The following is a 55,975-nucleotide window of genomic DNA, read 5'->3' as shown; positions in this document are numbered from 1 at the left end:
AGCTCCATGACGGCGGGGCAGAGCTGATCGATGACCGCATCGATGTCGGCGGAGGGTTGGATGGCATCCCAGGGACCTCGCACCCATACGGCACCATTCATGAGTCCGTAGTCGCGATCCTCGACTGGAACAGGGCTGGCCCCCACGCAGGACACGAACCAGAGCCCTGTCGCAGCCGCACACAGGAACAAGGTCCTGAAAATTGGCATCAACCTGAAATACCACGAAATCAAGTGCTCGCTCCACTGGAGCGTGCCACTGCCCCTGACCCGGCCGTCATGACGGCCGTGGCGTGCTGAACGCGCGCCCTCCCTTGAAGACAGACGCCTGCTCGGCGCTCGCGACGCACGTTGGCTCTTCCCCAGCCAGCGTCAGGACGCGCCATGTCTCCACGAGCCCCTCCACCTTCTTCCCTGCCCTCGCGTCCGTAAGGGCAACCCCGGACCTCCGCTCCTGGCCCGAGGTCCGTTCATCGACGGCTGAGCACTTCCTCGCCCTGCTGTGTTGTCCACTGGAGCGCCGGGGGGCGCGAACCGTGGCGGGGGGCTGGCATCGCCCCTACCTGGGGAGCATTCCTTATGAACGCGTTCGTGTTCGCAGCCCTGCTGGTTCCCGCCGGAATCCCCGGTGATGCGCCAGCGCCGCACGGCTCCGGACCCTTCCGTCCCGTCCTCGCGCAATACACCGCGCCACCGCAGCGCGCTCCACCCGCGCCTCCGCCGCCCACGCCTTCCGCGCCACCACCGGCCGCTCCCGCGCCCACCACCCAGGCTCCGAACGCACCCCGCACTCCCGCTCCGCCCCGGCCCGGCCGCGCCAGCACGCCCGCGTCCCAGGACCCGGATGACGTCCCCGAAGTGCCACCGCCGTTCCAGGCGAACGTGTCGGATCCGTTGCTCACGCCCGCGCCCGCCGCGCCCCAGGAGCTCCAGTCCTGGAACGAAGCGCTCACGCTCCTGCGCCAGCGCTCCACCGACTTCCAGGCGGCGCTGGGCCAGATTGAAGTCGCCGCGGGCACGTGGCGCATCGCGCTCGCCAACCTGCTGCCCTCCGTCTCCGGCGACCTGACCGCCCAATACAACGTCCTCAACCCGGGCATCGTCGCCTTCGGCGGCGGCACGGGCGGCGCGGTGACGGGTGGCGGGAACTTCACCCCCACGGAGCTGCTGGGCGTGGGCATCCTCAGCGCCAACGTGCCCGTGGTGGACCTGGCCAGCCTCTACGCCCTGGGCAGCGCCAAGGAGTCGCGGCGCACCGCCAACCTGTCGCTCGCGGAGACGCGCCGGCAGCTCACCCGCGGCCTCGCACAGGCGCTCGTCTCCGTGTCCTCCACGGAACGCCTGGCGGAGGTCAACCGCGTCAACCTGCGCACCTCGCTGGAGCGGCTGGCCCTGGCGCAGCGCCGCTTCGAGCTGGGCGCGGGCACCCGGCTGGACGTCGTCCGCGTGGAGCAGGACGCGCAGATCGCCCGCCGCAACGTCGTCACCGGCGACGAGGACCTGCGCAAGGCGCGCGAGTCCCTGGGCCTGGCCCTGGGCACCCCGTCCGCCGTGGGCCTCAAGCCGGGCCTGGAGCTGACCACGCTGCTCCAGGGCGCGAAGGCCACCTGCCGCACGCTGCAGGAGCTGGAGAACCGCCCGGACATCGCCGCCGCCCGGTCACGCCAGGTGGTGGCCGAGCGCGCCATCGGCGAGGTGTATCGCCAGTACGCGCCCACCCTGGACCTCACCAGCAGCACCACCGCGCTCACCGTCAACCCGGGCTTCGCGAAGGTGCCCATCTGGAACGTAGGCGCCAGCCTGGTGCTGCCCTTCTGGGATGGCGGCGCGCGCGAGGGCCGCCTGCGCCAGGCCCGCGGCCAGCTGGAGCAGGCCCGCGCGGATGTCACCGGCCGCGAGCGCAACGTCGTCATCGAGGTCACCCAGGCGAAGCGCGCCGTGCAGGTGACCCAGGCGACGCGCGACCTGGCGGACCGCCAGCGGAAGCTCGCGGAAGAGAATGACCGGCTCACCCGCCGCAGCTTCGAGGTGGGCACCGGAACGAGCCTCGAGCTGGTGGACGCGGCCGGGGCCCTGCGGCAGGCCGAACTGGAGCTCGTCATCCGCGACTTCCAGTACCGCCAGGCCCAGGTGGATGCATTCCTGTCGGAGGCGGCATGCGATTGGTGAGGGTCGGTTGGGGCGCGTGGGGGCTCGTCCTCGCGCTGACGGCGGGCGGGTGCAGCGGCGGCAAGGAGCCCGGCCAGGCCTCTCCCGGAGGCGGCCCCCAGGCGGGCGGCCAGAGCCAGGGCGGCGGCAAGCCCACGCCCGTGCAGGTGATGGCGGTGAAGCCCGGCCCGGTGCGCGACACCCGCGAGTACGTGGGCACCCTCATCTCCCGCAGCAGCATCACCGTCGTCCCGCAGGTCGCCGGCTACATCCAGCAGATTCCCGCCCGCCCCGGCCAGCAGGTGAAGGCCGGTCAGGTGCTGCTCGTCGTGGATCCGCGCCAGGAGCAGGCCTCCCTGCGCGCCACCCAGGCCCAGAAGGCCTCCGCCGTCGCCAACCGCGAGTTCGCTCGCAAGACGCGCGAGCGCAGCGCGCAGCTCCTCAGGGAAGGACTCGTCAGCCGCCAGGACTACGAACAGGCCGTGGCCCAGGCGGCGCAATCCGAGGCCCAGGCCCAGGCGGCGGAGGCGCAAATCCAGAACCAGCAGGTGCAGCTGGGCTTCTTCAACGTGAGCGCCCCCTTCGACGGCGTCGTGGGCGACATCCCCGTGAAGCTGGGCGACTACGTGACGCCGCAGACGGCGCTCACCATCCTGGACCAGAGCCGCGCGCTGGAGCTGTCCGTGCAGGTGCCCGTGGACCAGGCCGCGCGCGTGAAGGTGGGACAGACGCCGCTGGAGGTGCTCAACGCGGACGGCGAGCCCATCGTCCGCGCCCCCGCCTCCTTCGTCGCCACCACCCCCAACCCCAACACGCAGCTGGTGGAGGTGCAGGCCGCCTTCGCGAACACCGTGGGCCTCAGGGCCGGCCAGCTGGTGCGCGCGCAGCTCGTCTACGACGTGCGCGACGCCCTGAAGATGCCCACCACCGCGGTGACGCGGCAGGGCAGCCAGTCCTTCGCCATGGTGGTGGGTGAGAGCGACGCCGGCACCGTGGTGAAGCGCCAGCCCGTGACGCTGGGGCTGGTGGAGGGCAACGACTACGAGGTGCTCAAGGGACTGGACGCGGGCACCCAGGTCATCATCAGCGGGGTGCAGCAACTGCGGGACGGCATGCCCATCCAGCCGAAGCCCGCGCGGCGGTCGCAGGGCCAGACAGAAGGCATGCCCCTGCCCCCTGCCCAGGGCATGGGCGGCGGCGCGGACGCGGGTCGGTAGGGGGCTGCCATGTTCACCGACTTCTTCATCCAGCGCCCCGTCTTCTCCAGCGTGCTGTCCATCCTCATCACGCTGGTGGGCGCCATCTCCATTCCCAGCCTCCCCATCGAGCAGTACCCGGAGCTGGCGCTGCCGCAGGTGCAAATCACGGCGACCTACACCGGCGCGTCCGCGGAGACGGTGGAGAGCGCCGTCACCACCGTGCTGGAGCGCCAGCTCAACGGCATGGAGGGCATGCGCTACATGTCCTCCACCAGCACCAACGACGGCCAGTGCACCATCACCGCGACGTTCGACCCGTCGCGCGACGTGGACCTGGCCGCGGTGGACGTGCAGAACCGCGTGGCCACCGCCACGCCGCAGCTGCCCTCTCAGGTGAACGCGCTGGGCGTCACCGTGCGCAAGGCGCAGACGCAGCTGCTGGTCTCCTTCGGCGTCTATGACAAGGAGAAGCGCTACGACACGGAGTTCATCAGCAACTACGCGGACGTCTTCATCCGCGACGCGCTGTTGCGCGTGAAGGGCGTGGGCGACGTGCGCATCTTCGGCGAGCGCCGCTTCGCCATGCGCCTGTGGCTGGACCCCACGGAGCTGGCCCGCCGCGGCCTCACCGCGCAGGACGTGGTCAACGCGCTCCAGGAGCAGAACGTCCAGGTGGGCGCGGGCAAGGTGGGCCAGGCCCCGTCCTCCAAGGACCAGGCGTACCAGTTGTCCCTCCAGGTGAAGGGCCAGCTGACGTCCGCGGACGAGTTCGGCGCCATCGTCATCCAGCGCGGCGCTGACGGCGCCCTGGTGCGCATCCGCGACGTGGGCAACGCGCAGTTGGGCGCGGAGAACTACCAGCAGCTGTTGCGCTTCAACGGACAGGACGCGGTGGGCCTGGGCATCACGCAATTGCCCGGCTCCAACGCGCTGGACGTGCGCAAGGGCGTGGAGGCGGAGCTCCAGCGGCTGTCCGCCAACTTCCCGCCGGGCCTCACCTATCAGGTGGCGTTCGACACCACGGCCGCGGTGAGCGCCTCCATCGAGGAGGTGCTCCAGGCGCTGGGGGAAGCCATCCTCCTGGTCATCCTGGTCATCTTCATCTTCCTGCACGGCTGGCGCAGCGTGCTGGTGGCGGTGACGACGCTGCCGGTGTCACTGGTCGGCACGTTCATGTTCGTCAACGCGTTTGGCTTCTCGCTCAACACGCTGACGCTCTTCGGCCTCACGCTGGCCACGGGTCTGGTGGTGGATGACGCCATCGTCGTCATCGAGAACGTGGAGCGCGTCATCGAGCACGAGAAGGTGGACGCCAAGGAGGCCACCCACCGGGGCATGCAGCAGGTGGCCGGCGTGGTGGTGGCCACCGCGCTGGTGCTGTCCGCGGTGTTCATCCCGGTGTCCTTCTTCCCCGGCACCACGGGCGCCATCTACCGCCAGTTCGCGCTCACCATCGCGTTCTCCATCAGCCTCTCCGCGCTCGTCGCGCTCACCCTGTCCCCCGCGCTGTGCGCGCGCCTGCTGCGCCCGAACGAGGGCAAGAAGTTCGTCCTGGCGCGCAAGTTCGACCAGGGCCTGGACGCGCTCCGGCGCGGCTACGGGAAGCTGCTGGGCGTGATGCTGGGCAAGGCACGGTGGGTCGTCGTGGGCATCTTCGCGGTGTTCCTCGTGGCCACCGGCCTGCTCTACCGGTCCACGCCCACGGGCTTCATCCCGGACGAGGACCAGGGCTACATCATCATCGCGGTGCAGGGCCCGGAGGGCACGTCGCTGGAGTACACGCGCAACGTGCTCATCCAGGTGGAGGGCCTCATCAAGCAGCAGGAGGAGGTGACGCAGATCTTCACCGTGGGCGGCTTCTCGCTCCTGGGCACGGGCGCCAACTACGGCTCGCTCTTCATCAACCTGAAGCCCTGGGAGGAGCGCAAGGCGAAGGAGTCCAGCGTCGCGGGCCTGATAGAGCGCCTGCGCGGCCCGCTGAGCCAGGTGGGCGGCGCGCGCGTGCTGCCCCTGCAACCGCCCGCCATCCGAGGCGTGGGCAGCGTGGGCGGCTTCGAGTTCGTGCTGGAGGACCAGCAGGGTGGCCGCACGCTGGAGGAGCTGGCGCAGGCCACCCAGGCCCTGGTGGGCAAGGCGGGCCAGGATCACCGGCTGCGCGGCGTGTTCTCCGCGTTCACCGCGGGCTCGCCGCAGCTCAACATCGACGTGGACCGGGAGAAGGCCAAGGCCATGGGCGTGCCCCTGTCCTCGCTGTTCTCCACGCTCCAGGTGTACCTGGGCAGCCAGTACGTGAACGACTTCACCTTCGCCAACCGCGTCTACCGCGTGTTCGTGCAGGCCGCGACGCCCTTCCGCGACAACCCGAAGGACATCGGCAGCTTCTACGTGCGCGCGGACACCGGGGCCATGGTGCCGCTGGAGGCGCTGGTGAAGGTGACGCCCATCACCAGCGCGCAGAACATCACCCACTACAACCTCTTCCGCTCCGCCAACATCAACGGCCAGGGCAGCCCCGGCACCTCCACCGGCACGGCCTTGAACGCCATGGAGGAGGTGGCGAAGCAGGCCCTGCCGCCGGGCTTCACCTTCGAGTGGACGGGCCTGTCCCAGGAGCAGAAGAGCGCGGGCAACACCGTGCTCGTCATCTTCGCGCTGGGCATCGTGTTCGTGTTCCTGGTGCTGGCCGCGCAGTACGAGAGCTTCGCCCTGCCCTTCGTCGTCATGCTCGCGGTGCCCGTCGCGATGATGGGCGCGCTGCTCCTGCAGAACCTGCGAGGGCTGGTGAACGACGTGTTCTGTCAGGTGGGCCTGGTGATGCTGGTGGGCCTCGCGTCGAAGAACGCCATCCTCATCGTGGAGTTCGGCGAGCAGCTGCGCGCGCAGGGTCAGGGCGTGGTGGAGTCCGCCATCAACGCGGCGGAGACGCGCCTGCGTCCCATCCTGATGACGTCCTTCGCGTTCCTCTTCGGCGTGGTGCCGCTGATGCTGGCCAGCGGCGCGGGCGCCTCCGCGCGCAAGTCGCTGGGCACGGCCGTCTTCGGCGGCATGCTCTTCTCCACCTTCGTGAACCTCATCTTCATCCCGGTGCTCTACGCGCTGGTGGAAGGCGCGCGCACGAAGATCCTGAAACACCGCAAGCATGGCAATCCACCGAGCGGACCGCAGAATCCGCCGCCGCCGTCCATCCCTCCCGAGGGGGAGCCACCGCGACCCCAGCCGGCGTAGCGGCGCGTCGCGAAGGACCCGCACGGAGCGGGCAGGCACTCTGGCGTGCTACCCGGCGCCGGAGCGTCCTGGTTATCCTTGAGCGACGCATGCCTTCTCCTCTGACTGTCGATGAGCGGCGTCGGTGGCTGTACACGTTGAAGCAAGCCCCCGTGCTGCGCCACGCGCGTGCGTCCGCCCTGCTCCGCCTGCTGGAGCGGGCCCGGCCGGTGGAACCCCAGCCGGGCGAGGGCATCTGCCGCGAGGGCGAGCCGGTGGACGGCATCTACCTCCTGCGTTCGGGCGAGTGGCGGATGACGGCGGGAGGGACGGTGCTCCTGCACCTGCGCTCGGGGATGTCGCTGGGCGTGGAGGCGCTCGCGCGCGGCACGTGGCCCGTCACGGTGACGGCGGCGTCCGCGTCGCACGCCCTCTTCCTTCCTCGCGCGGAGCTGGAGGCGGTGGCGACGGTGCCGCGCGGCGGCGCCACGCCGCGCACGGACGTGGTGACGTTCCGCGCGCAGCAGGGGCTGGAGCTGCCGCCCGCGATGCTGTCCGTGCTGGTGGAGCTGGTGGCGAAGGTGATGGTCCATGACTTCGGGGACCGGGTGCTGCTCGTGCGCGCGGGGACGAAGCGCACGGACGGAGCGGTGCGCGGAGCCGACCGCGTGTTCCGCCGCACGGTGACGCCGGGCGCTCCGCTCCTCCCCGAGGGCGAGGACTTCGACTGCGTGCTGGTGGATGGCGCGCCGGTGCCGGAGGCGCTGACGCCGCGCGAGGTGCGGCTCATGCCTCCAGGTGGAGAGGCGGACGGCGTGGGGACGCCGGGAGCGCCGGTGCTGCCCACCGTGCTGCTGTCGCCGTGGCGGCCGATGGGCAGCCCGACGTTGCGGGGGCGCTCGCTGCCGGACGAGGACGGCTGGGACGAGGACGCGCCGCCGCCCGGGTGCCGGCTGCGGCTGGACTGGGAGCGGCTGGTGGTGCGGCCCGGGGACTCGCGGCCGCTGGCGGCGCTGGGCCTGGACGCGGGGACGCTGGACGCGCTGTCGCGGTGGGCGCGCGCCATCACCGGCCGGCGCGTGGGACTGGCGCTCAGCGGCGGCGGCGTGTGGGGCTTCTACCACGTGCACCTGTTGCGGAGGCTGGCCGCGCTGGACGTGCCGGTGGACTTCCTCAGCAGCGCCAGCATGGGCTCGCTGGTGGGCGCGTACTACTGCGGCACCGCGCGCGACGGGCGTGAAGGCCTGGACGGCCTGCGCCGGCTCCAGCACCGCGCGCGGGGCGGGCACCTGTCCGCCGCGGCGCTGTCCTCCGTCGTGACGACGCAGGCCATGGAGTGGCTGGTGCGCGGCGACCTGGGGGACCTGGCGCTGGAGGAATTGCCCATGGGCTTCCTGCCGGTGACGACGGACCTGACCACGGGCCGCTGCGTGGTGCTGGAGAAGGGGCCGCTGGCGCTGGCGGTGCGCGCGAGCGGATCCGCCCCGGGCGTCTGGGCGCCCACGCTCCAGCCGCCCGCGCGCTACGTGGACGGGGCATTCACCAGCATGGTGCCGGTGGACGTGCTGCTCCACGCGGGCGCGGACCTGATCTTCTCCAGCAACATCTTCCCCGCGGGTCACCACCACGCCGCGCGGCCTTTGTTGCCCGGAGCGGTGGGGCTGTTCCTCTCCGCGCTCAACCCGGTGGCGCGAGCGAAGGACCTGCTGGCCAGCGGCGTGCTGCTCCTGCACCGCAGCGGCGACCTGGAGTCCGCGAGAGGGGACCTGCGCTACGACGTGGGCACGCGTGAGCATCCGTTGCTCGGCTCCATGCGCTTCACGCACGTGGACGAGGTGCTGGACGAGGCCGCGCGCGACATGGACCTGGAGCAGAAGCTGCTGGAGCTCAAGCAGGCCTGGGAGGCGCTGCGAGGGCGCCGGAACGCGGCCGGCGGAAGGAGGGCCGCATGATTCCTGGCCGCAGCCAGGCGCGGGAGTTCTTGCGCGGGAAGCCGGCCGGCCGCAGGAGGGCCGCATGATTCCGGTTCGCATCCTCGGCACCGCGAGCGTGCTGCCCGGCCCGGCCGTGACGACGGAAGAGGTCTGCGCGCGCGTGGGCCGCGACGCGGCGGAGGTCGAACGCAAGACGGGCATCCGCACGCGGCACTTCGCTCCTGCGGGGACGCGCGCCGCGGACCTGGGAGCCCAGGCCCTGCGAGGCGCGCTGGAGGCAGCGGGACTTCCGGCGACGGCGCTCCGGCGAATCCTGTTCGTGTCGTCGATGGGCGGGGACGTCACCACGCCGGCCAACGGCAGCCGGGTGGCGGCGGCGCTGGGGCTGTCCGGCACGTGCGATGCGATGGACATCGGCAACGCGTGCATGGGTTTCCTGAGCGCGTTCGACCTGGCGGCACGCTCGGTGGCGACGGGGCTGGGGCCGGTGGGCGTGGTGTCGGTGGAGCTGCTGTCGCGCACCACACGGCCGGAAGACCCACGTCCCTACCTGGTGCTGGGTGACGCGGCGGCGGCGGTGGTGCTGGGCGAGGCACGGCCCGGCGAGGGCGTGTTGGGGGCCTCGTTCGGCAACGACGGCACGCTGCCGCCGGACGTCGTGCTGGAGAACCCGCACCAGACGGGCCAGCGCGAGGGCATGCGCTTCCTCACGCCATCGCGCGACATGACCCGCGTGGCGCTGGGCGCGTTGAAGCGCGCGGCCTCGGCGGTGCTCCAGGGCGCGGGGCTGACGGTGGCGGACGTGGAGTGGGTGCTCACGCACCAGCCGAACGGGAGCATGTTCGCGGCCATCCTCCAGTCCTTGGAGGTACCGGAGGCGAAGAGCGTCACAGTGGTGGACACGGTGGGCAGCGTGGGCTCCGCATCGCTGGGCACGGGGTTGGACCGGCTGTGGCGCACACGGCCGGTGAAGCCGGGGGACCGGGTGTTGATGGTGGGCGTGGGCGCGGGCGTGGCGCACGGCGCGGTGCTGTACCGGGTGGGCGGGTGACGGTCACGGCGACGGCGGCACGGGCCGCGTGGCTGACGACGTTCCGCCTGCTCCAGCGCTACCACCGCTACGAAGTGGTGAACCTGGAACCGCTCCTGCGCCCTGGAGCGAAGCTGCTGGTGGGCTACCACGGGCGGCCCCTGGCGGTGGACCTGTGCATGCTGACGGTGACGCTGCACGACCGCTTGGGCTACCTGCCGCACGGAATCGCGCACGGTGCGTTCGACCGCATCCCCGGCATGCGGCAGGTGGCGGACGGGCTGGGCTTCGTCACCGGCGACGGGCCGCTGTTGGCCGAAGCCGTGAAGAAGGGCGAGCACATCCTGGTGCAGCCAGGAGGCACGCGCGAGGGCTGCCGCGACTTCCGGCACCGCTACCGCGTGGATTGGGGAGAGCGGCTGGGCTACCTGCGGCTGGCCGTGCACTACGGCCTGCCCATCGTCCCCATCGCGGGCCACGGAATGGACGACGCCTACGTGGGCCTGAACGACGGCTACGCGTGGGGCAAGCGCGTGGGGCTGCCCGGAAGGCTGCCGCTATGGCTGGGCGTGGGCGCCACGGGCCTGTGGCCGCTGTCCCTGCCCTTCCCGGTGAAGATGACCCAATGGGTTGGAGAGCCACTGACAACCCATCTGAACCCGGGCTTCGACGCGGCGGACCGGGAGTCCCTGCTGACGGTGCACCGCGAGGTGACAGGCGCGGTGCAGGGACTGCTGGACGCGGCGCGGGACTACCAGCGCATGCGGTAGATGGCGGCGCGGCCCTGGCGGGACTCGACCACGGTGGTCAGTCCCTTCACGCCGGTGGCCAGCGTCCCGTGGTGGCAGATGGAGCCGATGAACTCCGGGTAGGTCCCGCCCTCGTTCACCTTGACGCGGTAGTCCGTGTCCGCCAGCCGCTCCACCTCCACGTGCAGGAAGTTGCTGCCGGAGGCCAGGTTGCGCGACGTGCGCTCCAGGGTGCGCGCGGGACCCAGCAGCTTCACCACCGTCTGCAGCGCGCGGCCCATGTTCGTCTCGAAGTAGCCCGCGACGAAGCGCTCACCCAGCCGCCACTGCGCCTCGTTCATGGACACCCCCGGGAACAGCTCCGTCGCGCATAGCTGCAGGACCTTCTGCCAGATGGCGTTCGGATACGCGGGCTCCAGCTTCCGGTCCAGGTCCAGCCCGGCGTCCTTCAGCTTCGCGCGCAGCGGACCGTCCAGCCGGCCCTTCAAGGCCAACAGCAGCCCTTCGACCGTATGGCCGAAGATGATCTCCGAGGGGTTCGACACGCGGGGCTCCTCCGCCACGTCTCGGGGGATGACGTGGCTTGGGTGCCCCCTGGTTAGTTCGAACACCGACTCGTGGACAACCCCTACATCCTAGGGGTGATGACGATTTCACGGTGAGGACAGTCGCACCTCCCCGCCGTCAGAAGCGGCCAGGCAGGCCCCACGGCAATGATTGCTCAGCGGTCCCTGGGACACAGTCATTCCAAGGTGGGGGAGTCTCATGAGCTGGAGCATCCACATTCCCGCGGTGAACACGCTCAAACTCGCGCTGGGCAACGCCGCGCACGAGCAGGCGCTGGGCCACGCGGAGCTGAACGGCAACAAGGCCATCCCCATCCAGGGCGGCGAGGTGTCCCTGACGGGCGCGTTCAAGGTCCCCGTCGAGCTCTTCAACGACCGGAACGACAAGGACGCGTACGGCATCATCGGCGTGCCCCCGAAGGAGCTGGACGGCTCCTCGGTGGAGCCCCTCTTCTCCCCGGACGGGGCCGCGTGCTGGCTGAAGTACGCGGCGGAGCTGAGCGCGGAGGCCAACGGCCAGGGGGACTTCCCCTTCGTCGAGTTGAGCGGCGGCGGGTCGCTCCAGGTGAAGGTGGCGGACTACCGGCACCACGCCGCCACCCAGACGCTGGAGGCCGCGCTGGGTTCGGACGTGAAGTCCCTGCGCCTGCCCTTCGTGCTGGGGGATGTGCAGGCGCTCCAGCCCGGTGATGCCCTGTCGTTCCAGACGTGCGTGGCCCTGAAGGCCGGCGTGAAGGTGTCCTGGTCCGCCATCAGCACGTCCCTGGTGGGGGCGCTCGCGAAGCGGCTGGCCGGGCAACTGGTGTTCGAGCTGAAGGCGGAGGCGGGCGCGTCCATCGGCGGCACCGTGTCGCTCCAGGACGAGTTCCGCATCGTCTTCTCCCGGCCCAAGGACGGCGGAGCGTTCCGCGTGTCGGTCCGCAAGGCCACTTCGGACGGCGCGGCGGTCCACGTGTCCGCGGGCGTCTCGCTGGGGCACTCGTCGCCGCTGCTCGCCTCCATCCTGAGCGCCGTGGACTCCAAGGTGCAGGACGCCTTGAAGCTCGTCGAAGGCCTGGAGCAGGGCTCGCTCCAGCCCGCGCTCCTCCAGGTCGCCGCCGCGCTGCTGAAGCAGCTGGGGTTCCTCAAGTCGGTGGAGCCCACGGTCGCGGCGGTGACGGCCGCGTATGAAGAACTGAAGGACTTCGTGGAGAGCGTGGTGAGCGGCGCGCTCAAGGCCGGCTTCGAATACGAGTACGCGCGCAGCACCGAGGACGCGACGCTGCTGGAGCTGGAGGTGCCAGTCGGGGAGCTGGCGGGCGCGCATGGCGCGTTCGTCTCCGGCGACCTGGCCTCCATCCAGCGCCGGGTGAATGACACCTGGCTGCGGCGCTACTTCCACATGAAGTCCGTGGAGTCCCAGCGCGTCTGGGGCCTGGGCCTGGGCTGGCGCGACGTCAACTTCGCCTCGCAGGAGGACCGGCGGAAGCTCAAGGCCGTCGTCCAGCACGCGTCCCGCGACCACCGGCAGGGCCCGCGCCGCTACGCGTTCCTGGGGGCGCGCAGCTACACGAGCTCGGGCGTGCTGTACGGGAAGACCTCCCGCTGGGGGCTCGACTTCAGCGCCCAGATGCCGCGCTTCAGCCTCACGCCCAGCGCGGACGAATTCGAATACTCCTTCTTCGCCCAGAGCCACGTGGAGGACGGCCTGTCGAAGGAGCTCATCCAACGCGCGGTGGACGCGGCCACCGTCTGGGGCGCGGTCCGTCCGGAGGACGCGCCGGCGCTGGTGGACCGCCTCTTCCGCGCGGCGCCCGCCGGCACGAAGACCGCCACGCGGCTGGACCTGCGCGTGGACAACCCCAGCTTCCGGCGGCTGCTGGCGAAGCTGGGCTCCGAACCCGCCTTCGAACGCAACGCCTTCGCCAGGGCCCTGGCGCGCGCCCTGCCCCGGGCCAGCCAGCCCGTGCGCACCAGCCTCCAGCGCCGGGAAGAGCTCTACACGCCGCTCTGGGACGCGTACCTCAAGGACGGGGCGAAGGACTGGACGCTGGACCGGGCCAGGGCGAGCGTGGCCTGGCACCTGAAGACCCAGGCGGGGGCGGACGGCTTCGTCGCGTCACACTGGGAGCAGACCGGCGGCACGGGCACGTTCTCGGACGTGCTCGTGCAGTCGTCACGCTACGGAGGCGACATCGGGGGCCAGCCGTACGGGAAGGTGTACGTGTTCTGGAGGGACCTGCTCGACAAGCTCATCACGCTGAACAAGGCCATCCACTCGGAAGCCGTCATCGCGGAGAACGACGCGACCTCCGCCGTGCAGCAGGTGTTCACGGCCCTGGATGACCTGGCCTGCGACGACTTCCGCGTCACCGCGTTCGTCGCGTGGATGGATCAGCTCGCCATCCGGTGGAAGCTGGGGTCGGGCATCCAGCGCTTGCTCCAGGTGCGCGTGGGAGAACAGGAGTTCGTCATCTCCCACGGCTGAGCACGGCCGCTACCAGCGCATCCGGTACGTCGCGGAGGGCCCTTCACGGCCCTCCACGACGGTGGTGAGTCCCTTCACGCCGGTGGTCAGCGTGCCGAAGTGGCACAGGGCCCCGATGAACTCCGGGTGGATGCCGCCTTCGTTCACCCGGAGCCGGTAGTCGGTGGCGGCCAGGCGCACCACGTCCACGTGCAGGTAGTTGTTGCCGGAGGCCATGTTGCGCGTCGTGCGCTCCAGCGTGCGCGCGGGGCCCAGCAGCTTCACCACACCATGGAGCGCGCGGCCGATGCGGGTGGAGAAGTAGGCCGTGACGAAGCGCTGGCCCAGGTGCCAGTGCGCCTGGGCGACGGAGTGGTGGGGGAAGAGCACCTGCGCGCCCAGGAGCAACATCTGGTGCCACTGGTCCCGGGGATAGGCGGGCGCCAGCTTCTGGTCCAGGTCCAGCCCCACGGCCTTCAACCTCGGGCGGAGCGGGCCTTCCAGATGCCCATCCAGGGCCACCAGCAGGCCTTCGACGGTGTGGCCGAACACGACCTTCTCCGGAGGACGCACGATGGGATGCTCCTTCTCCACGGCGCTGGGGATGCGTCCTTCATCGGTAAACGCGGACGGACCCGGGAACAACCCATCCATCCCTTCGTGCAGCGGGCTTTCCACCAGCGGACGGCGCAACTCCACGAAGCCCGTGGCCGCGGCGTTTCAGCTCCGGCGCGGATGACGCGATGAAGGGCCTACTTCGCGCATTCCTTCGGGCGCCAGGCCACGGGCCGGTAGAGGCAGTCAAGCGCCTGGGCCTCCTGGACCTGCGGCGCGTCCGCTCCCAGGTGCCGGTGCTCCTGCAGGAGCCGCGCGAGCTGGTTGCACGCGCCCCAGGACTTCATGGCGCAGGCCTGCTCCGCGCGTGCGAAGGCGTTGTCCAGGTCGCGCGGCATTCCTCCCGTGACCGTCTCGCTGTAGCGCATCGCCAGGTGGCCACAGGCGCGGGCGCTGCCACCCGAGCACCCCTTCTCCGCCACCCGGAGCTCCTCTTCGAGGTCGCGGTCGACGCGGTTGGCCTGCCGGTATTCATGGGCCAGGTCCGCGCAGGCATCCGGGTCGCCCGCGTCGCAGTCCGCCCGCAGGTTGCGCACCCCCAGGTTGTCCTCAGGCAACGGCTGGCCCGATTCCTTGCAGGCAAGCCGCATGTGCGACTTGCATCCCTGGGCCAGGACGAGCGGGAGGCTGCGCCGCGCCTCCGCGTTCAGCCCCTCCTGCCCGGAGTCCGCGAGCTGTCGCGTCAGGTGGATGAGCACGGCGCAGCTCCTGCTGTCCTCATGGGTGAAGCACCCGTCGCGAAGGGCCTGCATGCCCTTCCCCGGATTCGCGTATCGACGGGAGGTGTTGATCAGGGCCATGCCCAGCGCCTCACACGCCGGGCCGCCGTTGCGCGCCTCACACCCCGTCTCCAGGAAGACGAGGCCCACGAGCGGAGCCGGTTTGATCTTCAGGTTTTCATCCCCGAAGGACAGCACGCGCCAGAGCCGCACGCAGGCGGAGGGCGTGCGTTTCATGCAGGCGTCCTCCAGCAGCTGCATCGCCTTCGTCACATCCACCGGGAGCCCCGCGCTCCCTTCCAGCAGCACCTCTCCCAGCCGGGCGCATGCATCGCCCTCGCCCTTTCCGTCCCGGCACTCGTCCTTCCAGCGGTCGATGGACGCGCGTGGCGCGGGCTTCGCGCTCGAGGTGACCTTCCCCACGTCCAGTTGGAGCGATTGCAGCACGGACCCCTTCGGCTTCCGCGGCGCGGTCTTCGCCGGGTCCAGTTGGAGCGACTGCAACACGGACTGCTTCGGCGCCTCCGCCTTCGTGCCGTCCGCCGCGAGCCCCAGCATGCGCCGCACGTCGCCGCAGGCCTCCGGCACCTCGTGGTCGCACGCGCGCTGGTAGAACATCGTCGCGCGGCCGGGGTTCACCGCCACGCCCGCGCCGCCCTTCTCGTACGCGGTGCCCATCACGTAGCACGCCATGCCCAGGCCCACGCCCGAGCCCGTCTCGCACATGGCGCGGATCTCCTCCAGCTTCGCGCCCTCCTCCGGCGTGGCCGTGGGCGTGGGCTCCGGCTTCTCCGCCGTGTTCGCGAAGGCGCACGCGTCCTTCTCCCCCAGGCCGCAAGCCGTGCGGAAGTAGCTGGACGCAAGGCGCGCGTCCTTGCGCGTGCGCGTGCCCTGGTCGAACTCGCGCGCCACCGTGAGGCAGGCGACCCCGAGGCTCCGGTTGCACGCCTGCACCAGCATCCCCATGCCCGCCGCCACGTCCTGCTCGACGCCGAAGCCGCCCATCAGCGTCAGCACGCCCAGGTTGTTGCACGCCAGCCGGTCATCCCCCGCGCAGCCGCGCTCGTAGAGGCGCACCGCCTGCGCCAGGTCCTTCGCCACGCCCCGGCCCTCGCCGTACAGCAGCGCCAGGTGGCCGCAGCCCTCCGGCAGGTCCCGCTCACAGCCCCGCGAGTACAGCCGCGCCGCCTCGGCCTCGTCCTTCGCGACGCCCCGCCCCTCTTCCTTCAACACCCCCAGCGCCACGCACGCGCGCAGGTCGTCGCCGTTGCAGCCCAGCTCGTAGAGCGTCGCCGCGCGCGCCACGTCCTTCGGGACGCCGTCGCCCACGCGGAGGCGCTCGGCCTGTTCGAAGCACGCCTGCGCCAGCCTCCCACCGCAGGTGCGCTGGTACAGCGTGGTGAGCTCCTGCTCGGCCTCCGACTTCGTTTCGTCCGAAGAGCCATGGGCACAGGCCGCGAGAAGTGCGAGGACGGGCACGACCCGGCACGCGAAGAGGAGCTTCACTGAGGGCATGGGTGGATCTTTCCACTCCGTTCCCCTTTCCGTCGAGGCCCCCTGCCGTCTCCCGAGCCCCACCCCGCGTGGCCTCCTATGATGGGAGCACCATGCACGAGCCCCCTGTCCCCTGCGGATTTCCTCCAGCCGCATCGGAGGGTGCTCCCCCGGCGTGGGCGCTCATCCTGGGTGCATCTTCCGGCTCGGGCGCGGCCATCGCGGAGGCCGTCGCGCGCAAGCCGGGGCTGAACGTCTTCGGCGTGCACCGGGGCCGCTACCCGGACACCGCGCGGGAGCTGGAGACCCGCGTGCGCGACGCGGGCCGGGACGTGCACCTGCGGCAGGCGGATGCCTCCACGCCCGAAGCCGCCGAGGCAGGCGCGGACGAGCTGCTCCAGCGCGCGGGCCCCCGCAGCGTGAAGCTGTTCGTGCACGCCATCGCCGGAGCGTCCGTGGGCCACTTCCTCTCCGAGGGCCCGGACCGGCTGCACCCGCGCCGCATCCAGCGCACGTTCGACTGCATGGCGCACTCGTTCGTGTACTGGACGCAGGCCCTGGTGCAACGCGACCTGCTGGCCCCGGACGCGCGCCTGCTGGGCCTGCAGAACCCGCTGGATGAGACGCACCTGGGCAACACCGGCCTCATCAGCGCTGCCAAGGCCTCGCTGGAGATGTACGTGCGCCACCTGGCCATGGAGCTGGGCCCGAAGGGCCACCGCGTCAACCTGCTCAAGTTCGGCACGGTGATGACGCCCGCGCTGCGCCACGTCTACTCGCCGGAAGCGCTGGCCCGACTGGAAGCGCGCCACGCGGCCATGAACCCCGCGGGGCGCATGGGCACGCTGGAAGAGGTGGCCCGCTTCGTCACCGTGCTCGTGGGTGACGACGCCGCGTGGTTCAACGGCGCCACCATCGACTTCACCGGCGGCATGACGCTGAAGCTGCTGGACCTGGTGCTCAACCCGTGACGGCCGGAACGCGGAACGTGAGGCAATAGTAGAACGGTGACACCTGCTCCTCGATGACGTCTTCGGCGTTGCGAGGCAGCAGGTCGCGGGGGCTCTTCGCGTCGCGCGTGTAGAACGTGAGGGCACGGAACGCGGCGCGCTGGAACAGCGACGGACGGAAGGCCGCGTCCAGCTGCTCGTCCACCACCACCAGCGGCGTGCCGGGCCGCGCCACGCGCGCCATCTCCCGCAGCGCTACCGCGGGCTGGCGGTAGCCGCCAATCCCTCCGACGTGGAAGACGCGGTCGAACAGGCCGTCCTTGAACGGGAGCGCGTGCGCGTCCGCCACCAGCAGCCGCGTGTCCTTCACGCCCCGGCCCTTGCGCAGCCGCCTCTCGCACTGCGCCAGCATGCCGGTGCTCAGGTCCAGGCCCCACACCTCCACGGGCAGGCCCGGCGGCAGCGCGCCCCGGATGCGCGGCAGGTTCGCGCCCGCGCCCACGCCCACCTCCAGCACGCGCACCGGCTGTCCGTCTTCGCGCGGCTTCAGCGCGCCCAGCTCCAACCTGCGCATGTACCCGTCGCGCATCCGTGACTCGGAGACGGACTGGAACAGCGGCGTCAGCACCGCGGTCAGCGGGTCGTGCAGCGCGGGCAGCCCGTCGTAGATGTGGCGCATCAGGCGGTCCGTCCCCTGCACGCGGTCCTCGCGGTACAGCCGGGCCAGGCCGTCCTCCGCCTCCCACGTCTCGCCGCAGCCGCCGCAGCGCAGACGTCCCTCGTCCAGCCGGTCGTCCTCGCTCTGCCCGTGCCACACCAACTGGCCCCGGCAATCCGGGCATGCCAGCAACGCCACGTCTTGCAGCCACATCATCGTTTCGTCACCCTGCCGTCCCCTGTTCGGCCAGGGTCCGCGCCAGGTCATCGCGCGCCCCCAGCCGGGTGAAGTCCTCCGCCGCCCGACGCAGCAACTCCGCGCGCTCCGCGTCGTCCGCGGGCAGGCGCCGCGCCCACTCCAACCGCGCGCGCGCCGCCTCGTAGGGCATGCCCCGCGCGTCCGACTCCGCGATGCAGCGCTTCCACGCGCGGAAGGCCTTGCGGTGCTTGCCCGCGAGCCACGCCTCGCAGCCACGCCACAGCCACGCGGCGGGCTCGCCGAAGGGGAACACCCGCGCGAAGCCCTCCACCGCCTGGAGCGCGGCCCGAGCGCTGTGCGTGAGCGCCTGCAATCCAGGCCCGGGCGTCTCGCGCGCCCACAGCGTGAGCAGCACCTCCGCCACCGCCGTCGCGCCGAAGTAGACGAAGTGCGCCACCGGCTTGCCCGCGGACAGCCGCACCAGCGCCTTCTCCGCCGCCGCGCGAGCCCCCGCCGCGTCGCCCTCGCGCAGACACAAGAGCGCCAGCGTGCCGTCCACGATGATGCGGTCGGTGGCGCCGCCATGCGCCTCCGTCCACGCGAGCGCCGGCTCCAGCGCCATGCGCGCCCGAGCGTGTTCACCCAGCCGCACCAGCATGTGCGCGCGATAATGCTGGGCCCAGTGCCGCGTCTGCGCCGAGCCCCGGCGCACCGCGGACGCCTCCAGCCAGTCCATCAGCGGCAGGCCCCGCGCGAACTGGCCCCGGTACATGGCGGACACGGTGAGCAGCGCGCGGCACTCCTCCGCCAGCCGCAGGTCCCCCACCGAGTCCACGATGGCGGTCGCTCGCGAAAGCCACGTCTCCACGTCCTGCCAGCGCGCCTGGTACACCGCGCACACCGCGTTGCGGTTGAGCACGTAGGCCAGGTCGGCCGGGCGGCCCACGCTTTCGGCCACCTCCTGCGCCCGCTTCACCCACGCGTCCGCCACGCGGTGCACCGGCACCGTGCCCGCCACCACCGCCATCACCGTGTAGCCGCGCGCCAGCTCCGGCGTGGGCCCCGCGGGCTCGCACAGGTTGAGCATGCGCAGACCGCTCCAGAGCACCGGCAGCGCCTCCTGCGCGTAGATGAACGCGTCGGTGAGCCGCATCAGCAGCCGGCCCGCCACCCGCCGCGTCTCCCGGCGCCGCCGGGAATCATCCACGTACGCATCCGGCCGTGCGCTCTGCGCCAGCCGCGCCAGCGCCTGCGTCAGCGTGCCCAGCACCCACGCCGCACGAGACGAGGGCACGCGCCAGCCGAAGTGCGCGAGCGCCGACTCCGCGTGCGCGCGGAAGGCCTCCAGGTCTCCCAGCTGGAAGCGCGCCTCCGCCAGCAGCGCCTCCACGCGGCCCCGCTCCAGCGGCGTGGCCTGGGGCGCGACCGCCAGCGCCCGCGAGAGCAGCGGCAGCGCTTCCCGGCACGCGCCCACCGCCAGCGCCTCCTCGCCCGCGAGCCGCGCGTGGTGCGATTCGCGAGCCACGTCCCCGGCCTGTCCCCAGTGGTACGACAGCGCGGCGGCGTGGCCCGTGGGGTGGGCCGCCTCCAGCGCCAGGGCCGCGCGTCGATGGAGCGCGGGCCGGATCGCCGGGGACAGGTCCTCCAGCAACCGTTCGCGCAGCTTGTCGTGCGCGAAGCGCCAGCGGCCGTCGGCCACGTCCAGAACCGCCGCCGCCGCGCAGTCGGTGAGCCACGCCTCCACGTCCACGCCGGGCGCGGCCCGCTCCAGCACCGCCAGGTCCAGCTCCCGGCCCAGCAGCGCCGCCACGTCCAAGAGTTCCCGCGCGTCCCGCGGCACCTTCTCCAGCCGGCGCTGCACCAGCGCGCGCATGCCGCCCGCCCACACGCGCTGGGGCAGCGCGACGGCGCCCAGCCGGTCCAGGCCGCCCGCGTCCTCCGCCAGCGCGCGCACCACCTCCACCAGCAGGAACGGGTTGCCCTCCGACTCGCGGCGCAGCAGCTCCACCACGTCGGGCCGGCGGCCGACGGCGCCCAGCATGGACTCACCCAGCTGGGCGATCTCCTCCGCGTTCAGCCGTTGCAGCCGCAGCACGCGGGTGCCGGGCAGGTGCTCCGGCAGCTGCGGGGACTCGTCGTCGCGGAAGCTCACGAGCAACAGCAGCGGCAGCCCCGGCGCCCTCGCCGCGAGCTGCGCGAGGAGCTGGAGCGATTCGGCGTGCGCCTGATGCAGGTCCTCCAGGATGACCACGGTGGGCTGCGACAGGCGGGCGAAGAGGTCCTCCACCGTCTGGTGCAGGCGCAGCTGCGCCATGTCCGCGTCCAGCTCCGGAGCGGCGGGCACCTCGCGGCCCAGCAGCGCCTCCAGGTCCGGTACCAGCGGCCGGAGCACTCGCGCCTCGCGGTCGGAGAGCTCCGTGAGCATGGGCAGCCAGCGCAGCACCGCGCGCCACTCCTGGTAGGGCACGCCGCCGGTGTCCACCGCCTGGCCGCGCAGCACCATCGCGCCGCGCACCAGCGCCAGCGAGCGCACCTCCTCCAGCAGGCGCGACTTGCCCACGCCGCTCTCGCCGCCAATGAGCCACGCGCTGCCCTGGCCCGCGAGCGCCGCGTCGAGCACGTCCGTCAGATGCTCGCGCTCCGCCACGCGGCCCACGAAGCGCGCGGACTGGAGGAAGCTCTCGCGCGTGGCGGCGGACTCGGCGGGCCGGGGCTGGCCCACGGCGTCACTTAGCGCGGTGATGACGGCCTCCGCGTCGCGCGGACGGCGGTGGGCTTCGGGCGCCACCAACTGCTCCAGCAGGGCCTTGAGCGCGGGCGGGAAGCCCGGCGTCGCGAACACCTGGCCCGCGTGGGGCAGCCGGCCGAAGAACATCTGGCACGCCATGGCGCCGAAGCCGAACAGGTCCGTCAGCTCGGACGGGGGCTGGTCCTCGAAGAGCTCCGGGGCCAGGTAGCCGGGGGTGCCCGCGGGCTGCGCGCGGCGGCCCTGCTGGTCGCGGCCCACGGCCAGACCGAAGTCCAGCACCTTCACCTGGCCGCGCACCACGAGCACGTTCCCGGGCTTCAGGTCGCGGTGGATGATGCCGCGCCGGTGCAGGTACGCGAGCGCCTGGAGCGTCTGGATGAGCAGCCCCACCTGCGTCGCCAGGGGCGCGTCCGTGCCGGCCTCCACCAGCGTGCGCGCGTCCTCCAGCAGGTCCATGGCTAGGTAGGGGCGGCCCTCGGCGTCGAAGCCGTAGTCCAGCACGCGGATGACGTGCGGGTGGCGCAGCGACACCAGCGTCTGGAACTCGTGGGCCAGCGACAGCGCCATGCCCTGCGTGGCGAAGGCGGAAGGGGTGCCCCGGCCGGGCCGCCGAGCCAGGTCCGCCACCGTCTTGTGCAGCCGCTTGAGGGCCACCGGCCCGGACAGCCCGTCCTGCGCGCGCCACACGGTGCCCGCGCCGCCGCGCCCCAGCAGGTCGAGGATGCGGTACCGGCGCCCCACCACTTCTGGATCCATGCCCGGAGACGTGTCGGCATCCGGGGCATCCGCCCGGGGGGAGTTCTGACAGGAGGGGGGGTGAGACATGAGGGGGAGCCGCCCTTACGCGCGGGTAAGGATATCCCCCCTTCTCGTGCGGGAGGGGGATTGAATGCGTCAGGGGCAGCCGAAGCAGGAGGCGCTTCGGACCCTGGGGAGCAACCCGGCGGGCGGGGCCCGGCAGGGTTCCTTCCCTCTGGAGCGCTGGAACATCACTTTTGACGCAGTGAGGACACCGGATGGCTGGCTACGACTTCGACTTGTTCACATTGGGCGCGGGGTCGGGCGGCGTGGCGGCCAGCCGGCGAGCGGGGGCCTCCGGAGCGAAGGTGGCCATCTGCGAGGAGGGGCGCGTGGGCGGCACGTGCGTGCTGCGCGGGTGCGTGCCCAAGAAGCTGCTCGTGTACGCGGCGCACTACCGCTACGACATGGAGGACGCGGCCGGCTACGGCTGGACGGTGAACGGCCCCGCGCTGGACTGGAAGAAGCTCCAGGCGGTGAAGGCGAAGGAGCTGGACCGGCTGACGGGCATCTACGGGCGGCTGTTGCGCGACGCGGGCGTGACGCTGGTGGAGGGCCGGGGCCGGGTGGTGGACGCGCACACGGTGGAGGTCGCGGGCAAGCGCTACACGGCGGAGCGCATCCTGGTGGCCACGGGTGGGCGGCCCTACCTGCCGGAGGTAACGGGCATCGAGCACGCGCTCACGTCGGAGCAGGCGCTGGAGTTGCCCACGCTGCCGCGCCGGGTGGCGGTGGTGGGAGGCGGCTACATCGGCGTGGAGTTCGCGGGCATCTTCGCGGCGCTGGGCGCGAAGGTGACGATGTTGATTCGCGGCGACACGGTGCTGCGAGGCTTCGACAACGACATCCGCGCGGCGCTGACGCAGGAGATGCGCAAGAAGGGCGTGGACATCCGCCCGGAGACGTTCGTCCAGGACATCGAGAAGCGCGAGGACGGCACGCTCAGCCTGCTGACGCGCATGGGGGACACGCTGGAGGTGGACGCGGTGCTGTACTCCACCGGCCGCGTGCCCAACACGCAGGGCCTGGGCCTGGAGGAGGCGGGCGTGAAGCTGAACGAGCGCGGCGCGGTGGTGGTGGACGCGCAATCACGCTCGTCGGTGGAGAGCATCTACGCGGTGGGGGACGTGACGGACCGGCTCAACCTCACGCCGGTGGCCATCGCGGAAGGCCGCGCGATGGTGGAGACGCTGTACCGGAACAACCCGGTGACGATGGACCACGAGAACGTCCCGTCCGCCGTGTTCAGCCAGCCGCCCGTGGGCACGGTGGGGCTCACGGAGCGCGAGGCGATGGAGCGATACGGCAAGGTGGACGTCTATGTCTCCAGCTTCCGGCCCATGAAGCACACGCTGACGGGCCGGGATGAGCGGTCGATGATGAAGGTGGTGGTGGAGCGAGGCACGGAGCGCGTGCTGGGCTTCCACATGGTGGGAGCGGACGCGCCGGAGATCATCCAGGGGCTCGCGGTGGCGCTGAAGTGCGGCGTGACGAAGAAGCAGCTCGACGCCACCGTGGGCATCCACCCCACGGCCGCGGAGGAGTTCGTCACGCTGCGGGACAAGCGCCCGGATCCGTCGGAGAGCGCCACGATGCTGGAGCTGGGGCGCGAGGTGGTGGCCACGCCTCCGGGGGATACGCGCAAGTAGTCACGCCTCTTCGTCGGGGAGGAGCGTGCGGAGCAGCTCGTCGTCAGGGCCCAGCGGACGCCAGCCGGAAGGCGGAGGACTCACGCGAAGGGCTGCTCGGGCCTGTTTGACCCGCTCTTTGTGCGTATCAGGAGTATCAGCGGACCAGCAGCCGAGCACCTTCGCGACCTGGAAACGAGCTTCGTCATCCATCACAGCCGGCCAGCCCTGGGGGAGGCTCTCGGAGAGTTCTCGCACGAGCACGTCACGCACAAAACGTGTGACCTGTTTGCGCTGCTCCGCCTCGGCATGCAACCCACCCAACACCTGCACCCCAGCGATGTCATCCTTGCCAAGTTCCTCGGCAAGCTGATTCAGCGAAACGGCAGGCCGCGCCTCGGCGAAGGCTGTCAGCGAGCTGAAGCCGCGTTCGCGCACACGCTCATAAAGGCGGGCCTTCCAGTTGCCTTGCCAAGAACGGCCGTCGGTCATCGCGGTCCCCATTGAATGAACTTCATTGGGATGTCGTAGCGCTGCATCCGAGACGCGACAATGTTCAGGACCTCATTTCGCGTCAGCATGCGGCCAACTTCCACTTCAGCTTCACTCAATGCTTCCATGATCATCCGATTCCACTCGCCGGGCCACTTGCGTCCCTGCTTCCAGTTCCCCCCACCGTGAATCGCTTCGTGGTGCGCCCGCTCCATCCGGACACAGAACTGGTTGATGTCCATGTCGCCCTTGAATCCGCGCCGCTCGAACCACTCACGGTGCTCTTGAGGCAGCACATGATGCTTCGGGGCATCGGACATGCCCGCCCCCGCTCTGCCGGTTTCGTGCATCGCACGAACTTCGGGGCTGTCACCCAGCGCTTCACGCACGCCCTTGGGCAGGTCCCGAGGCGCCTGCGCCATCAGCACCTGTCCGCCGTGGATGAGGACGGCGGAGCTGACAGCGGGGACGGAGATGACGCCCGCCCGCACAAGCCTTCGCATCATCTCCACCCACTCGGCGGAGACCACCAGCCGCGAGCCCGTCATCACTCCTCCCGAGCTCATCACGAAGCCCACGCCCAGCGACGCAGGCGCTGAGGGAGGCAGCCGCGGCAGCGACACCTTCAGCGTGGAAATCATGGCGACCATCTCCACCGCCCGCACCGCCGCGAGGACCTGCCCACCGAGCTTCATGCTCGCGCGGGCCTCGCGATGAATCGCGTCGAATTCACGGGTCAGCTTCCCCATCAACTCGGGCATCGCGACTGCCGCCGCCTCCACCCGCTCCGGATCCTGGGAGGCGAGGTCCGCCAGCGCGGGCTCTATCAACTCCTGCACACGATGCAGGTCGACGAAGAGCTTCTCGACGCTGCACGTCGGACAGTTCCGGAGCACGGCGTCCGCGAGGTGGAGGAAGTCCACCCAGGTGGCCAGGAGCAAGGTGCCGAACATGGCCACCTGGAGCTTCGGCCCCGTCATGCGCAGGAGGCCCTGCTCCATGTTCGAGTCCTCCACCTCCGTGGCCACGCGTGTCAGCGCGGTGGCGCTCCCGAGCGCACCCTTCATCCACTTCACCTGACTGGAGCCATGGTCGAGGTAGCGGGTGAAGACGCCTTTGAGGCTCCACCCCAAGAGAGGCGGTGGACGGTCCGCCAGCTTGGATAGCGCGGCTTCAACGCCGCCGAGCGAGCCCTTCACGTCGGCAATGCCCGCGAGGACTGCATCGCGCGTCAATGCATCGCTGTCACGCGTGCCCTGGCGGCGCGGCGACCGTTGCTCCTGCCCGGAGAAGACGGACGTTCCACCCGGCGCGTATCTCAAGCTCCGCGGATGCGGCGCGGAAGCACATCCCGCGGCCAGCAGCACCACTGCCAGCAACAGCAAGACCATCCCACTTCGCACCATCCACTGCTCCCGGAAACTGGAGGCCATGGCAGCCCCTTCAGTCCGTCTCGCCCAACTCGAAAGCAGACGTGCCCGTGTGGTGCTTGCGCTTCGTGAGCTGGTGCTCGTCGCGGAGCTGGTTCTCGTAGAAGGGCAGGTGCGCGTCCGTGCGGAGCTTTCGCAGCGCTCGGATGGTCTCGTGCTCCGTGGTGTTGCTGTAGCCGTGCTTCGTGTGTCCGGTCGTGTAGTTCAGGGGCTGCAACACCATCCGCGTGGGGTAGCGGTTCTGCAGGATGTGGATGAGCTCGTGCCCGTACACGATGAACGCCGGCGCGGGGATGGGGTGCTGGTCGCGGGAGTAGTTGCGCTGCGTGCTGTCGCGCAGCCCGGAGCGCAGGCTGAGCTGTGAGCCGCGTCCCCCGGTGGGGCGCTTGCCCGCGAGCCCCGGCGCAGGTTCGCTCAACAGGTAGTCCTCACCGTGGCCGTCCTCGTCGTACCAGCCGAGCTCCTCCTCCATCGCGAACATGGGCTTGCTCAGCGCTTCACGCGCCTCGGTCAGCTCGGCATAGGGCTTCGACGTGGACGCCAGGCGCTGGCGCAGCTCACCCCACGGCTCATTGCCTCGCCGCGAGGACTCCTCGATGCGGGACAACTCCTGGGTCATCCCTTCGTATTCGGCCTTCAGGCGATTGAGTTCATCGGAGGTCGCCTGCAGCCGCAGCTTGTTGACCACCACCTTCTGCCGGAAGTTGGCGGAGGGCGTGAACGCCTGGGTCAACACCAGCGTCACCGGCCACTCCGGATCCGCCTCCGTGTCCTCGAGGATCCACCGCATCAACTCCCGGCCATGCGGGCGGGACAGCAGCCGCGCGTGGATGGCGCGCACCTCGCGGTTGCCGCGCGCGTATTGCGCCCCCGTGGGCAGCTTCACCGCGCCCGTGCCGTTGCGCAGCGCATCCCAGTCCGCGTCCAGCTGATTCAACACGGCGGTCCCCAGCGTCCCGCGGTCCGGCGTGAAGAGCTTCAGGCTGTTCACGTGGACGTAGTCCACCATCTCGATGTGCGTCTCCTGGATCTCCACGAGGAGCCGCATCAACAGCAGCCGCGACGCCCTGGAATGCGCGAGCCGCTCCTGCTCCAGGTCGCAGAGCCGGTACAGCAGGTGCTCCGCCGTATCGAGCGCCTTCAGCTTCGCGTCCACCCACGCCTGCTTGCCCGTGAGGAAGTACGAGGCCTTGCCCCAGCCACTCCAGTCCGCATGGAACGCATCGAGCGCGGCGCAGAACGGCCGGACGAAGTCATTCAGTCGCGACACGATGGGCAGCAGGTGACGAGGCTCCATGCCCAGGTCCGACTTGAAGTCATCCGACGTGCTCAACGCCATGTCCGCTCCCGGTGTCTCGACGGAGCGGGACGGTAGCACGCAGCCTCCTACTCGCAGGCTCGGGCCCGGGAGAGCAGGTACTCACGTTGCGGAGGCGTCCGCGCCATCGTCGCGGCCTGACGGAAGCAATCCGCCGCCCTGCCCCGCGCCCCTACCTGTTCCAGCAGCATGCCCTCCACGGCGAAGCGATACGGATACCGCCGCAGCACGGACTCCGAGCGCAAGGGCCCCAACGCCGCCAGCGCCTCGGCCGGCCCGCGCACGCGCGACAGCGCCACCACCCGCCCCAGCGCGACGATGGGCGACGGCTTGAGGGCAAGCAGCGCATCGTAGAGCCGCAGCAACCGGGCGCTGTCCTCCGGCCCCGGCGTGGACGCCTTCGCATGCATGAGGGCGATCTCCGCTTCCAGGTGCAGCGGAGTCAGCACCGTCCCCATCGAAGCGCGAAGGTGCCAGAGCCCTCGCGACATCAAGAGGGGCGACGACTCCGTCCCGGTCCGCGCCTCCTGCGGCACGAACGCGCCCCGCGCATCCACGCGCCCCGGAAGCCCTGCGGTGCGGAAGCAGAACAGCGCCGCCAGCGCATGGCCCTCCGGTGTCACGGTCCCCGAGTGCGACAGCAACACCTCCGCCAGGCGCAGCGCCTCCGAGCACAGCTCCGCGCGGGACAGGTCATGGCCCTCGGAGGCTTCGTAGCCTTCGTTGAAGAGCAGGTAGAGCGCGGCGTGCACCGCGCCCAGCCGCTCCGGCAGCACCTCCGGAGAAGGCACCTCCAGCGTGGCGCGGCAGGTGCGCAGCGTCCGCTTCGCGCGCACCAACCGCTGCGCCACGGTGGGCTCGTCCGCGAGCAGCGCGGCGGCGACCTCACGCACGGAGAAGCCACACGCCACCTTCAGCGTGAGCGTCACCTGCATCTCGCGGGAGAGCGCCGGATGACAGCACGCGAAGAGCAACCGCAGCGCATCGTCCGGAAGCTCCGCCGCGAAGCGCGTGGGTTCTTCCGGCGGCCCGGCCTCCTCCTCGGATTCCGATTCCTCCGGCACCTCCGGCGCGCGCTGCCGCAAGAGGTCCGTCAGTCGGTTCAGCGCCACGCGCAGCAGCCACGCGCGAGGCTGCTCGGGAATGCCATGGAAGCCCCACGTCCGAGCCGCCTGGAGCATGGCGAACTGCACCGAGTCCTCCGCCAGGTCCAACCGCCCCAGCCCCACACGCCGGGCCAGGGCCGCGACGAGCCCCGCGGACCACTCGCGAAAGGCCAGCTCCAGCACCTGCGTCGCGGAGGACACGCCGTCAGACCTCTTCGATGGCGCGAAGCTCGACCTCACCGCCGTAGCGCAGGTGTGGACACGGCCGGGCCAGGGCCACGGCGGCGTCATACGAATCCGCGGACAGGATGAAGAGGCCGCCCACCACGTCCTTCACCTCCGCGTACGGCCCGTCCGACACGAGCAACTGTCCCCCCTGCTGCTTCAGGCGCCGGCCGCCCTCGTCGCGCAGCTTCTCGCCCTGGAGCAGGCGGCCCTCCTGGAGCAGCCCGTCACTCCACCGGGCGTACTCCTCCACGATGGCCTGCAGCTCTGCGGGGGACATGGCGGCGAAGTGGGCGGGGTTCTCGTGCAGCAGCATCAGGTAGCGGGCCATGGGACGGACCTTTCGGGGGACAGCGGGGGTTTCGTCGAAAAAGACGGCCCACGTCGCGGAGGATCGACATACCTACCTCACCGCCCAGTGCGCACACTCACTCCGTGGACAGAGAACACTCGTTTCGCGCTCACGGGTGACACGTCACCCGGGGGTGCCTACCCCTGAAGGTCAGGAGGCGCGGGCAACGGGCGTGAGCAAGGGCGGACGATGGTTGGGGGGAATGATGGGGGCGTTGCTGCTCGCGGGATGTCCGTCCGCGTGCAACACGAAGGAGTCGTCACGTCCATTCCAGCTCACGGGGCAGGTGGGGTCGCGTGGGGCGGGCTTCGCATCGGCGCTGTACCAGACGACGGGCGTGCGGATGGAACCGCGCAACCGCATCCGGTGGGCGAACAACGGCGCCGTATTCGACGTGATGGTGGAAGAAATCGGCCGGGCCCGCGCCTCCATCCACATCGTGATGTTCATCTGGCGGCCAGGCCGTGCGTCCGACCGGATGATTGAAGCGTTGGCCGCGCGTGCCCGGAAGGGCGTGCACTGCCGCGTGCTGGTGGATCCGCTGGGCAGCGGTCCCTTCGAGACGGAGGTAAAGCCCCGGCTGCAAGCGGCCGGCTGCGAAGCCCACCTGTTCCGCCCGCTGCCGGCGGACGAGAACCTGGCGCGCAACCACCGCAAGATTCTCGTGGTGGACGGCAAGGTGGCCATCACCGGCGGGCTCGCCATCCAGGACGAGTGGCTGGGCGACGCGCGCAATGAAAAGGAATGGCGCGACACCAACGTGCGGGTCCAGGGCCCGGTGGTGGCGCAGCTCCAGCAGGCGTTCGCGGAGAACTGGCAGGAGACGACGGGCGAGCTCCTGCCCCAGACGGACTTCCCCACGCTGTCGGTGGACCAGCCCGGCCTGGACGCCGCGGGTGAGGGTTGGGCGGCCTTCGTCAGCAGCACGGCGAACCCGGAGGTGACGCGCGCGGAGCGGCTGACGCAGCTGATGGTGAAGGCGGCGAAGAAGCGGCTGTGGATTTCGCAGGCGTACTTCACGCCCAACGACGCACTGACGGCGCTGCTGGTGGAGAAGGCGCGCGCGGGCGTGGACGTGCGGGTGCTGGCGCCGGGGGACAAGAATGATCAGCGGGCCATCACGGTGCTCCAGCGCCAGACCTACGACACGCTGCGGGCAGCGGGAGTGCGTCTCTGGGAGTACCAGCCGTCGATGATGCACGCGAAGACGATGCTGGTGGATGAACGGCTCGTGCTGGTGGGGTCCATCAACTACGACGCGCTGTCGTTCAATCTGCTGGAGGAAGGTTCGCTGGTCCTGGAGGACGTGGAGGCGGCACGTCAACTGGAGGCCATCTTCCTGGACGACCTCACGAAGGCGCGCGAGGTCCAGGCCGAGCGCGCCGGGCGCTAAAGGCTGGCTGTCCGCTTTCACGCGTGCCCCCTGGAAACAGTGGGCAAGGGGCGGGCCGTGTGCTCAAGAAGTGCTCCAGGGACCGCGAGGGTCGCGGCCGGGAGGCATCGCCATGAGCAGCGCAGCTCCTCGTCATCTCTTCGTCGCGGGCGCCACGGGCGCCACGGGCCGCACGCTGATGCGTCAGGCCCTGGCCAGGGACGTGTCCGTGACGCCGCACGTGCGCCCCAAGAGCGCGAACACGGAGCCCGCGAACAGCTGGCCGAAGAAGGCGGTGCTGGAGCTGGCGGACGGGCCCGCGCTGGTGGAGGCAATGAAGGGCAGCACGACGGTGCTCCAGCTCATCGGCACGATGCGCAAGCGCTTCGCGGCCGGGGACACCTACGAGTCGAGCGACATCGGCACCACGCGGCAGCTGGTGGACGCGGCGAAGGCGGCGGGGGTGGACCACTTCGTGCTGCTCACGTCGGTGGGCGCGGGAAGCCCGGTGGGCGCGTACCTCAAGGCCAAGGCGGAAGCGGAGCGCATCGTCCGCGAGAGCGGCATCCCCTACACCATGGTGCGGCCCCCTGCGCTGGAGGGCGAATACCACGCGCCGCCCGGCATCCTGCACACGCTGGGCAAGCTGCCGCTGCTGCACCACCTGAAGCCCATGCACCTGGACCAACTGGCCGCAGTGCTCCTGCGCATCTCGGAGCGACGGGCGCCGCTCGACACGGCCCTGGAAGGCAAGCGCCTCTGGGCGGAGGTCGAAGCGGTAGGCCGGTAGCTGTCAGACCCTCCAGGTAGGAAGTCTCCTCCGCCGAACGAGCGCGTGACGCATGGAGGAGCTAGAATGAGGAAGATGGCGACCCGAGACCAGTTGCTTGCCCAGGCCCTGCGACTCTCACCGGAGGACCGCAGACGGCTCGCTCATGACCTGCTCGACAGCCTGGATGAAGGCGTGGAAGCCCCGGATGCCGAGGCGGCCTGGGGCGAGGAAATCAGCCGCCGCGCCCAAGAGGTCCTGGACGGCACAGCGGAGCTCCTCGATTGGGACGACGTACGAAAACAAGTGAATGAGGAGTTGGAGCGAATGCGGCGATAGGTGCTCCCATGCGCACCCGACTGCATCACGCCGCCAAGCCGGAGATGCTCAAGGTCGCCAAGTGGTACGAGAACCAACGCACAGGACTCGGTAGCCACTTTGTTGGAGTCATGCATCAAGCAATGACCTCCATTAACGAGCATCCAGACCGCTGGCCCTTCTGGCCAGACCTCCGTCACACGCCGCCCATCCGCCGCTTCCTGCTTCCGGATTACCCCTTCGCCCTGCCCTACCTCGTCCGCGACGAGGACGTGGTGGTGCTCGCCGTCGCGCACCTGCGCCGCCGGCCGGACTACTGGCTGCCCCGCGCGCGAAGCCGCCCGTAGGCCTACTCCTTCACCGCGCCAGCCGTAAGCCCGGACACGATGCGCCGCTGGAACAGCACCGTGAGCACCACCAGCGGCAGCGTGGCCACCACCGACGCGGCGGCGATCTCTCCCCACGGTTCCTTGTACTCACTGGCGAAGAGGCTGATGGCCACCGGCACCGTGCGCTTCTCCGGCGTGGACAGGAACGTCAGCGCGTAGAGGAACTCGTTCCACGCGAAGATGAAGACCAGGATGGCCGTCGTCGCCAGGCCCGGCGCCGCCAGGGGCAACAGCACCCTTCGGAACGCCCCCACCGGCGTGCACCCATCCACCCGCGCCGCGCGGTACAGCTCGTCCGGCAACTGGCGGAAGAACGACGTCAGCACCCACAGCGTCAACGGCAGCGCGAACGTCGTGTACGGCAGCGCCAACCCCACCAGGCTGTCCCGCAGCCCCACTGCGTTGAGGATGAGGTACAGCGGGCTCACCGTCGCGATGGGCGGGAACATCGACACGCCCAGCGCCGCGGACAGCAGCAGTCCCCTCCCCCGGAACTCCAGCTTCGCCAGCGCGAACGCCGCGGACGCGCCCACCGTGAGGCAGAACACCGTCGTCAGCGTCGCCACCACCAGCGAGTTCAACACCGCCCACAGGAACGGCCGCCCGAACAACACGCTCTCGTAGTTCGCCCCCGTCAGGTGCGAAGGCCACGGCCGGGTCAGCTCCCCGTCCGGCCACAGGCTCGTGAGCACCTGCCACAGGAACGGCCCCAGGAAGAACGTGAGGAACGCCACCACGGCCAGCGCCGTGCCCAGCCCCGGCCGCTTCATCGCCGCCCCTCCTCGCGCCCCAGCCAGCGCAGCCACACCACCGCCAGCAGCACCACGCCCAGGAACGTCGCCACCGACAGCGTGCTGCCGTACCCGAAGTCCCCGGAGCGCATCAGCGTCTTGTACGCGTAGATGCTCAACGTCTCCGTCGTGTTCGCCGGCCCGCCCTCCGTCAGCACGTAGATGGCGTCGAACACGCGGAACGCGTCCAGCGACCGGAACAGCACCGCCAGCAGCAGCGCGGGCTTCAGCAAGGGAATCGTGATGGACCGGAACTGCCGCCACCCCGACGCCCCGTCCACGCGCGCCGCCTTGTAGAGGTCCTCCGGAATGCCCTGCAGCCCCGCCAGCACCAGCAGCGCCACGAAGGGTGTCGTCTTCCACACGTCCACCAGGATGGCCGCGTGCAACGCATACCCCGGCGCTCCCAGCCAGTTGATCTCCGCCCCACCCAAAAGCCGATTGATGAGCCCGTAGTCCGGGTTGAACATCCACGCCCACAGCCGAGCGCTCACCACCGTGGGAATCGCCCACGGCACCAGCACCGACGCGCGCAACAAGCCCCGCCCCGGGAACGCGCGGTTGAGCAGCAGCGCCAGCGGCACCGCGAGCAGCAGTTCTACCGCCACCGCCACCGCCGTGAAGTACGCCGTGTTCCCCAGCGCGGACCAGAAGCGCGCGTCCCCCATCAGGTAGACGTAGTTCTCCAGCCCCGTGAAGCGCCGCTCGCCGAACACCAGGATGAAGCGGTGCAGGCTCAGCCATATCGCCGCCAGCACCGGGTACAGCGCCACCACGGCCAGCACCAACACGGCCGGCGCCACCAGCAGGTACGCCTGCCGCCGCTCCCGCGCCTGCGAACCCACGCCGCTCATTTCTCCTCCGGAGGCTGCTCACCGGTCAGGTGATCCACCTGCTTTTGCGCGCGCGTGAGCGCCACCTCCGGAGTCCGCAGGCCCGCCACCGCGGCGGAGAACTCGCTCTGGAGCACATCCGCGATGAGCAGGTAGTACGGCGTCACCGGCCGGGGGCGAGCCCGCACCAGCGCCTCCTTCAGGCTCGCGATGAACGGCTCCTCCGCGCGCAGCTCCGGGTCGTCATACAGCGCCATCCGTGGCGGGTTGCGCGCGTAGTGCAGCGCCAGCACGCGGTTCGCCTCCGGGGACGTCAGGTGCGCGATGAGCCGGGCCGCCGCCTTCCTGCGCGCGGGCGACACATGCGCGTTCACCGCGAGCTGCCACCCGCCCAGCGTCCCCCACCCCGGCTGTCCATCCTTCGTCGGCAGCGGCGCGATGCCCACCTTGCCCCGGATGGGCGAGCCCTCCGCCTGCGCCTCGCTCCACGCATAGGGCCAGTTGCGCATGAACACCGCGCGGCCCTCCTGGAACACGCGCCGCGACTCCTCCTCGCCAAAGCCCGTGACCGTCTGCGGCGACAGCCCGTCCGCGATGAGCCCATGCAGGTACGTCAGCGCCTCGCGAGCGGGCTCCGTCTCCAGGAGCACGCGCCCGTCCTTGCCCAACGACTGCCCACCGTGGCCCCAGATGGCCTCGTACACGTTGCAGGTCAGGCCTTCATATTGCCGGCCCTGCCACACATAACCCTGGATGCCGGGCGTCTTCGCCATCGCGTCGCGGGTGAAGCGCCGCAGCTCCTCGTAGGTGCGCGGCGCGCGAGGCACCAGGTCCGTGCGGTAGTAGAGGACGCCCACGTCCACGTACCAGGGCACCGCGTACGTGCGTCCGTTCATCACGACGGCGTCCACCGGCCCGGGCAGGAACTCCTCGCGCAGGCGCTCGGGAGGAAAGTCCTCGGACAGGTCCGCCACCCAGCCCGCGCGAGCGAACTCCGGCACCCAGACGACGTCCGCCACCAGCACGTCGAAGTCCTTGGCCCCGCCCTGCAACGACGTGAGGAAGAACTGGTGCGCCAGGTCCGACGAATTCGGCAGCGCCTCCGTCACCAGCTCCACGTCCGGATTGGCGCGCTCATACTGCGCCAGCAGCTCACGGAACGGCTTCGGGTCCCCCCACAGCGGCTGGAACTTGAAGACGATGCGAGTGCGGCCCGCGGTGCCCGCCTCCTCGGACGAGCGCCGGCAGCCTCCAACAGAGAGGCCCAGCGCGACGAGGAGGACAAGGAGGCGGCCCATGCGCCCGGATGACTCCAGCGAGAAGGCCCACCGTCAACGACAAGCCCCGCGCCCGGTCATCCAGGCGACACGGGCACCAAGGCCCCCGGTCCTGGCGCGAACAACCGCCGGGCCGTGGCCCCCACCGCGCGGCACGCGAGCGCATCCACCGCGCCGCCCACCAGCCCACCGGCCAGCGGCACCACCTTGGACAGGTTCACGACGCCCTTCTGCGACGCCTTGCTCACCAGCCGGAAGCCCACCGCGCGGTTGATGCTGCTCAGCGCATGCATTGGCACAGCCTCCAGCGCGCGCATGCCCAACTGTTGGCTGATCTCGATACCGGCCTGCTTCACCACTTCCTTGCCAATGTCCCCCACGATGGCCAGCAGCGTGAGGGTCCGCACGCGGTCCTCCTCCACGTCGTGCCCGTGGATGCGAGCGATGGCGCCCACCAGCCGCGCCTGCACCATCCACGACACGCCCAGGCCCGCGGGCAGGGACACCGGCAGGGTGAGCAGACCGCCCAGCCCGGACAGGAAGCCCGTGGTGAACAGCTTCCCCGTCTCCCAGTGGATGAGCGAATCGATGCGCGCTTCGTGGTCCGCGTAGCGCGTGTCGCGCAGATACTCGTCCGCCAGCCCCGTCGCGCTGCACAGCGGCCCCAGGCCCTCGAAGCCCGCGTCCAGCACTGCGTTCACGACTTTCAGCGGCTTCGACATGCGTCCATCCTCCACGATGAGGCCAGCCCCGCATCCTACCCGGCGGAGGTCCCCTGCTGGAGCCAGGCGGCTCCGCCACCGGCCCCCCAGTCCGTCCTCCAGGCAGGCACGCGAACCCCATACGCGGCGTCCCACGCGAGCCTGCCGGCCCGTCGAGGTCCGAGCCATCCCACGCACGGGGTATGGCCAAACCCACGCACTGGAGTGAAGCATGAATTCTTGCCACGCGGCCGGCCTGAGACAGCATCCGCCGCCAATCCCAGACACCCCGAAGGAGCCCTGGATGTACGAGTATCACGTGGATGCCTTTGTCCCGCCCGCCCCCGGCTGCAACTCCACGGACCCGGGCTGGAACCCCAAGCGCTGCGGCGACTTCGCGAAGTTCCTCAACAACTACGCCGCGCAGGGCTGGAAGCTGCACTCCAGCGAATACCGCGCCGTCACCGCGACCAAGGGCTGTGGCACCGCGACGGGCTCCTGGCTGGTGTGCGTCTTCGAGCGGACGAAGCAGGAATGAGCCCGGGCCACCCGCCCGCGCGGGCCGAACCGCCGCCCTGGGAGGGCAACCCCTACTCCGCCCTCGCCCTCTTCCCCGAGGAGGCCCGCGAGCTCCAGGCCGCGCCCGCGCCCCAGCCCACGCGCCTGCCCTGGTGGCTCAACCCGCTGTGCCTCGTCGCGGTGGGGCTCGTCCTGCTGTACCGCCACGGGGTGCCCCACCGCTGGAAGCGGCAGTGCATCTACACGCCCACGTGCTCGCTGTACGGGCTCCAGTCCCTGAAGAAGTACGGCCTCTGGCGCGGAGTCCTCCGCACCTGGGCGCGCATCCGGCGCTGCAACGACGTGCTGTTCCTCGGGGGAACCGACCTGCCATGAGGCGCCCTACTCCGGCACCGGAGCGGTCATCTCCCTCGGAGGAACCCGCGGCAGGCGCACGGTGAACACCGTGCCTTCCGCCGCGGACGACCGCGCGTCCACCGTCCCGCCGTGCGCCAGCACCAGCTGCCGCACGATGTAGAGCCCCAGCCCGATGCTGCGCTCGGAGCGCCCCGCCGTCGTGCCGCGCTGGAGCGGCTCGAAGATGCGCGGGAGCATCTCCGGGGGAATGGGGTCGCCCCCGTTGCGCACGTGCACCACGACGGCGTCCTGCTCGCCCCGGCTCTCCACGCGCACCGGCGTGTCCTCCGGGCTGTACTTCAACGCGTTGCCCAGGATGTTGGACAGCACCTGCGCCATCCGGTCGGAATCCCACGACCCCTGCCCATCCCCCACCTGCTCCATCTGGAGGGTGCGCTCCGGGTGCGCCGTGCGCGCCTCCTCCACCACCTGCAGCGTGAGCGCGTGGAAGTCACACGGCGCCGCGTGCACCGGGATGCCGCCGCCCATGCGCGCCTGCGTGAAGTCCAGCAGGTCGCGGATCATCCGAGTGGCCCGCTCCGCCGCGGACAGGACGCGCGCCGCCGCCTTCGCGTGCCACGGCTGGATGTCGTCGCGCCGGAGCATCAGCGACGCGCCAGTGAGGATGGCGCCCAGCGGGTTGCGCAGGTCGTGGCTGACGATGCCAATGAGCTGCTGCTCGAACTCCACCCGAGCCTGTGCCTCGTGCACCAGCTTCTGCCGCTCCTCCTCCGCCCGCCGCCGCTCCGTGATGTCGCGCATGGCGCCCACGATGCGCCGCGCCTTCCCGCTCTCGCCGCGCAGGATGGAGCCCTGCGCCGCCACGTACGCGTACTCCCCGTCCTTGCGCAGCACGCGGTACTCGTCCTGCCACCGGTCTTCGTCCGAATCGAACGCCCGCTGCAGCCCCGCCAGCACCCGCTCGCGGTCCTCGCCGTGGATGTGCCTGCGCCACCACGCCGCGTCCGCGCCCACCTCTTCCACCGGGAAGCCGAAGACCTCCTCCGTCGCGTCGCCAATCCAGTGCATCGCGTCCGTCTGGAGATCCAGGTCCCAGATGGCGTCGAAGCTCGCGTGCGCCACCAACTGGTAGCGCTCCTCGGAGCGGCGCAGCGCCTCCTCCGTGCGCTTGCGCAGCCGCACCCCTTCCGCCTCGCGCAGCGCCCGCCGCACGCTGGGGCCCAGCCGCTCCAGCCGGTCCTTCAGCACGTAGTCCGTGGCGCCGCGCTTGAGCAGCTCGATGGCGCGGTCCTCGCCCAGCGCACCGGACACGAAGAGGAACGGCGTGTCCGGACACACGGCCTTCGCCGCCTCTAGCGCGCTCATCCCGTCGAAGCCCGGCACGTTGTAGTCCGACAGGATGAGGTCGAACTTCCCCTTCTCCAGCGCCGCGACGAAGGCCGCCCGCCCCTGCACGCACTCCAGCTTCGAAGGCAGCCCGCCCTCCTCCAGCTGCGCGGCCACCAACTGCGCGTCCAGCGGGCTGTCCTCCAGCAAGAGGATGGACAGGGGCCGCTCCGCCGATGGCAGAGTCGTCAGGTCCAGCGCGGCGCCGCCGCGTGCGCTCACTTCGAGGCTCCGGACGCGCCAGGGGAGCCCGGCGGCGGCTGGTTCACCACCGCCCAGAACAACCCCAGCTCGCGCAGCGCGGACACGAAGTCCGGGAAGGCCACCGGCTTCACCACGTAGGCATTCACGCCCAGGCCGTAGCTGCGCGCCAGGTCCCGCTCCTCGCGCGACGAGGTGAGCATCACCACCGGCACCGCCTTCAGCTCCGGGGCGCCCTTCACCTTCTCCAGCACCTCCAGCCCGTCCACCTTCGGCAGCTTCAAATCCAACAGCACCACCGCCGGGTGGCCGTCCTGCCGGTTCGCGTACTCGCCCTTGCGGAAGAGGTAGTCCAGCGCCTGCTGTCCGTCGCGCACCACCACCACCTCGTTGGCCAGGTGCACCTCTTCCAGCGCCGCCAGTGTGAGCGCCACGTCGTTGGCGCTGTCTTCCACCAGGAGGATCCGCTTGAGGTCAATCACGCGTGCGTCTCGACTTTCTTCTCCACTGGAGAAGCGCGGGGCAGGGTGAAGGTGAAGGACGCGCCCTGCCCCACGGCGCCCTCCGCCCAGGTCCGTCCTCCATGGCGCGACACGATGCGCCGCACGTTCGCGAGCCCGATACCGGTGCCCTCGAACTCCTCGGCCGTGTGCAGGCGCTGGAAGACGCCGAACAGCTTGTCCACGTACTGCATCTCGAAGCCCACGCCGTTGTCGCGCACCCACACCGCGACCTCGGTCTCCGTCTCCCGAGCCCCCACCTCGATGAGGGCCTCCGGCTTGGGACGGGTATACTTCAGCGCGTTCGCCAACAGGTTGTGGATGACCTGCCGCAGGAGCGCCGGGTCGCCTTCCACCGTGGGCAGGCTTCCCACCCGCCACTCCACCTGCCGCCCGGTGGCCTCCGGCATCAGGTCGCGCCGGGCCTCCTCCACCAACTGGCCCAGGTCCACCCGCGACTGGCGCAGCTCCGCCCGGCCCATGCGGCTGAACGCGAGCAGGTCATCCACCAGCGTGCCGCCCTGCTTCGCCGCGCCCGCGATGGTGGTGAGGTAGCCGCGCGACACGTCGTCCAGCTTCGCGCCCGCCCGCCGATCCAGCAACTGCGCGAAGCCGGTGATGTGGCGCAGCGGCGCGCGCAGGTCGTGCGACACGGAGTAGCTGAAGGACTCCAGCTCCTTGTTCGCCTCCTGCAGCTGGGCGGTGCGCTCCCGCACGCGCTTCTCCAGGCCCGTGTTGAGGTGGCGGATCTCCTCCTCCGCCCGCTTCAGGCTCTCCATCATGCGGCGCTCGTCGTCGATGTCCGTGTTGGTGCCGAACCAGCGGACGATGCGCCCTTCGCCGTCCCGCACGGGCATGGCGCGCGACAGGAACCAGCGATAGCTGCCGTCCGCGCGGCGCAGGCGGAACTGGTCCTCCCACAGCGTCCCCTCGCGCAGGGCCGCGCTGAAGTGCTCCAGCACGCGCCCGGCGTCCTCCGGGTCCAGCAGCTCGTTCCAGTCCTTCTCCCCCACCTGCGAGGGCGTCGTCCCGGTGTAGTCGTACCAGCGCTGGTTGAACCAGAACATGCGCCCGTCCGGCTCCGCCATCCACGACAGCTGCGGGATGGAGTCCGCCAGCGTGCGGAACTGCTGCTCGCGCTCCTTGAGCTCCGCGGCCAGCGCCTCGATGCGCCGGCGCGCCAGCACCTGCTCCGTCACCTCCCAGGACACGGACACGATGCCGTCCACCTTGCCCTCGGCGTTGCGCAGCGGCTGGAAGGTGAGGTTGAAGTAGCCCTCGGGCGCCTCCTGCCCCACGTCGCGCCCCAGGCGCATGGGCACCTCGTGGCCGCGGTAGGTCTCGCCGGTGCGGTAGACCTCCTCCAGCTGGGCCACCTGCCCCTGGTCCTTGAGCTCCGGCAGCGCCTGGCGCACGGTCAGGCCCAGGAGCGGCCGGGACCCGGTGAGCTTCAGGCGCAGGTCGTTGGCCATCTCGAAGACGAGCTCCGGCCCGCGCAGCACGGTGATGGCGGCGGGCAGCTGCTTGAGCACCGCGAACAGGTTGCGCCGCTCCGCCTGCGCCGTCTCGTACAGGCGCGCGTTCTCCAGCGCCACGCTGGCCATCTGCGCCAGCTGCACGGCGATGGTCTCGTCCTCCGCGTCGAAGTCGCCCTCCAGCTTGTCGGACACCTGCATCAGGCCCAGGTTGCGGCCGTCGTGCCCCACCAGCGGCACCGCGAGGAAGCCCTTCAGGGGCAGCGCGGGCGGCGGCGCGGGCGGCGCCTGGGTGTAGTCCGCGTGCTGGCGCAGCTCCTCGCGCGTCAGACGCAGCGGCCGGTTCTCCTGGCACACCCGGACGAAGAGGCCGCGCTCGTCCACGGACACCTGGGCGGCGCCGGGCGCCAGCGGATCATGATCCACCGCGGACAGCGAGCCGAGCGGCGGTGCATCCCGGCCGGCCGCCACCTGCACGAAGGACTGGTTCGCGCCAATCAGCTTGCGAGCCTTGAGCGTCACGAGCTCCAGGATGGCCGGCACGCTGCCCGCCGCGTTGAGCGCCAGGCTCGCGCGCGACAGGCCACGAAGCTGCTCGGTGCGGCGCAGCTCGCCCGCCATCAGCCGGGCCCGCTCCGCGTCAGCGCGCTTGCGCGCGGTGATGTCCTGCACGGTGCCCACGAAGCGCACCGGCTTGTCGTCCTGGAAGTGCGTGCGGCCCGTGGCGCGCACCCAGCGCTCCACGCCGTCCTTCAAGCCCACGGTGCGGTAGGCCACGTCGTAGTCGCCCTTGCCGCTGGGGTCCCAGCTGAGCGCGATCGCGCGCTGCACGGCGTCCCGGTCCTCCGGGTGCAGGCCCGCGAGGAACTTGTCGTAGGACGACTCCGAGTCGGGCGGCAGGCCGAAGAGCGCCTTGCAGCGCGCGTCCCACTTGAGCTCGCCCGTGACCACGTCCATGTCGAAGGTGCCCAGCTGGGTGGCCGTCAGCGCCAGGCGCAGGCGCTGCTCGCTGTCCACCAGCGCGGCCTGCTGCTTTCGCAGGTCCAGCGTGAGCGCCTCCGTGTGCCGGCGCGCGCGCACGAACTCCGTCACGTCGGTGGCCAGGGTGATGATGCCGGACGCGGTGCCGTCCACCTCCACCATCGGGTGGTAGATGACGTTGAAGAAGACGGAGTCCGGCTGGCCGTCGCGCACCAGCTTCACCTCGAATTCCGGCCGCACGAAGGGCTGCTTCGTGCGCACCACGCCGCGAAGCACCTCCATCACCTCCGGCTGCGAGGCCATCTCCGGGAACGCGTCCAACATCGTCTGGCCCGGCGTCACCCGCCGGCCCACCAGCAGCTCGTAGTAGGGGTTCGCCAGCTCGAAGACGAAGTCCGGCCCGCGCGTGATGGAGATGCCCACCGGGGCCTGCATGAAGAACGCATGCAGCCGCTCGCGGTGGACGGCCTCCAGGGCGTGGCGCTCGCGCTCGCGCAGCGACTCCTCGTGCCGCTGCACGGCTTCGCGCGCCAGGTGCAGCTCCACGAACATGGACACCTTCGCCAGGAGGATTTCAGGCCGCAGCGGCTTGCGCAGGTAGTCCACCGCGCCGTGCGCGTAGGCCGCCAGCCACTCCTTCTCTTCGCCGTCGCCCGCGGTCATCAGCAGCACGGGCGTGCGCCGGCTGCGATCGCGCTCACGCAAGAGGCCCAGCACCTCCACGCCCGTCATGTCGCCCAGGTTCATGTCCATCAGGACGGCGGCGAAGTCCTCGTCCAGCACCCGCCGCAGGGCCTCGCGTCCGGAGGTGGCGCGCACCAGCCGCTGCCCCAGGGGCGTGAGGATGCCCTCCAGCGCCAGGAGGTGCCCGGGCGTGTCGTCGACGAGGAGGATGCTGGCCCTGGGGGAAGACGCGGGCGCGGACGCGGCGGCGGAGGACATGGTGGAGGCTCGGGGGACGGGCTCCTCTTCCCTTTAGGCTGGCAGGCACGCGGTGGGGGACGGGCCCGGCTTCGGTGTGTCCCCGTTGACGGCAGGACAACACTCCACGCCGCAACCTGCCTCCTCCCTCCCGTCGATTCCAGCAGAACCCTTGGGCGTCCTCCGTTTACCGCCCCCTCGTCCGCCGGGGGACACACCAGGAGGGCGCCCGTCCCCCAGGCCGCACCTCGCTGGCGTTCCAGGCTTCCCGGGCGATCAGGGCGAGGGCAGCCGGCGCAGGGACGTCATGGGAAAGGGCGCCCAGAAGGGCGTCGCCAGGCTCTCCCCTTCCAGCGGGAACCAGGGCCCGTCCCTTCCCGCCAGGACGTGGAAGTCCTGCGCGGGAGTGAAGCCCTGGCCCACCAGCGCCACCCGTTCACCCTTCGCGTTGGTGGCCACGTCCAGCACGAGCACCGTGTGGCCGGGGCTGCCACCCAGGACGAAGAAGTCCCCTGAGCGCAGCTGCTCCCGCGTGGGACGGGCGCCCTCCGCCTGGAGCGACAGGGTGCCCGCGTAGGTGAAGAGCAGGTTCAGGTAGTTGCGGAAGGCCACCCGCGAGCTGTCCGCCGCCGCGCTCCCCGGCACCCACGTCACCTTCGAGCCGGCGACGCGCGCCCGCTCTCCAGCCGCGTACCGGGGCCAGGACGCCAGGTGGCCGCTGGTGAAGCGGTAGGCGATGCGCTCCGACTGACCGGACGCCCAGCGCCACTCCGCGTGAAGGCGCAGGATGGAGTCCGCGCACTGCTGGAGGTTCGCGGTGCCCACGTCCAGCTCCCCCACCGCCGCGAGCCGGGAGTCGGAGGCCGCCAGCACGGTATTGCCCTGGAAGTCGCGCACGGGAGAGCCTTCCGGGCGCAGGGGCAGGCCGCGCAGCCAGGCGCCAAAGGAGCCCACCTCCAGGGGCACGCGCGTGTAGCCCTCCGGGGGCGCGAAGGTCTCCTCCAACGAGCGCACCTGGGCGGAGGCCGGCAGCCACGGGTAGCGCGTCCGCTCCTCCGCCGTGGGGGCCCGAGTCGAGACCTTCGCCCGCCCGGCCGCTTCACAGCTCACCAGGGACAGCGCGGCGGTGAGCAGGGTGGCCAGTGCCAGCAGGGGGCGGAAGGGTCCCATCGCGGTCAAGAGGCGGGCTCCAGGAAGACAGAGGCCGGGGAAAATCCCGGACCATGCCCTGGGACACCGCACGCGGGCCGCGGGGTCCCTTCGTTGGGCGTGGATCCACGAGGGCACCGGAGGAGTTCTTCGCCGGACGCTCGCCACGACGGGCAGGTGCGCCCCGGGGGGCGAGCACTACCTTTTGAAAGCCATGCACCGTCGGGCAAGCCTCGTGCTGCTCAATACGCTGTCCCTGTCGCGACTGCCGCTCGCCGCGGTGTTCATCGCGGTGTCGGACCTGCGCATGAGGGCCTTCCTGGTGGTGCTGGCCGCGGCGACGGACTTCCTGGACGGCTGGATTGCCCGGCACCGGGGACTGGCCACGCGCGTGGGAGCGCTCATCGACCCGGTGGCGGACCGCGCCTTCATGGTGACGGCCTTCATCGTGTGTCTGCTGGATGGGCTCATCGACCCGGTGGAGCTGACGCTGCTGCTCCTGCGGGACATCGGCACGGCCATCGGCTTCATCGTCGCCAGGGTGCGGCCGGACATGCGGACCATCGAGCTCAAGGCGCGGATGCTGGGCAAGGTCGTCACGACGTTGCAGCTCGCGGTGTTGCTGTGCGTCCTGCTCTACCCGCCGCTGGTGCGGCCGCTCGTCGCGCTCGTCGCGATGCTGTCGCTGGCGTCGGTGGTGGACTACTCGCGGGCGGTGTGGCGCCAGCGTCAGCACCGGGAACGGCCGCCGTCCCGGCCGTCCTCGCGCATTCCCCATGGGCCCACGGGTGCGCCCATGGGGTCCGTGCGGGAGTGACACGAACGCCTCACGCGGGCACGGCGCGCGTGGCCACGGAGACGGCCAACCGGTCGCGCTCGCGCTCCATGGCGGCGCGCTCGCCGTCGGACAGGGCGTCCCAGACCTCGTCCATCGTGTCGAGCAGCGCGTCCGCTTCGGGTGAATCTCCGCCGGGCGCGCGGGCACGGACGAGGGCCAACTTGTGCAACAGGGTTCGGTATCGGTTGTAGACCGTCATGGTGGAAACCTCCGTCCGGGAGACGCGGACGGGGCCATGCGGCTGACGGAGGGGCCCCCTGGCTACCGGCGGCGTTGAGTCTCGGCGTCGCGCCGGGCCTCGGCGCCGGTCAGCACGGCGATCTCCCGCGTGTGGCTCCGGCCCACCAGGTTCACGGTGGCGCGCACGCGCTCGCCCTCCTTGAGCTCCGTCACGCGGATGTCCTCGCCGTCACGGACGATGCGCGTCTGGGTGCTGATCTCCAGCGGCAGGCGCGTGCCCTCGTTGTCGATGACGACCTCCTTGTCGGACACCGAGCGCACCTTTCCCCGGTAGATGGCGTCCACCACCGCGACGCCCTGTGGAGCGCCTGGGGCGGAGGGCTTCGCCGTGGAGGGAGCTTTAGTTCCCGTGTTGCCCGTGCCCCCCGTGCCCGAGTTCGTCTCCGGGCCCGGGTTGGGAGGAGTCGTCTGTCCCTCCGGGTTCGGCTCCGCGCTGGGGCTGTTCGGATCCGACGCCGAGCTGTCCCCCGCGGTGCCCTGCGCGGGCGCGGTGCCAGGAGCCGTCCCAGCGGGGGCCTGCGTGTTCGCCCCGGAGCCTCCCGTCCCTGGCTGCTGCTGGGGCGTCGCCGCGGGAGCCTGCTGCGTCGCCGCGGGAGCCTGCTGCGTCGCCGCGGGAGCCTGCTGCGTGGCTGGCCGCGAGCTCGCGGGAGCGGTGCTCTCCTCGGACGCCGCGTCATCCCTCATGCCGCCGGATTGAGTCCCGGCGCACATCAGCAGGAAGGCCAGACCCGCGATTCCCAATCCCAGCCAGGTGTCTCGCCTCATGCGTCGCGTGCCTCCCTTCTTGGGAAGGTGCATGCGCACGCGGCACGAACCACCGGCCCGGAGGCCTGGCGGTCGCCTGTCCGTCCGGACTGCCAACCCACGACCCGGCGCCTGCTCGGAAGAAAAGGAAACGCCCCCGGTCCCACGAAGGGACACGGGGGCGTTGGCCCACGGGCGCGCAGGCGCGCCGCTACGGCAGCGGGAGCGGACCGCCGCCCTGGGGCAGCGTGCGCGCCAGCTCCACGGCCTCGGCCGCCTGCACCAGGCCGTAGCCGTACTTCTCGTCCTTGCCCGGCGTCGTCTTGTCGTCCTTCGCCGTCTTCTCCAGCACCGCGCGCACGTGCGCGGCGCTCAGGTCCGGCCGGGCGCTGAATACCAGCGCGGCGACGCCCGACACGTGCGGGGTGGCCATGGAGGTGCCTGACTCGCGCTGGTAGTCCAGGCCGGTGATGGACACCGTGACCTCCTGGCCCATCATCTTCTTGAGGGACGTGCCGGCCGCCATGGACACCGACACCGTGGGCACCCAGTGCGAGTTCGCGGAGCCCAGCGTGAAGGTGCCGTCCCCGTCCTCCGCCACGTTGTTGCCGATGATGACCGCGCGGGCGCCGGCCTGGATGACGTTGCGCGCCTTCTCCTCGAAGAACAGGTCGCCGCGGTCCACGTAGGCGACGAAGCCTTCGCAGGTGGCGGACTCACCGCACGCCGCGCGGTCCACGCCCAGGCCGCAGTTGACCAGCCGGCCCGTGTACGTGCCCTGCGCGGTGTACGTGAGCGGCGACGAGGTGATGGGCGACGACGCCGCGGTCACCGAGGACAGCGACGCCGCCCCCAGCACCGTGGCGCTCAGCACGTTCACGCCCGGCCCCACCACGGACAGCTCCTGGCCGAACTGCGAGAAGGGCGCGTACTCGCCCTGCAGGTCCACCGCGCCCACCGCCATCACCGACGGCAGGTACGCGGCCGGATACGCGATGCCGGGCTTGCCCTTGGTGCCGTCGTTGCCACTGGCCGCGACGGACAGCATGCCGTTGCCGTTCTCCCAGACCTTCTCGAACATCAGCCGCTCGGTCTCGGACGGCTCCGGCGCGCCCAGCGACAGCGAGGCGACCTTCGCCCCTTGCGAATGGCACCAGTCCACCGCCGAGATGACGTCGTCCGTGCGGCCGCCGCCGTCCGTGTCCAGCACGCGCGCCACGAGCAGCGACGCGCCCGGCGCCACGCCCACCACGCCGTTCGGCTCCTCCCCGGGCGCCACGCGCGCGCCGGAGCCCGCGCCGAACTGCGCCAGGATGGTGGCGGACACGTGCGTGCCGTGGCCGCCGCCCACCGTCACCACGCCCTGGGACTCGCTCTGGTCGGACGGGTCATCGTCGTCGTCGACGAAGTCCTTGCCCATGAGGAACGCCGCCTTCAGCTCCGGGTGCTTGCTGTCCCAGCCGCTGTCGATGACGCACACCTTCACGCCCTCGCCCGTGGGCGCGCCGGGGTCGATGACGCCGTCGTTGTTCGCGTCCCACACCTGCGGGACCTGGATCATCTTGAGCCCTTCCGTGTACTCGCCCACCGACCCCTGCGTGTTGTACACGCCCTGCCACGACGCCAGCGGCGGGGGCGTGGGCAGGCCCAGCGCGCGCACACGGCGGTTGGGCGTCACGGAGAGCACGTCCGAGCGGAGCTTCAGCGCGGAGATGGCCTCCGGCGACAGCCGTGCGGACACCATGTTCATGTTCGGGATGCGGCGCTTCACCGTGCCGCCCTCGCGCTCCACGGCCGCCGCGATGTCCGCCGACGCGGCCAGCGCGCTCGCGGTCACCTTCGGCTTGTAGGTGATGATGACGCCGTCCGGCGCCGTGTCCGTGCTCAGCGGGGAGACCCCTGGCTTCGGCAGCGACATCTCCGCGGTGCCAGGACACGCCTGGGGCAGGACGTCGATGGGGTCGGGGTCGCTGCCACAGCCGCTCGCCACCAGTCCGGACAACCCAAGCCCAAGCCAAAGCCAACGCTTCATGGGGTGTATCTCCTTCGCCCGGCCAACGTGGATTACCGCGCCGTGACCCGCCGCCCCGAAAGGGGGCCGGAAGGAACGGGCCGGCCCTGCTTCCCGTTCCCAAGACGATTTAAGCATGGACGCAGCACGACTGCTCGGGCGGCTGTCGTGCGCCCGACGGCCATCCGGTACCGGTCCAACGTGAGGCGCTCAACGCTGATGGGGAGCGCTTCCTTCGAGGCAGGACCTCCGGCCCGGCATGACGCACCGGGCCCGGTGACCCAGCAGGGCGTCAGGCGTCGGAAGGATCCACGCCGAAGACGCGCTGGGCATCCACGGCGTAGGCCGCCAGCTGACGCTCGGTCTCCGCCGCGTCCCAACCCAGGCGCGGCGCCATCACCTCCGCGGCGCGGACGGCGGCGGCGCGGCCCTGGTCGCGCGTCTCGAACGCGACCTTGAGGCGGCGGATGAGCAGGTCCGCGAGCGTCTGGACCATCTCGTGGGACACGCCCCAGACGGCCTCGGCGCGGCGGTACGGCAGGCCCTCGACGAGCGGCTCGGCCAGCTCGGGAGACTCGCGAGTGAGCGCCCACACCGCGTGCCAGCGGCTGCCGTACGCGCGCACCAGGTGTTCGCCCGTGGCCGCGTCCCCCACCTCCTGCTTCGCCGCCGCGAGCTCCGCGTCCAGCTTGAGGAGGTCGCCGCCCGGCAGGGGCTGCTCGTGGGTGACGGGCTTCTTGTGCGGGAGGGAAAGATGGCGCTCCACGGCGTTGACCACGTCGCGAGCCATGACCCGGAAGGTGGTGAGCTTGCCGCCGCTGATGGCCAGCACGCCGGACGGGCTCACGTCGATGGAGTGCTCGCGGCTCGCGCTGCCCGCGTCGCTGTTGCCGTGGTAGCCGCTCGCCGCCAGCGGGCGGATGCCGGCCCAGGCGCTGACCATGTCCTCGCGGGTGAGGTTCGCGGCGGGGAAGAAGGCGTTGGCGGAAGAGAGCAGGTAGGCCACGTCCGCCTCGCTCGCGCGCACCTCGGCCGGATGGGCGCGGGTGGCGGTCTCCGTCGTGCCGATGAGGGTGAACGCATCCGCGGGGAGGATGAACATCACGCGGCCATCCACGGGCGACAGGAGCGTGAGCGCGTCCCCGATGTTCAGCCGCGAGCGGGGCACGGCGATGTGCACGCCCTTGCTGCCGCGCACCGCGGGCCCCGTGCGCTCCTGCTGCGAATCCAGCCGGCGGATCTCATCGCTCCAGGGCCCGGTCGCGTTGACGACGGCGCGCGCGCGCACGGTGTGCTCCAGGCCGGTGAGGTGATCCACCACCACCGCGCCCTTCACCTTGCCGTCCTCCAGCACCAGCCGCTTCACGGAGGCGTGGTTGAGCACCACCGCGCCGGCCTCGCTCGCGCCCAGCGCGTTGGCCAGCGTGAGGCGAGCATCGTCGGTGGCCGCGTCGTAGTAGCGGGCGCCGCCCTTGAGGCCTTCGGAACGGATGCCGGGTTCGGCCTCCACCAACTGCTTGAGCGACAGGCGCTGATACGCCTTCACGTTCCGGAACAGGGACAGGGCGTCGTACAGCATCAGGCCCGCGTTGAGCTTCCAGCGCGGCACGCGAGCCCCTTCGTAGACGGGCCAGATGAAGGCCAGCGGGCGCACCAGGTGGGGCGCCAGGTGGAGCAGGCGGCGCCGCTCGATGCTCGACTCGAAGACGAGCCCCAGGTGGCCATGCTCCAGGTAGCGCAGGCCGCCGTGGATGAGGCGCGACGAGCGGCTGGACGTCCCGCTGGCGAAGTCCTCGCGCTCCACCAGGGCCACCTTCAGGCCCCGCAGCGCCGCGTCCCGGGCAGCCCCCGCCCCCGTCACCACGCCGCCAATGACGAGCAGGTCGAACGACTCACTCCCCAGCGCACGCAGACGGTCGGAGCGCGAGGGCGGGGCAGGAACCTCCGTGGAGGCAGGCAGGGAACGAAGCGCGGCGGATTCGGAACGCACGTGACGAGTCTATGACGGGAAGTCTGTGGCCGCAGCGGATTCCGATGCGATGCGTCAAGAGGTCCACGGGGTCATGGGGCTGGGCGACAGGGAACTGTCGCGCAGCGAGCGGCGGAGGCCGCCTTGCGTGTCGGGGGGAGGACGGATAGGCAGGCAGCCGCCTCACCTCCCCCGTCCTGGACGCTCCGCCGCCCCCGAACCGCCGTGTGGGATTCCCGAGACCGACGAGACCTGGCGTTCCTGGGACTGTGGGTCCTGGTGTACGGGCTCGCGGTCGCGCCGGTGCTGCACGCGGTGGTGGGACACGGTGGAGGCCTGGGACGCCACGGCCATGAGCACGGCGCCAGCACCCACGTCCACCGCACCACGGGTACGTGTGACGCGACGCAGGCCGCGTGTCCGACGGAGTCCGAACAGGGCACGCCGGACGGAGCGAAGCGGGGCCATGGCCACCAGCACCTGACGGGCTCGGTGGAGCACCTGCTGGCGGTGGCGGCGAGCTGGACCGTGTTCGTGCCGCCGAAGTTGCGCTGGGTGTCCTGGCGGGTGGAGCCGGAGCGAAGCCCGGAGTGGTCGCCGGGCCAGCGGTTGCGGTCCGCGGCGATGCCGCAAGGCCCCTAGCCCCCCGTAAGGATGACTTGCGAGCACGAGGACCGTCTGGCCCAGGCCAGGCACGGGCCTGCGTGAGCGTGTGTCCTGAAGCCCGTCTGTCTTTCAACCCGCACGCCCCGGAGCGCGTCCCGACGCGCGTCGGGGACGTGTCGTCGTCTCTTCGTGCCTTCGCCACCGTGACCATGTTGCTCATCGCGTTCGCCACGCTCTCGACGTGTCTTCCCTCGGCCATTCCCACCGCACAGGAAGGGCCGCGCCAGGAAGTCACCAACCTCGCGGTGACAGAAGCCACGCAGCAACAGCAGCAACCCGAACTCCAACAGCCGACGGAGGCCCCGGGTGAGACAGACGCGACGCCACCCGAGCAGCAAACGCCCTCCAGCGACGCGGTCGCATCTCCAGCTGAGCAGCAGCCCTTGGAAGCGACGCCGCCGCCAGAGGCCACCGGGAAGCAGCGTTCCACGGTGGTGCGAGGCACGCGTCCGGCCCAGAGCGCCGCCGAGGTCACCATCGGCCGGGACATCCTCGACACGGCACCACGCATGAACGCGACGGACGTGCTCCGCGTGGTCCCGGGCCTGGTGGCCTCGCAGCACAGCGGCGAGGGCAAGGCGCAGCAGCTCTTCCTCCGAGGCTTCGACGCGCTCCACGGCCAGGACGTGGAGCTGAACGTCGGAGGCCTGCCGGTGAACGAGGTGAGCCACATCCACGCGCTGGGCTACGCGGACACCAACTTCATCATCCCGGAGCTCGTCCAATCGCTGGAGGTGACGGAGGGCTCCTACCGCGCGTTCCAGGGGGACTTCGCGGTCGCGGGAACGGTGCGCATGGACCTGGGCGCGCGTGAAAAGGGCGTGGAGTTCGCCGGCACGCTGGGCCAGTTCAACACGCGCCGGCTCGTCGTGACGGTCCGCCCGGGAGAGGACCCCGGCACCTTCGCGGCGGCGGAGCTCAGTGAGAGCGACGGCTTCGGGCCCCAGCGAGGCTACGGCCGGGCCGCGCTGCTCGCCCAGGCGAACCTGGACCTGGGCCACGGCCTGAGCGCGCGAGTCCTGGGAGGCAGCTACATCACGCGCTTCGACTCCCCCGGAGTGGTGCGAGTGGACGACCTCGAAGCCGGGCGCCGCACCTTCTACTCCGGCTCCTTCGACCGTCAGGGAGGCACGGTCTCCAAGCATCAGCTCCTCATCGGAGTGGACCTCCCGCGCGAGGGCACCGCGCGCACGCGCCTGGAGGCCTTCGGAATCCTCTCGGACCTGCGCCTGCGCAACAACTTCACGGGCTACCGCGTGGACGACCGGGGCGACGGCCTGGAGCAGACCCACGACGGATCCACGCTGGGCCTGCGCGCCGAGCACCGCCGCCAGGTCACGCTCTTCGACCGCCCCGTCGCGCTGGAGCTCGGCCTGGGAGGAAGGCGCGACGGCATCCACCAGACGCAACGCCGTTACCGCGAGACGGACGGCACCTTCTTCGCGGACGAGGTGGACGCGAACCTCACCCAGACGGACGTCTGGGGTTACGCCGAAGCCAGGCTCCCACTGGGCCGCTGGGCCTTCCGGCTGGGAGGCCGCGCGGACGCGCTGGGCGTGGAGGTCTTCGACGCGCTCGCCTTCCGGGACCCGCGCTACTACGACGGGCAGGGCTACTCGCGCAGCGCCTTCGGGGTGCACTGGGGCGCGAAGGCCGGCGTCGAATACGCGCTCACGGACACCTGGGCCCTCTTCGCCAGCTACGGAGACGGCTTCCGTTCCCCACAGGCGCGAAGCCTCGCGGAAGGAGAACAGGCCCCGTTCGTGAACGTGCACGGCGCGGAGCTGGGCACCCGGATGGACGGAGAACGTCTGTCCTTCCAGGCAAGCGTCTTCGGCTCACAGGTGGCGGACGACTTCTTCTTCGACCACACGGTGGGCACCACCGTCTTCACGGGAGAGACGCTGCGCACGGGCGTCTCCGCGTCCCTGCAAGCGCGTCCGCTCGAAGGCGTCACGGCCGCGCTGAGCGCCACGGTGGCGAACGCGACGGTGACGAGGGCGAACGCGAAGCTCCCCTACTTCGCGCCGCTGGTCGCCCGAGCGGACATCGGTTGGGAGAAGCCGCTGCCCGGCATCGACGCCGTGCTGTCCCTGGGCACGGGCCTCACGCTCATCGGACCCAGGCCCCTGCCCTATGACGAGTACAGCCACACCGTGTTCCTCGCGGACGTGCAGGCCGCGCTGCGGCGGGGAGCGCTCGCGCTGCGGCTCGACGTGAAGAACCTGCTCAACACGCGCTGGCGCGACGGCGAGTTCGTCTACAGCTCGCGCTTCGACCCCACCGCCCAGCCGAGCCTCGTTCCAGCCAGACATTTCACCGCGGGGGCGCCACGCGTGGCCTCGCTCACCCTGGAGGTCCACCTGTGATGAACCCGATTCCCACCCCGCTCCGAGCGCTGGCGCTGACCGCGGCCCTGATGAGCCTGGGCTGCGGCGGCAAGACGGAAGCGGAGCGCCGCACCTTCGATGTGACAATGACGGCGACGGCGCCCACGGCCCCCAACGAGTACGGCTGGACGGTGACGCCCGAAGCCGCGCAGCTCTCGGTGGGCTCGGTGCGCTTCTTCGAGGGCCGCGTGCTGCTGTCCCGCTTCGACTGGTATTCGCTCATCGGAGGCACCGCGCACGCGCACCCCGGCCACTACGTCCCGGGGGATGCCCTGGGAGAGGTGCTCAACGCCCAGACCGTGGATCTGCTCGCGGGCGGAAACCTGGGCAGTGCCAACGCCGTCACCGGCTCGTACGGCTCGCTGGAACTGACGCTCGTGGCGCCCACGGCGGCCACGGACGCGCAGAACGTGCTCGGAGGCCACCAGGCCCACGTGCGAGGCACCGCGACCCACACGTCCGGAGCCACGGTGCGCTTCGACGCGACGGTGGATCTACCCAAGGCCATCGAAGGCGTGCGCTTCGAGCGCGACCTCCAGCAGGAGGCAGGCTTCGTGCGCATCTCGGTGGACCTGGGGAAATGGATGGACCGCATCGACTTCGCCACCGCGTCGCTTCCGGACGCGACTGGCGTTTCCACCTTCCCCGCCGGCAGCCAGGCCCAGAACGGGCTGGTGCGCGGCGTGGAAGACACCAGCGCCTACGTCGTGACGTGGGTGGAAGGAGCAGCGCAGTGATGAAGAATTGGCTGATGGGTGTGTCGTGTCTGGGCCTGGTCGCCTGCTCGTCGGGTCAGGGCAACGTGACGTTCACCACGTACGGAGAGGACTTCATCGAAAAGGAGATCCTCGTCAGCGCCTTCGAGGACGGCTGGACGGTGAAGTACACCAAATTCCTCGTGAAGCTGAGCGAGGTGAAGGTCGCCAACGGCGAGGGAGTGACCGCCGCCGAGCAGACGGCCGCGAAGGTGTACGACGTGCACCGTCCGGGCCCCGTGGACGTCGCGAAGTTCAGCGACCTGGCCGCCGAGGAATGGGACGAGGTGAGCTACGCCATCGCCCCCGCCACGAACGCCACCGCGGGCAACGCGGACGCGGAGGACGTGACGCGGATGAACACCGAAGGCTGGTCCGTCTACGTCGAGGGCACGGCCACCAAGGGCGCGGCCACCAAGAGCTTCCACTGGGGCTTCGCCACCAACACCCTCTACGAGCACTGCGAGAGCGAGGACATCGGCAAAGGCGTGACGGTGCCCAAGGGCAGCACGGAGACGGTGCAGCTCACCATCCACGGCGACCACCTCTTCTTCGACGACCTCCAGTCGCCGGACGCGAAGATGCGCTTCGACGCCATCGCCGCGGCGGACAGCACGGGCATCGTCGGTCCAGACGGCGAAATCACCCTGGATGAGCTGGGCCTGGTGAACCTGACGTCGCTGCCCTCGGGCCAATACGGCACGGGAGGCGCGGGCAGCGTGCGGACGCTGCGCGACTTCGTGACGGCGCTCGTGCGCACCGTGGGCCACTACCGCGGCGAAGGCGAGTGCTCGCCGCGCGTCCGCTAGGACACGCCCCCGGAGGGGCCGGCCCGAACGCGCGGCCGGCCTCTCCCGTTTCACTCAGCGCTTCGAGGAATCGTCCCCGCCCGTCGTGCCACCGCCGTGCGAAGGCATGTGGGACGGCGGGTTCGGAGGACGGTTCGGGTTCATCTGGTTGGAGCGGTTGTCCTGGGCGGACTTGTGCTCCGGGCGCTCGGGGTTCTTCGTGTTGGAGCGCTGATCATTCGGGCTCGGGGTCTTGTGCTTGCTCATCGTTCGGCGTCCTCCGTGTGTCCGGACATGGGCGCCCGGACGGAAGGCACGGTAGGGAGACGCCCCCGGGAAGCGCAGGGGCCCAGCGGGCGCTGCCTGGTGTCCGGCACCGGTCGTTCGGGCTGTCCTCCCCGGCCCGGGAGCGCCCGCGGCGGTCTCCCGCGGATGCCGGGGAGGATGCGAATGCCTACTCCTTGACCCCGGGGAGGTGCGGCGCGTGAAGACCGTGACCTACGAGCGCAGTGGCCAGACGAACACCGGAGCGCAGGCGCTGCGAGTGGAAGGCCTCAAGCACCTGCGCGTCCTGGAACAGGGCGAACCGGTGGTGGAGCGGGACCTGACGCCGGAGGAGATCCACCGGCTGGCCCCCTTGCTGGAACCCCTGCAGCGGGAGCCCGAACCCGCCACCCTCGCGCCCCAGGCAGGAGGCCCGGACATCCTGGCGGTGACCCTGGCCTTCGAGGACGAGGAAACGCCCCGCTTGAGACTCGCCACCGAGCGACTGCCCGCGAAGGGAGGCGGGTATGATCGCCTGCTCGAGGAGCTGGACGCGCTGCTGTCCGCGGAGCTCCACGCGCGAGCCCCCCGCCACGCCCACGCCGTCCTGCCACACCAGCTCCGTCACGATGAATGACGGAGGCCGCACGGTCCGTGAGGGCCGCGTCGCTCAGGGCACAGCAGGGGAGCAGCCGGGGCCGGTTGCCCTGGAGGCCCGGTTCTGACAGACAAGAAGCATGAAGCGCGTGCAGTTCTCCGTGCACCGCACGGTCGGAGAGGCACGGATGCTGGCAGGGGCCCTGGAATCGGCCGGGCTCTCGGTCGACATCCGCGGCGAGTCCCTGGTCCCGCTGAGCGGTGAGATTCCCAGCACCGAGGCCTGGGTGGAGCTGTGGCTGTGGCCGCAGGAACTGGAAGCCGGGCGCCAGGTCCTCGCGGAGCTCCAGGCCAACCAGGAAGCCGCCAACCGTTCGGTGACCTGTCCACGTTGTGGCGAGGAGAACCCCGCCAACTTCGAGCTCTGCTGGAGCTGCGAGCTGGAACTGCCGTCGGGGCTGCGCCCGCACCTCCGAGCCGTCTAGAAACGCCCCATGAGCGACCCATCGAACGAACCGGGGGAGCGGAGCGGCCGGCGCCGGAACCAGGGTCTCCGGGGCGTCATCTGGGTCTGCGGAGCGGCGCTCGCCATCCACGTCATCCCCCTGTTTCTGCCCCGCGACATGCCCGAGCAGGAACTGGCCATCGCGAGGGCCACGGAGAACGTGGAAGGCCGTCTGCGCTTCCTGGTGCCCCTGAAGCACAACGACAAGGCGACGGCGGCGGACCTGCGCGAAGCAGCAGAGCTCCTGCGCGAGGCCCCCGCGGAAGCGCACGGCCTGGCCCTGGAAGCCGAACGGAGGGACCCGAACGCCCTGGAGACCCAGCTCCTGCTCGCGCGCATCTGCGACCGGGAGCGGATGTCCCGCTGCGTGGACCAGTCGCTCGAAAAGGCGAGGAAGCTCGCGCCGGCGGACCCACGGGCGGACCTGCTCCGGGCGGACCTGAGCGAGGAGAAGGGCGACGTCGAGGGCGCCACGGAGGCTCTGTCCCGGGCCTACAACCGCGCACCAGGCGATCCCCTCATCGGCGTGCGCTACGGCCGGCTGCTCAGCCGGGTCGGAAGGCCCGAGGACGCCCTGAAGGTGTTCACCTCCCTGGAGGGCAAGGTCCCCGCGGCCCGGCTCCTGGTGGAACAGGGACTGGTGCTCACCAAGGAAGGCCGGAGCCGCGAAGCCGTGGGGTTGCTGCAGCAGGCGGTGCAGCAGGACCCGAAGCTCGCGGAAGGCCACTTCCAGTTGGGCATCGTCTGGTTCCAGTTGGGGAATCAGACCGCCGCCGAGGCAGCCCTGCGTCAGGCGGACCGTCTGGACGTGTCCGACACGCGGGCGCTGGCCACCCTCTGCACCCTCCAGGTGAAGGCAGGGAAGCTCGAGGGAGCACGCCAGACAAGGACGGACCTGGAGCGGCGCTTCCCGCAGCGGATGGACGCCATCCGGGAGCAGTGCCGGCTGCCCTGAAGCTCAGGAGACGCTCAGCGCGGCTCCTGTCCCCGAATCTGGCGCAGCATCCGCGCGGAGGCGACGACCGGCGCGTCCACGGCCCCGTCAGCCCGTTCGGTGCGCACCACCGCCTGAAGGAAGGGGATTGCCTCTTCATCGCGGCCCTGCTGGAAGAGCAACTCCCCCAGCGCGAACCGGGCCTGGGTGAGGAGGACCAGGTCCTCCGCCGCCACGGCCGCATCGATGGCGTCACTCAGCGCGGACTCCGCCAACTCGGGCTGTCCGCGTCCAAGCAGCTCGCGGGCGCGCTGCAGGTGTTCAAGGGTATTCATGGGGCACGGTCCCCGAGCGGAGAAGACGGCAATGGAAGACAAGCGCCTGGTCGAGCTGGAAATCCGCTACACGCAGCAGCAGGAGCTGCTGCAGGAGCTCAGTGACGTGCTCTACCAGCAGGGGCGCGTCGTCGACGCGCTCCGGGCGGAGCTGGACCAGCTCAAGCGCAAGCTGGACGCCGAGCCGGGCCTGGTGGACGCCCGCCAGCAGGAGCGGCCACCGCACTACTGAGGCAAGGCCTCAGAACTTGTAGCCCAGCCGCAGGCCGATGATGGGATTCGGATCGAGGTAGCCCACCTCGATGCCGATGCTCGCGGCCTTGCCCTGGAGACCAAAACCAAACGCCGCATGGGCCTTGAAGGTGTCCCCCTTGAAGAAGATCCACGGCCCCGCGAGTCCCTCGATGTAGACGTTCCGGCCCACCGTCGCGCGAAGCGAGATGTCCAACGGAACGCCAATGATGTTGCCGTCCGTGACGAGCACCGCGCCGAACCGGGCACCCACGAAGAGTGGCCCCGCGACATGCCCTTCAACGCCCAGCGTGAAGTTGAACGCGGCGCTGGTGTCGACCCAGTAGTCCGCGCCCACGCCCAGGCGGACGCCGGACTGCTGCGCCTTGGATTCCGCGGGCGCCAGCAGAAGCCCCAGCGCGAACAGACCAGCGGCGTAGATTCGAAGCAGATGCATGCGAGAGGCTCCTGTCCAGAGAGGGGGAAGGAGCGCCACTCAAGCAAAAGCAGCCAGGGTCAGGCCAGCCTCAAAGCCAGGCGGCTGTACGTTCGCATCCCGTCGGATCAATCCACGAAGAGACGTGCGCCCGAAACCAACTCCACAAGCCCGCAAAGACAAAGCCCCTGGCGCCTTTCGGCGTCAGGGGCTTTCAAAAAGAATCCGGCAGCGACCTACTCTCCCACGCGGTTTCCCGCGGAGTACCATCGGCTCTGGAGGGCTTAACTTCCGTGTTCGGGATGGGAACGGGTGTGACCCCTCCG

At 70.8% G+C, this 55,975-nt stretch carries 51 protein-coding genes and 1 rRNA gene (1 of these 52 cut by a window edge); 25 read left to right on the top strand and 27 right to left on the bottom strand.

Features of this window, described 5'->3' with window-relative positions:
• On the bottom strand, nt 1–233 hold the 5' portion of the coding sequence (locus D7Y21_RS05305; protein ID WP_233611987.1) for a hypothetical protein. Its footprint begins 433 nt before the window's first position; the window shows 233 of its 666 coding nt (coding positions 1–233); the start codon lies at nt 231–233; its stop codon lies off the left edge, out of view.
• A 345-nt stretch (nt 234–578) separates the two neighbouring features.
• On the opposite strand from D7Y21_RS05305, the gene D7Y21_RS05300 reads away from it, so the two are divergent.
• The 6 genes from D7Y21_RS05300 to D7Y21_RS05275 all read left to right on the top strand — a co-directional run bounded on the left by D7Y21_RS05300 (nt 579) and on the right by D7Y21_RS05275 (nt 10,284).
• Entirely contained in the window at nt 579–2,168 is a 1,590-nt protein-coding gene (locus D7Y21_RS05300) for a TolC family protein (protein ID WP_199735360.1), read from the top strand.
• On the top strand, nt 2,156–3,364 hold the full coding sequence (locus D7Y21_RS05295; RefSeq protein WP_120567878.1) for an efflux RND transporter periplasmic adaptor subunit: 1,209 nt from the start codon (nt 2,156–2,158) through the stop codon (nt 3,362–3,364). Before D7Y21_RS05300 ends, D7Y21_RS05295 begins: the two co-directional genes overlap by 13 nt.
• 9 nt (nt 3,365–3,373) lie before the next feature.
• Nucleotides 3,374–6,571, top strand: coding sequence for an efflux RND transporter permease subunit (locus D7Y21_RS05290; RefSeq protein WP_121711645.1), 3,198 nt, complete (start codon nt 3,374–3,376; stop codon nt 6,569–6,571).
• An 89-nt stretch (nt 6,572–6,660) separates the two neighbouring features.
• A complete protein-coding gene (locus D7Y21_RS05285) occupies nt 6,661–8,502 on the top strand; it encodes a cyclic nucleotide-binding and patatin-like phospholipase domain-containing protein (RefSeq protein ID WP_121711643.1) in 1,842 nt (613 codons plus the stop codon).
• A gap of 64 nt (nt 8,503–8,566) precedes the next feature.
• Entirely contained in the window at nt 8,567–9,535 is a 969-nt protein-coding gene (locus D7Y21_RS05280; protein WP_121711641.1) for a 3-oxoacyl-ACP synthase III family protein, read from the top strand.
• Entirely contained in the window at nt 9,532–10,284 is a 753-nt protein-coding gene (locus D7Y21_RS05275; protein WP_120567874.1) for a lysophospholipid acyltransferase family protein, read from the top strand. Before D7Y21_RS05280 ends, D7Y21_RS05275 begins: the two co-directional genes overlap by 4 nt.
• Here D7Y21_RS05275 and D7Y21_RS05270 read toward each other — a convergent pair.
• Nucleotides 10,266–10,808 carry a DUF2378 family protein gene (locus tag D7Y21_RS05270; RefSeq protein ID WP_120567913.1) on the bottom strand — a complete coding sequence of 181 codons (543 nt, stop codon included), beginning with the start codon at nt 10,806–10,808 and terminating at the stop codon, nt 10,266–10,268. The two genes, D7Y21_RS05275 and D7Y21_RS05270, sit on opposite strands and share 19 nt — an antisense overlap.
• A gap of 220 nt (nt 10,809–11,028) precedes the next feature.
• On the opposite strand from D7Y21_RS05270, the gene D7Y21_RS05265 reads away from it, so the two are divergent.
• Nucleotides 11,029–13,296, top strand: a complete 2,268-nt coding sequence (locus D7Y21_RS05265; RefSeq protein WP_121711639.1) for a hypothetical protein — start codon at nt 11,029–11,031, stop codon at nt 13,294–13,296.
• 9 nt (nt 13,297–13,305) lie between these two features.
• Here the strand turns inward: D7Y21_RS05265 and D7Y21_RS05260 are convergent, their stop codons facing one another.
• Together D7Y21_RS05260 and D7Y21_RS05255 are read right to left on the bottom strand one after the other, a co-directional pair.
• The gene (locus tag D7Y21_RS05260) at nt 13,306–13,953 is read right to left on the bottom strand and encodes a DUF2378 family protein (protein ID WP_233611986.1); all 648 of its coding nucleotides are present in this window, start codon (nt 13,951–13,953) and stop codon (nt 13,306–13,308) included.
• A 74-nt stretch (nt 13,954–14,027) separates the two neighbouring features.
• Entirely contained in the window at nt 14,028–16,124 is a 2,097-nt protein-coding gene (locus D7Y21_RS05255) for an SEL1-like repeat protein (protein WP_158627236.1), read from the bottom strand.
• A 92-nt stretch (nt 16,125–16,216) separates the two neighbouring features.
• Here D7Y21_RS05255 and D7Y21_RS05250 point away from each other — a divergent pair, with 92 nt between their 5' ends.
• A complete protein-coding gene (locus D7Y21_RS05250; protein WP_233592058.1) occupies nt 16,217–17,074 on the top strand; it encodes an SDR family NAD(P)-dependent oxidoreductase in 858 nt (285 codons plus the stop codon).
• On the opposite strand, the gene D7Y21_RS05245 is transcribed toward D7Y21_RS05250, so the two are convergent.
• Both D7Y21_RS05245 and D7Y21_RS43410 read right to left on the bottom strand, forming a co-directional pair.
• Complete coding sequence (locus D7Y21_RS05245) at nt 17,064–17,927, bottom strand: methyltransferase domain-containing protein (RefSeq protein ID WP_199735359.1); 864 nt, start codon at nt 17,925–17,927, stop codon at nt 17,064–17,066. The two genes, D7Y21_RS05250 and D7Y21_RS05245, sit on opposite strands and share 11 nt — an antisense overlap.
• A gap of 7 nt (nt 17,928–17,934) precedes the next feature.
• Nucleotides 17,935–21,414 (bottom strand): serine/threonine-protein kinase, encoded by a 3,480-nt coding sequence (locus D7Y21_RS43410; RefSeq protein ID WP_304988554.1) that lies wholly within the window; start codon nt 21,412–21,414, stop codon nt 17,935–17,937.
• Between the two features lie 260 nt (nt 21,415–21,674).
• Here D7Y21_RS43410 and gor point away from each other — a divergent pair, with 260 nt between their 5' ends.
• Nucleotides 21,675–23,105, top strand: a complete 1,431-nt coding sequence (gene gor, locus D7Y21_RS05235; protein WP_121711629.1) for a glutathione-disulfide reductase — start codon at nt 21,675–21,677, stop codon at nt 23,103–23,105.
• Here gor and D7Y21_RS05230 read toward each other — a convergent pair whose 3' ends face one another.
• Genes D7Y21_RS05230 through D7Y21_RS05210 form a run of 5 tightly spaced genes read right to left on the bottom strand, consistent with a single transcriptional unit; the run spans nt 23,106 to nt 27,986 of the window.
• Entirely contained in the window at nt 23,106–23,576 is a 471-nt protein-coding gene (locus D7Y21_RS05230) for an NUDIX hydrolase (RefSeq protein ID WP_121711669.1), read from the bottom strand.
• Entirely contained in the window at nt 23,573–25,009 is a 1,437-nt protein-coding gene (locus D7Y21_RS05225; protein WP_233611985.1) for a DUF2380 domain-containing protein, read from the bottom strand. Before D7Y21_RS05225 ends, D7Y21_RS05230 begins: the two co-directional genes overlap by 4 nt.
• A 10-nt stretch (nt 25,010–25,019) precedes the next feature.
• Complete coding sequence (locus tag D7Y21_RS05220) at nt 25,020–26,345, bottom strand: hypothetical protein (protein WP_121711625.1); 1,326 nt, start codon at nt 26,343–26,345, stop codon at nt 25,020–25,022.
• Nucleotides 26,346–26,392: 47 nt separating this feature from the next.
• The gene (locus D7Y21_RS05215; RefSeq protein ID WP_158627235.1) at nt 26,393–27,631 is read right to left on the bottom strand and encodes an RNA polymerase sigma factor; all 1,239 of its coding nucleotides are present in this window, start codon (nt 27,629–27,631) and stop codon (nt 26,393–26,395) included.
• A 4-nt stretch (nt 27,632–27,635) separates the two neighbouring features.
• Nucleotides 27,636–27,986 carry a YciI family protein gene (locus D7Y21_RS05210; RefSeq protein WP_121711622.1) on the bottom strand — a complete coding sequence of 117 codons (351 nt, stop codon included), beginning with the start codon at nt 27,984–27,986 and terminating at the stop codon, nt 27,636–27,638.
• A 193-nt stretch (nt 27,987–28,179) separates the two neighbouring features.
• Here D7Y21_RS05210 and D7Y21_RS05205 point away from each other — a divergent pair, with 193 nt between their 5' ends.
• From D7Y21_RS05205 to D7Y21_RS05190, 4 genes are all read left to right on the top strand, one after another.
• Nucleotides 28,180–29,400 (top strand): phosphatidylserine/phosphatidylglycerophosphate/cardiolipin synthase family protein, encoded by a 1,221-nt coding sequence (locus tag D7Y21_RS05205; protein WP_233611984.1) that lies wholly within the window; start codon nt 28,180–28,182, stop codon nt 29,398–29,400.
• Nucleotides 29,401–29,512: 112 nt separating this feature from the next.
• A complete protein-coding gene (locus tag D7Y21_RS05200) occupies nt 29,513–30,169 on the top strand; it encodes an NAD(P)-binding oxidoreductase (protein ID WP_121711620.1) in 657 nt (218 codons plus the stop codon).
• Between the two features lie 75 nt (nt 30,170–30,244).
• Entirely contained in the window at nt 30,245–30,487 is a 243-nt protein-coding gene (locus D7Y21_RS05195; RefSeq protein ID WP_199735358.1) for an addiction module protein, read from the top strand.
• A gap of 8 nt (nt 30,488–30,495) precedes the next feature.
• Nucleotides 30,496–30,813, top strand: a complete 318-nt coding sequence (locus D7Y21_RS05190) for a type II toxin-antitoxin system RelE/ParE family toxin (protein ID WP_121711617.1) — start codon at nt 30,496–30,498, stop codon at nt 30,811–30,813.
• Between the two features lie 2 nt (nt 30,814–30,815).
• On the opposite strand, the gene D7Y21_RS05185 is transcribed toward D7Y21_RS05190, so the two are convergent.
• Genes D7Y21_RS05185 through D7Y21_RS05170 form a run of 4 tightly spaced genes read right to left on the bottom strand, consistent with a single transcriptional unit; the run spans nt 30,816 to nt 34,478 of the window.
• Entirely contained in the window at nt 30,816–31,625 is an 810-nt protein-coding gene (locus D7Y21_RS05185; RefSeq protein ID WP_014392992.1) for a carbohydrate ABC transporter permease, read from the bottom strand.
• Entirely contained in the window at nt 31,622–32,500 is an 879-nt protein-coding gene (locus D7Y21_RS05180) for a carbohydrate ABC transporter permease (protein WP_121711615.1), read from the bottom strand. Before D7Y21_RS05180 ends, D7Y21_RS05185 begins: the two co-directional genes overlap by 4 nt.
• Nucleotides 32,497–33,777, bottom strand: coding sequence for an ABC transporter substrate-binding protein (locus tag D7Y21_RS05175; protein WP_121711613.1), 1,281 nt, complete (start codon nt 33,775–33,777; stop codon nt 32,497–32,499). The genes D7Y21_RS05180 and D7Y21_RS05175 overlap by 4 nt, the downstream gene beginning before the upstream one ends.
• 56 nt (nt 33,778–33,833) lie before the next feature.
• Nucleotides 33,834–34,478 (bottom strand): EcsC family protein, encoded by a 645-nt coding sequence (locus tag D7Y21_RS05170; RefSeq protein ID WP_158619459.1) that lies wholly within the window; start codon nt 34,476–34,478, stop codon nt 33,834–33,836.
• 283 nt (nt 34,479–34,761) lie between these two features.
• Here D7Y21_RS05170 and D7Y21_RS05165 point away from each other — a divergent pair, with 283 nt between their 5' ends.
• Nucleotides 34,762–34,995, top strand: a complete 234-nt coding sequence (locus tag D7Y21_RS05165) for a DUF4177 domain-containing protein (RefSeq protein ID WP_158619458.1) — start codon at nt 34,762–34,764, stop codon at nt 34,993–34,995.
• The gene (gene yidD, locus D7Y21_RS05160; protein ID WP_120567858.1) at nt 34,992–35,351 is read left to right on the top strand and encodes a membrane protein insertion efficiency factor YidD; all 360 of its coding nucleotides are present in this window, start codon (nt 34,992–34,994) and stop codon (nt 35,349–35,351) included. Before D7Y21_RS05165 ends, yidD begins: the two co-directional genes overlap by 4 nt.
• Before the next feature lie 6 nt (nt 35,352–35,357).
• Here yidD and D7Y21_RS05155 read toward each other — a convergent pair whose 3' ends face one another.
• From D7Y21_RS05155 to D7Y21_RS05140, 4 genes are all read right to left on the bottom strand, one after another.
• Nucleotides 35,358–36,941, bottom strand: coding sequence for an ATP-binding protein (locus D7Y21_RS05155; RefSeq protein ID WP_121711611.1), 1,584 nt, complete (start codon nt 36,939–36,941; stop codon nt 35,358–35,360).
• Complete coding sequence (locus tag D7Y21_RS05150; RefSeq protein WP_014392985.1) at nt 36,938–37,402, bottom strand: response regulator; 465 nt, start codon at nt 37,400–37,402, stop codon at nt 36,938–36,940. Before D7Y21_RS05150 ends, D7Y21_RS05155 begins: the two co-directional genes overlap by 4 nt.
• Nucleotides 37,399–40,818 carry a PAS domain-containing protein gene (locus tag D7Y21_RS05145; RefSeq protein WP_121711609.1) on the bottom strand — a complete coding sequence of 1,140 codons (3,420 nt, stop codon included), beginning with the start codon at nt 40,816–40,818 and terminating at the stop codon, nt 37,399–37,401. Before D7Y21_RS05145 ends, D7Y21_RS05150 begins: the two co-directional genes overlap by 4 nt.
• A 255-nt stretch (nt 40,819–41,073) precedes the next feature.
• Nucleotides 41,074–41,967 (bottom strand): DUF4846 domain-containing protein, encoded by an 894-nt coding sequence (locus D7Y21_RS05140; protein ID WP_120567855.1) that lies wholly within the window; start codon nt 41,965–41,967, stop codon nt 41,074–41,076.
• A gap of 193 nt (nt 41,968–42,160) precedes the next feature.
• Here D7Y21_RS05140 and D7Y21_RS05135 point away from each other — a divergent pair, with 193 nt between their 5' ends.
• Nucleotides 42,161–42,763: a CDP-alcohol phosphatidyltransferase family protein gene (locus tag D7Y21_RS05135; protein WP_120567854.1), complete on the top strand. Its 603-nt coding sequence runs from the start codon at nt 42,161–42,163 to the stop codon at nt 42,761–42,763.
• A gap of 10 nt (nt 42,764–42,773) precedes the next feature.
• Here D7Y21_RS05135 and D7Y21_RS05130 read toward each other — a convergent pair whose 3' ends face one another.
• Nucleotides 42,774–42,983 (bottom strand): hypothetical protein, encoded by a 210-nt coding sequence (locus D7Y21_RS05130; RefSeq protein WP_120567853.1) that lies wholly within the window; start codon nt 42,981–42,983, stop codon nt 42,774–42,776.
• A gap of 62 nt (nt 42,984–43,045) precedes the next feature.
• Nucleotides 43,046–43,312 carry a hypothetical protein gene (locus tag D7Y21_RS41380; protein WP_147469188.1) on the bottom strand — a complete coding sequence of 89 codons (267 nt, stop codon included), beginning with the start codon at nt 43,310–43,312 and terminating at the stop codon, nt 43,046–43,048.
• A gap of 61 nt (nt 43,313–43,373) precedes the next feature.
• Between D7Y21_RS41380 and D7Y21_RS41375 the strand changes: the two genes are divergently transcribed.
• Nucleotides 43,374–43,721 carry a hypothetical protein gene (locus D7Y21_RS41375; RefSeq protein ID WP_147469187.1) on the top strand — a complete coding sequence of 116 codons (348 nt, stop codon included), beginning with the start codon at nt 43,374–43,376 and terminating at the stop codon, nt 43,719–43,721.
• A gap of 258 nt (nt 43,722–43,979) precedes the next feature.
• On the opposite strand, the gene D7Y21_RS05120 is transcribed toward D7Y21_RS41375, so the two are convergent.
• Both D7Y21_RS05120 and glpD read right to left on the bottom strand, forming a co-directional pair.
• Complete coding sequence (locus tag D7Y21_RS05120; protein ID WP_120567851.1) at nt 43,980–45,800, bottom strand: S8 family serine peptidase; 1,821 nt, start codon at nt 45,798–45,800, stop codon at nt 43,980–43,982.
• 271 nt (nt 45,801–46,071) lie between these two features.
• Nucleotides 46,072–47,769 carry a glycerol-3-phosphate dehydrogenase gene (gene glpD / locus D7Y21_RS05115; protein WP_121711606.1) on the bottom strand — a complete coding sequence of 566 codons (1,698 nt, stop codon included), beginning with the start codon at nt 47,767–47,769 and terminating at the stop codon, nt 46,072–46,074.
• A 204-nt stretch (nt 47,770–47,973) separates the two neighbouring features.
• Here glpD and D7Y21_RS05110 point away from each other — a divergent pair, with 204 nt between their 5' ends.
• The 4 genes from D7Y21_RS05110 to D7Y21_RS05095 all read left to right on the top strand — a co-directional run bounded on the left by D7Y21_RS05110 (nt 47,974) and on the right by D7Y21_RS05095 (nt 52,368).
• Nucleotides 47,974–48,390 (top strand): hypothetical protein, encoded by a 417-nt coding sequence (locus D7Y21_RS05110; protein ID WP_121711604.1) that lies wholly within the window; start codon nt 47,974–47,976, stop codon nt 48,388–48,390.
• A gap of 173 nt (nt 48,391–48,563) precedes the next feature.
• Nucleotides 48,564–50,783, top strand: coding sequence for a TonB-dependent receptor (locus D7Y21_RS05105; protein ID WP_304988555.1), 2,220 nt, complete (start codon nt 48,564–48,566; stop codon nt 50,781–50,783).
• Nucleotides 50,783–51,541: a hypothetical protein gene (locus D7Y21_RS05100; protein WP_121711600.1), complete on the top strand. Its 759-nt coding sequence runs from the start codon at nt 50,783–50,785 to the stop codon at nt 51,539–51,541. Before D7Y21_RS05105 ends, D7Y21_RS05100 begins: the two co-directional genes overlap by 1 nt.
• On the top strand, nt 51,541–52,368 hold the full coding sequence (locus D7Y21_RS05095) for a hypothetical protein (protein ID WP_121711598.1): 828 nt from the start codon (nt 51,541–51,543) through the stop codon (nt 52,366–52,368). The genes D7Y21_RS05100 and D7Y21_RS05095 overlap by 1 nt, the downstream gene beginning before the upstream one ends.
• Nucleotides 52,369–52,422: 54 nt before the next feature.
• Here D7Y21_RS05095 and D7Y21_RS05090 read toward each other — a convergent pair whose 3' ends face one another.
• Nucleotides 52,423–52,614: a hypothetical protein gene (locus tag D7Y21_RS05090; RefSeq protein ID WP_120567846.1), complete on the bottom strand. Its 192-nt coding sequence runs from the start codon at nt 52,612–52,614 to the stop codon at nt 52,423–52,425.
• 217 nt (nt 52,615–52,831) lie between these two features.
• Here D7Y21_RS05090 and D7Y21_RS05085 point away from each other — a divergent pair, with 217 nt between their 5' ends.
• The 3 genes from D7Y21_RS05085 (at nt 52,832) to D7Y21_RS05075 (ending at nt 54,668) form a co-directional block, all read left to right on the top strand.
• Entirely contained in the window at nt 52,832–53,248 is a 417-nt protein-coding gene (locus tag D7Y21_RS05085) for a hypothetical protein (protein ID WP_120567906.1), read from the top strand.
• Between the two features lie 100 nt (nt 53,249–53,348).
• Nucleotides 53,349–53,693, top strand: a complete 345-nt coding sequence (locus D7Y21_RS05080; protein ID WP_120567845.1) for a hypothetical protein — start codon at nt 53,349–53,351, stop codon at nt 53,691–53,693.
• Nucleotides 53,694–53,702: 9 nt separating this feature from the next.
• Nucleotides 53,703–54,668, top strand: a complete 966-nt coding sequence (locus tag D7Y21_RS05075) for a tetratricopeptide repeat protein (protein WP_121711595.1) — start codon at nt 53,703–53,705, stop codon at nt 54,666–54,668.
• 14 nt (nt 54,669–54,682) lie between these two features.
• Here the strand turns inward: D7Y21_RS05075 and D7Y21_RS05070 are convergent, their stop codons facing one another.
• Nucleotides 54,683–54,982: a tetratricopeptide repeat protein gene (locus tag D7Y21_RS05070; RefSeq protein ID WP_121711593.1), complete on the bottom strand. Its 300-nt coding sequence runs from the start codon at nt 54,980–54,982 to the stop codon at nt 54,683–54,685.
• Nucleotides 54,983–55,013: 31 nt separating this feature from the next.
• Here D7Y21_RS05070 and D7Y21_RS05065 point away from each other — a divergent pair, with 31 nt between their 5' ends.
• On the top strand, nt 55,014–55,214 hold the full coding sequence (locus D7Y21_RS05065; RefSeq protein WP_120567842.1) for a SlyX family protein: 201 nt from the start codon (nt 55,014–55,016) through the stop codon (nt 55,212–55,214).
• 9 nt (nt 55,215–55,223) lie between these two features.
• Here the strand turns inward: D7Y21_RS05065 and D7Y21_RS05060 are convergent, their stop codons facing one another.
• Nucleotides 55,224–55,670, bottom strand: a complete 447-nt coding sequence (locus D7Y21_RS05060) for a hypothetical protein (RefSeq protein WP_120567841.1) — start codon at nt 55,668–55,670, stop codon at nt 55,224–55,226.
• A 202-nt stretch (nt 55,671–55,872) separates the two neighbouring features.
• Nucleotides 55,873–55,975: ribosomal RNA gene (rrf, locus tag D7Y21_RS05055) — 5S ribosomal RNA — on the bottom strand; the annotation flags it as partial.

It is taken from the genome of Corallococcus sp. AB045 (assembly GCF_003668895.1).
Lineage (GTDB): Bacteria > Myxococcota > Myxococcia > Myxococcales > Myxococcaceae > Corallococcus > Corallococcus coralloides.
The sequence above is the reverse complement of the archived record's forward strand: the minus strand, read 5'-3'. Positions and strand labels throughout refer to the sequence as shown.

Coding starts and splice junctions, on each gene's coding strand:
- D7Y21_RS05230 (WP_121711669.1), bottom strand. CDS start 23,576: ATGACCGACGGCCGTTCTTGGCAAGGCAACTGGAAGGCCCGCCTTTAT.
- D7Y21_RS05165 (WP_158619458.1), top strand. CDS start 34,762: ATGTACGAGTATCACGTGGATGCCTTTGTCCCGCCCGCCCCCGGCTGC.
- D7Y21_RS05225 (WP_233611985.1), bottom strand. CDS start 25,009: ATGGCCTCCAGTTTCCGGGAGCAGTGGATGGTGCGAAGTGGGATGGTC.
- D7Y21_RS05290 (WP_121711645.1), top strand. CDS start 3,374: ATGTTCACCGACTTCTTCATCCAGCGCCCCGTCTTCTCCAGCGTGCTG.
- D7Y21_RS05060 (WP_120567841.1), bottom strand. CDS start 55,670: ATGCATCTGCTTCGAATCTACGCCGCTGGTCTGTTCGCGCTGGGGCTT.
- D7Y21_RS05090 (WP_120567846.1), bottom strand. CDS start 52,614: ATGAGCAAGCACAAGACCCCGAGCCCGAATGATCAGCGCTCCAACACG.
- D7Y21_RS05185 (WP_014392992.1), bottom strand. CDS start 31,625: ATGAAGCGGCCGGGGCTGGGCACGGCGCTGGCCGTGGTGGCGTTCCTC.
- D7Y21_RS05105 (WP_304988555.1), top strand. CDS start 48,564: ATGTTGCTCATCGCGTTCGCCACGCTCTCGACGTGTCTTCCCTCGGCC.
- D7Y21_RS05295 (WP_120567878.1), top strand. CDS start 2,156: ATGCGATTGGTGAGGGTCGGTTGGGGCGCGTGGGGGCTCGTCCTCGCG.
- D7Y21_RS05095 (WP_121711598.1), top strand. CDS start 51,541: ATGAAGAATTGGCTGATGGGTGTGTCGTGTCTGGGCCTGGTCGCCTGC.
- D7Y21_RS05145 (WP_121711609.1), bottom strand. CDS start 40,818: ATGTCCTCCGCCGCCGCGTCCGCGCCCGCGTCTTCCCCCAGGGCCAGC.
- D7Y21_RS05285 (WP_121711643.1), top strand. CDS start 6,661: ATGCCTTCTCCTCTGACTGTCGATGAGCGGCGTCGGTGGCTGTACACG.
- D7Y21_RS05075 (WP_121711595.1), top strand. CDS start 53,703: ATGAGCGACCCATCGAACGAACCGGGGGAGCGGAGCGGCCGGCGCCGG.
- D7Y21_RS05120 (WP_120567851.1), bottom strand. CDS start 45,800: ATGAAGCGTTGGCTTTGGCTTGGGCTTGGGTTGTCCGGACTGGTGGCG.
- D7Y21_RS05280 (WP_121711641.1), top strand. CDS start 8,567: ATGATTCCGGTTCGCATCCTCGGCACCGCGAGCGTGCTGCCCGGCCCG.
- D7Y21_RS05245 (WP_199735359.1), bottom strand. CDS start 17,927: ATGATGTGGCTGCAAGACGTGGCGTTGCTGGCATGCCCGGATTGCCGG.
- D7Y21_RS05255 (WP_158627236.1), bottom strand. CDS start 16,124: ATGCCCTCAGTGAAGCTCCTCTTCGCGTGCCGGGTCGTGCCCGTCCTC.
- D7Y21_RS05195 (WP_199735358.1), top strand. CDS start 30,245: ATGGCGACCCGAGACCAGTTGCTTGCCCAGGCCCTGCGACTCTCACCG.
- D7Y21_RS05265 (WP_121711639.1), top strand. CDS start 11,029: ATGAGCTGGAGCATCCACATTCCCGCGGTGAACACGCTCAAACTCGCG.
- D7Y21_RS05140 (WP_120567855.1), bottom strand. CDS start 41,967: ATGGGACCCTTCCGCCCCCTGCTGGCACTGGCCACCCTGCTCACCGCC.
- gor (WP_121711629.1), top strand. CDS start 21,675: ATGGCTGGCTACGACTTCGACTTGTTCACATTGGGCGCGGGGTCGGGC.
- D7Y21_RS05065 (WP_120567842.1), top strand. CDS start 55,014: ATGGAAGACAAGCGCCTGGTCGAGCTGGAAATCCGCTACACGCAGCAG.
- D7Y21_RS05220 (WP_121711625.1), bottom strand. CDS start 26,345: ATGGCGTTGAGCACGTCGGATGACTTCAAGTCGGACCTGGGCATGGAG.
- D7Y21_RS05070 (WP_121711593.1), bottom strand. CDS start 54,982: ATGAATACCCTTGAACACCTGCAGCGCGCCCGCGAGCTGCTTGGACGC.
- D7Y21_RS05130 (WP_120567853.1), bottom strand. CDS start 42,983: ATGACGGTCTACAACCGATACCGAACCCTGTTGCACAAGTTGGCCCTC.
- D7Y21_RS05190 (WP_121711617.1), top strand. CDS start 30,496: ATGCGCACCCGACTGCATCACGCCGCCAAGCCGGAGATGCTCAAGGTC.
- D7Y21_RS05175 (WP_121711613.1), bottom strand. CDS start 33,777: ATGGGCCGCCTCCTTGTCCTCCTCGTCGCGCTGGGCCTCTCTGTTGGA.
- D7Y21_RS05250 (WP_233592058.1), top strand. CDS start 16,217: ATGCACGAGCCCCCTGTCCCCTGCGGATTTCCTCCAGCCGCATCGGAG.
- D7Y21_RS05200 (WP_121711620.1), top strand. CDS start 29,513: ATGAGCAGCGCAGCTCCTCGTCATCTCTTCGTCGCGGGCGCCACGGGC.
- D7Y21_RS05100 (WP_121711600.1), top strand. CDS start 50,783: ATGAACCCGATTCCCACCCCGCTCCGAGCGCTGGCGCTGACCGCGGCC.
- D7Y21_RS05080 (WP_120567845.1), top strand. CDS start 53,349: ATGAAGCGCGTGCAGTTCTCCGTGCACCGCACGGTCGGAGAGGCACGG.
- yidD (WP_120567858.1), top strand. CDS start 34,992: ATGAGCCCGGGCCACCCGCCCGCGCGGGCCGAACCGCCGCCCTGGGAG.
- D7Y21_RS05210 (WP_121711622.1), bottom strand. CDS start 27,986: ATGGCCCGCTACCTGATGCTGCTGCACGAGAACCCCGCCCACTTCGCC.
- D7Y21_RS05170 (WP_158619459.1), bottom strand. CDS start 34,478: ATGTCGAAGCCGCTGAAAGTCGTGAACGCAGTGCTGGACGCGGGCTTC.
- D7Y21_RS43410 (WP_304988554.1), bottom strand. CDS start 21,414: ATGGATCCAGAAGTGGTGGGGCGCCGGTACCGCATCCTCGACCTGCTG.
- D7Y21_RS05135 (WP_120567854.1), top strand. CDS start 42,161: ATGCACCGTCGGGCAAGCCTCGTGCTGCTCAATACGCTGTCCCTGTCG.
- D7Y21_RS05300 (WP_199735360.1), top strand. CDS start 579: ATGAACGCGTTCGTGTTCGCAGCCCTGCTGGTTCCCGCCGGAATCCCC.
- D7Y21_RS05180 (WP_121711615.1), bottom strand. CDS start 32,500: ATGAGCGGCGTGGGTTCGCAGGCGCGGGAGCGGCGGCAGGCGTACCTG.